Source organism: Sporosarcina luteola, assembly GCF_023715535.1.
Taxonomy (GTDB): Bacteria; Bacillota; Bacilli; order Bacillales_A; family Planococcaceae; genus Sporosarcina; species Sporosarcina luteola_B.
This window is the reverse complement of sequence record NZ_JAMBOI010000013.1, coordinates 1-57,671: the sequence shown is the minus strand read 5'-3', so window position 1 is coordinate 57,671 and position 57,671 is coordinate 1. Positions and strand designations below refer to the sequence as shown.

Annotated in this window: 63 protein-coding genes (1 of these 63 running past the window's edge); 20 read left to right on the top strand and 43 right to left on the bottom strand. The window is 43.3% G+C overall.

The features are described 5' to 3' along the window. The 7 genes from M3191_RS16085 to M3191_RS16055 form a co-directional block, all read right to left on the bottom strand. Positions 1–436, bottom strand: the 5' portion of a protein-coding gene (locus M3191_RS16085; protein ID WP_251701386.1) for an LLM class flavin-dependent oxidoreductase. It extends 581 nt beyond the left edge of the window; the window shows 436 of its 1,017 coding nt (coding positions 1–436); it begins with the start codon at positions 434–436; its stop codon lies beyond the left edge, outside the window. Positions 437–558: 122 nt separating this feature from the next. Beyond that, positions 559–1,740, bottom strand: a complete 1,182-nt coding sequence (locus M3191_RS16080) for a NupC/NupG family nucleoside CNT transporter (protein WP_251701385.1) — start codon at positions 1,738–1,740, stop codon at positions 559–561. A 326-nt stretch (positions 1,741–2,066) separates the two neighbouring features. Beyond that, a complete protein-coding gene (locus M3191_RS16075; RefSeq protein WP_251628850.1) occupies positions 2,067–2,183 on the bottom strand; it encodes a YjcZ family sporulation protein in 117 nt (38 codons plus the stop codon). Between the two features lie 141 nt (positions 2,184–2,324). Continuing rightward, positions 2,325–3,731, bottom strand: coding sequence for a serine hydrolase domain-containing protein (locus tag M3191_RS16070; protein ID WP_251701384.1), 1,407 nt, complete (start codon positions 3,729–3,731; stop codon positions 2,325–2,327). Positions 3,732–4,286: 555 nt separating this feature from the next. Continuing rightward, positions 4,287–4,712 carry an SRPBCC family protein gene (locus tag M3191_RS16065; protein ID WP_251701383.1) on the bottom strand — a complete coding sequence of 142 codons (426 nt, stop codon included), beginning with the start codon at positions 4,710–4,712 and terminating at the stop codon, positions 4,287–4,289. 180 nt (positions 4,713–4,892) lie between these two features. Then, on the bottom strand, positions 4,893–6,473 hold the full coding sequence (locus M3191_RS16060; protein ID WP_251701382.1) for an FAD-dependent oxidoreductase: 1,581 nt from the start codon (positions 6,471–6,473) through the stop codon (positions 4,893–4,895). A gap of 210 nt (positions 6,474–6,683) precedes the next feature. Continuing rightward, positions 6,684–7,214 carry a DUF1572 family protein gene (locus tag M3191_RS16055; RefSeq protein ID WP_251701381.1) on the bottom strand — a complete coding sequence of 177 codons (531 nt, stop codon included), beginning with the start codon at positions 7,212–7,214 and terminating at the stop codon, positions 6,684–6,686. Positions 7,215–7,360: 146 nt separating this feature from the next. On the opposite strand from M3191_RS16055, the gene M3191_RS16050 reads away from it, so the two are divergent. Beyond that, positions 7,361–8,176 (top strand): MBL fold metallo-hydrolase, encoded by an 816-nt coding sequence (locus M3191_RS16050; RefSeq protein ID WP_251701380.1) that lies wholly within the window; start codon positions 7,361–7,363, stop codon positions 8,174–8,176. A gap of 309 nt (positions 8,177–8,485) precedes the next feature. Here M3191_RS16050 and M3191_RS16045 read toward each other — a convergent pair whose 3' ends face one another. Beyond that, entirely contained in the window at positions 8,486–8,941 is a 456-nt protein-coding gene (locus M3191_RS16045) for a DIP1984 family protein (protein WP_251696298.1), read from the bottom strand. 131 nt (positions 8,942–9,072) lie between these two features. Here M3191_RS16045 and M3191_RS16040 point away from each other — a divergent pair, with 131 nt between their 5' ends. After that, positions 9,073–9,297, top strand: coding sequence for a hypothetical protein (locus tag M3191_RS16040; RefSeq protein ID WP_251701379.1), 225 nt, complete (start codon positions 9,073–9,075; stop codon positions 9,295–9,297). 46 nt (positions 9,298–9,343) lie between these two features. On the opposite strand, the gene M3191_RS16035 is transcribed toward M3191_RS16040, so the two are convergent. Further along, positions 9,344–10,930 carry a M2 family metallopeptidase gene (locus M3191_RS16035; protein WP_251701378.1) on the bottom strand — a complete coding sequence of 529 codons (1,587 nt, stop codon included), beginning with the start codon at positions 10,928–10,930 and terminating at the stop codon, positions 9,344–9,346. Between the two features lie 64 nt (positions 10,931–10,994). Further along, complete coding sequence (locus tag M3191_RS16030) at positions 10,995–12,641, bottom strand: FAD-binding dehydrogenase (protein WP_251701377.1); 1,647 nt, start codon at positions 12,639–12,641, stop codon at positions 10,995–10,997. 137 nt (positions 12,642–12,778) lie between these two features. On the opposite strand from M3191_RS16030, the gene M3191_RS16025 reads away from it, so the two are divergent. After that, a complete protein-coding gene (locus M3191_RS16025; protein WP_251701376.1) occupies positions 12,779–12,961 on the top strand; it encodes a hypothetical protein in 183 nt (60 codons plus the stop codon). A 106-nt stretch (positions 12,962–13,067) separates the two neighbouring features. Here the strand turns inward: M3191_RS16025 and M3191_RS16020 are convergent, their stop codons facing one another. The 5 genes from M3191_RS16020 to M3191_RS16000 all read right to left on the bottom strand — a co-directional run bounded on the left by M3191_RS16020 (position 13,068) and on the right by M3191_RS16000 (position 17,966). Then, on the bottom strand, positions 13,068–13,736 hold the full coding sequence (locus M3191_RS16020; RefSeq protein ID WP_251701375.1) for a DNA alkylation repair protein: 669 nt from the start codon (positions 13,734–13,736) through the stop codon (positions 13,068–13,070). Positions 13,737–13,795: 59 nt separating this feature from the next. Next, positions 13,796–14,701 (bottom strand): acetamidase/formamidase family protein, encoded by a 906-nt coding sequence (locus M3191_RS16015; protein WP_435368174.1) that lies wholly within the window; start codon positions 14,699–14,701, stop codon positions 13,796–13,798. 65 nt (positions 14,702–14,766) lie between these two features. Further along, a complete protein-coding gene (locus M3191_RS16010; protein WP_251701373.1) occupies positions 14,767–15,633 on the bottom strand; it encodes an MBL fold metallo-hydrolase in 867 nt (288 codons plus the stop codon). Further along, on the bottom strand, positions 15,630–17,048 hold the full coding sequence (gene nhaC / locus M3191_RS16005; RefSeq protein WP_251701372.1) for a Na+/H+ antiporter NhaC: 1,419 nt from the start codon (positions 17,046–17,048) through the stop codon (positions 15,630–15,632). Before nhaC ends, M3191_RS16010 begins: the two co-directional genes overlap by 4 nt. Positions 17,049–17,594: 546 nt before the next feature. Continuing rightward, complete coding sequence (locus tag M3191_RS16000) at positions 17,595–17,966, bottom strand: nuclear transport factor 2 family protein (RefSeq protein WP_251701371.1); 372 nt, start codon at positions 17,964–17,966, stop codon at positions 17,595–17,597. A 232-nt stretch (positions 17,967–18,198) separates the two neighbouring features. On the opposite strand from M3191_RS16000, the gene M3191_RS15995 reads away from it, so the two are divergent. Both M3191_RS15995 and M3191_RS15990 read left to right on the top strand, forming a co-directional pair. Next, positions 18,199–19,851: an alkaline phosphatase gene (locus tag M3191_RS15995; RefSeq protein ID WP_251701370.1), complete on the top strand. Its 1,653-nt coding sequence runs from the start codon at positions 18,199–18,201 to the stop codon at positions 19,849–19,851. 304 nt (positions 19,852–20,155) lie between these two features. Beyond that, positions 20,156–20,560, top strand: a complete 405-nt coding sequence (locus M3191_RS15990; protein WP_251701369.1) for a DUF1259 domain-containing protein — start codon at positions 20,156–20,158, stop codon at positions 20,558–20,560. A 161-nt stretch (positions 20,561–20,721) separates the two neighbouring features. Here M3191_RS15990 and M3191_RS15985 read toward each other — a convergent pair whose 3' ends face one another. The 4 genes from M3191_RS15985 to M3191_RS15970 all read right to left on the bottom strand — a co-directional run bounded on the left by M3191_RS15985 (position 20,722) and on the right by M3191_RS15970 (position 24,602). Continuing rightward, a complete protein-coding gene (locus M3191_RS15985) occupies positions 20,722–21,450 on the bottom strand; it encodes an amino acid ABC transporter ATP-binding protein (protein ID WP_285853422.1) in 729 nt (242 codons plus the stop codon). Beyond that, positions 21,447–22,091 (bottom strand): amino acid ABC transporter permease, encoded by a 645-nt coding sequence (locus M3191_RS15980; RefSeq protein WP_251701368.1) that lies wholly within the window; start codon positions 22,089–22,091, stop codon positions 21,447–21,449. Before M3191_RS15980 ends, M3191_RS15985 begins: the two co-directional genes overlap by 4 nt. Positions 22,092–22,243: 152 nt before the next feature. Next, a complete protein-coding gene (locus M3191_RS15975) occupies positions 22,244–23,008 on the bottom strand; it encodes a transporter substrate-binding domain-containing protein (protein WP_251701367.1) in 765 nt (254 codons plus the stop codon). 385 nt (positions 23,009–23,393) lie between these two features. Beyond that, the gene (locus M3191_RS15970; RefSeq protein WP_251701366.1) at positions 23,394–24,602 is read right to left on the bottom strand and encodes an RtcB family protein; all 1,209 of its coding nucleotides are present in this window, start codon (positions 24,600–24,602) and stop codon (positions 23,394–23,396) included. A 257-nt stretch (positions 24,603–24,859) separates the two neighbouring features. Here M3191_RS15970 and M3191_RS15965 point away from each other — a divergent pair, with 257 nt between their 5' ends. Further along, the gene (locus M3191_RS15965) at positions 24,860–25,663 is read left to right on the top strand and encodes a class I SAM-dependent methyltransferase (RefSeq protein ID WP_251701365.1); all 804 of its coding nucleotides are present in this window, start codon (positions 24,860–24,862) and stop codon (positions 25,661–25,663) included. Between the two features lie 82 nt (positions 25,664–25,745). On the opposite strand, the gene M3191_RS15960 is transcribed toward M3191_RS15965, so the two are convergent. From M3191_RS15960 to M3191_RS15945, 4 genes are all read right to left on the bottom strand, one after another. Continuing rightward, entirely contained in the window at positions 25,746–26,375 is a 630-nt protein-coding gene (locus tag M3191_RS15960) for a hypothetical protein (RefSeq protein WP_251701364.1), read from the bottom strand. A gap of 141 nt (positions 26,376–26,516) precedes the next feature. Then, a complete protein-coding gene (locus M3191_RS15955; RefSeq protein ID WP_251701363.1) occupies positions 26,517–27,767 on the bottom strand; it encodes an amidohydrolase family protein in 1,251 nt (416 codons plus the stop codon). 233 nt (positions 27,768–28,000) lie between these two features. Further along, complete coding sequence (locus M3191_RS15950; protein WP_251701362.1) at positions 28,001–28,792, bottom strand: YqhG family protein; 792 nt, start codon at positions 28,790–28,792, stop codon at positions 28,001–28,003. A gap of 17 nt (positions 28,793–28,809) precedes the next feature. Next, positions 28,810–30,351 carry a DEAD/DEAH box helicase gene (locus M3191_RS15945; protein ID WP_435368172.1) on the bottom strand — a complete coding sequence of 514 codons (1,542 nt, stop codon included), beginning with the start codon at positions 30,349–30,351 and terminating at the stop codon, positions 28,810–28,812. Positions 30,352–30,530: 179 nt separating this feature from the next. Between M3191_RS15945 and M3191_RS15940 the strand changes: the two genes are divergently transcribed. From M3191_RS15940 to M3191_RS15930, 3 genes are all read left to right on the top strand, one after another. Further along, a complete protein-coding gene (locus tag M3191_RS15940) occupies positions 30,531–30,911 on the top strand; it encodes a VOC family protein (protein ID WP_251701360.1) in 381 nt (126 codons plus the stop codon). 271 nt (positions 30,912–31,182) lie between these two features. Further along, positions 31,183–31,545 (top strand): DUF485 domain-containing protein, encoded by a 363-nt coding sequence (locus M3191_RS15935; RefSeq protein WP_251701359.1) that lies wholly within the window; start codon positions 31,183–31,185, stop codon positions 31,543–31,545. Positions 31,546–31,559: 14 nt separating this feature from the next. Then, positions 31,560–33,107 (top strand): solute symporter family protein, encoded by a 1,548-nt coding sequence (locus M3191_RS15930; protein WP_251701358.1) that lies wholly within the window; start codon positions 31,560–31,562, stop codon positions 33,105–33,107. A gap of 64 nt (positions 33,108–33,171) precedes the next feature. Here M3191_RS15930 and aspA read toward each other — a convergent pair whose 3' ends face one another. The 9 genes from aspA to M3191_RS15885 all read right to left on the bottom strand — a co-directional run bounded on the left by aspA (position 33,172) and on the right by M3191_RS15885 (position 39,476). Continuing rightward, on the bottom strand, positions 33,172–34,587 hold the full coding sequence (gene aspA, locus M3191_RS15925; protein ID WP_251701357.1) for an aspartate ammonia-lyase: 1,416 nt from the start codon (positions 34,585–34,587) through the stop codon (positions 33,172–33,174). Between the two features lie 183 nt (positions 34,588–34,770). After that, entirely contained in the window at positions 34,771–35,241 is a 471-nt protein-coding gene (locus M3191_RS15920) for an S-ribosylhomocysteine lyase (protein ID WP_251701356.1), read from the bottom strand. 172 nt (positions 35,242–35,413) lie between these two features. Continuing rightward, positions 35,414–35,653, bottom strand: a complete 240-nt coding sequence (locus M3191_RS15915) for a hypothetical protein (protein WP_251701355.1) — start codon at positions 35,651–35,653, stop codon at positions 35,414–35,416. A 239-nt stretch (positions 35,654–35,892) separates the two neighbouring features. Then, positions 35,893–36,540, bottom strand: a complete 648-nt coding sequence (locus M3191_RS15910; RefSeq protein ID WP_251701354.1) for a hypothetical protein — start codon at positions 36,538–36,540, stop codon at positions 35,893–35,895. Positions 36,541–36,680: 140 nt separating this feature from the next. Then, positions 36,681–36,896, bottom strand: a complete 216-nt coding sequence (locus M3191_RS15905; protein ID WP_251701353.1) for a sigma factor-like helix-turn-helix DNA-binding protein — start codon at positions 36,894–36,896, stop codon at positions 36,681–36,683. A 22-nt stretch (positions 36,897–36,918) separates the two neighbouring features. After that, complete coding sequence (locus tag M3191_RS15900; RefSeq protein WP_251701352.1) at positions 36,919–37,146, bottom strand: hypothetical protein; 228 nt, start codon at positions 37,144–37,146, stop codon at positions 36,919–36,921. 349 nt (positions 37,147–37,495) lie between these two features. After that, positions 37,496–38,539 (bottom strand): PIN domain-containing protein, encoded by a 1,044-nt coding sequence (locus tag M3191_RS15895; protein WP_251701351.1) that lies wholly within the window; start codon positions 38,537–38,539, stop codon positions 37,496–37,498. After that, positions 38,536–38,733 (bottom strand): XtrA/YqaO family protein, encoded by a 198-nt coding sequence (locus tag M3191_RS15890; RefSeq protein WP_251701350.1) that lies wholly within the window; start codon positions 38,731–38,733, stop codon positions 38,536–38,538. Before M3191_RS15890 ends, M3191_RS15895 begins: the two co-directional genes overlap by 4 nt. A gap of 434 nt (positions 38,734–39,167) precedes the next feature. After that, positions 39,168–39,476, bottom strand: a complete 309-nt coding sequence (locus M3191_RS15885; RefSeq protein WP_251701349.1) for a hypothetical protein — start codon at positions 39,474–39,476, stop codon at positions 39,168–39,170. Positions 39,477–39,592: 116 nt separating this feature from the next. Here M3191_RS15885 and M3191_RS15880 point away from each other — a divergent pair, with 116 nt between their 5' ends. The 8 genes from M3191_RS15880 to M3191_RS15845 all read left to right on the top strand — a co-directional run bounded on the left by M3191_RS15880 (position 39,593) and on the right by M3191_RS15845 (position 45,725). After that, a complete protein-coding gene (locus tag M3191_RS15880) occupies positions 39,593–40,543 on the top strand; it encodes an ABC transporter ATP-binding protein (RefSeq protein ID WP_251701348.1) in 951 nt (316 codons plus the stop codon). Next, the gene (gene opuFB / locus M3191_RS15875) at positions 40,536–42,053 is read left to right on the top strand and encodes an osmoprotectant update ABC transporter permease/substrate-binding subunit OpuFB (protein WP_251701347.1); all 1,518 of its coding nucleotides are present in this window, start codon (positions 40,536–40,538) and stop codon (positions 42,051–42,053) included. Before M3191_RS15880 ends, opuFB begins: the two co-directional genes overlap by 8 nt. A 160-nt stretch (positions 42,054–42,213) precedes the next feature. Then, positions 42,214–42,591 carry a GntR family transcriptional regulator gene (locus M3191_RS15870; protein WP_251701346.1) on the top strand — a complete coding sequence of 126 codons (378 nt, stop codon included), beginning with the start codon at positions 42,214–42,216 and terminating at the stop codon, positions 42,589–42,591. After that, positions 42,591–43,472 carry an ABC transporter ATP-binding protein gene (locus M3191_RS15865; RefSeq protein ID WP_251701345.1) on the top strand — a complete coding sequence of 294 codons (882 nt, stop codon included), beginning with the start codon at positions 42,591–42,593 and terminating at the stop codon, positions 43,470–43,472. The genes M3191_RS15870 and M3191_RS15865 overlap by 1 nt, the downstream gene beginning before the upstream one ends. Next, positions 43,453–44,061, top strand: coding sequence for an ABC-2 transporter permease (locus tag M3191_RS15860; protein WP_251701344.1), 609 nt, complete (start codon positions 43,453–43,455; stop codon positions 44,059–44,061). The genes M3191_RS15865 and M3191_RS15860 overlap by 20 nt, the downstream gene beginning before the upstream one ends. A 76-nt stretch (positions 44,062–44,137) precedes the next feature. After that, a complete protein-coding gene (locus M3191_RS15855) occupies positions 44,138–44,524 on the top strand; it encodes a type II toxin-antitoxin system RelE/ParE family toxin (protein ID WP_251701343.1) in 387 nt (128 codons plus the stop codon). Between the two features lie 142 nt (positions 44,525–44,666). Beyond that, entirely contained in the window at positions 44,667–44,957 is a 291-nt protein-coding gene (locus tag M3191_RS15850) for a helix-turn-helix domain-containing protein (protein WP_251701342.1), read from the top strand. Positions 44,958–45,209: 252 nt separating this feature from the next. Then, entirely contained in the window at positions 45,210–45,725 is a 516-nt protein-coding gene (locus M3191_RS15845) for a DUF6141 family protein (RefSeq protein WP_251701341.1), read from the top strand. A 368-nt stretch (positions 45,726–46,093) separates the two neighbouring features. Here M3191_RS15845 and M3191_RS15840 read toward each other — a convergent pair whose 3' ends face one another. Both M3191_RS15840 and M3191_RS15835 read right to left on the bottom strand, forming a co-directional pair. Further along, positions 46,094–46,792 (bottom strand): DNA alkylation repair protein, encoded by a 699-nt coding sequence (locus M3191_RS15840; protein WP_251701340.1) that lies wholly within the window; start codon positions 46,790–46,792, stop codon positions 46,094–46,096. A gap of 14 nt (positions 46,793–46,806) precedes the next feature. Further along, a complete protein-coding gene (locus M3191_RS15835; protein WP_251701339.1) occupies positions 46,807–47,310 on the bottom strand; it encodes a GNAT family N-acetyltransferase in 504 nt (167 codons plus the stop codon). A gap of 111 nt (positions 47,311–47,421) precedes the next feature. Here M3191_RS15835 and M3191_RS15830 point away from each other — a divergent pair, with 111 nt between their 5' ends. Further along, complete coding sequence (locus M3191_RS15830) at positions 47,422–47,961, top strand: hypothetical protein (protein ID WP_251701338.1); 540 nt, start codon at positions 47,422–47,424, stop codon at positions 47,959–47,961. Between the two features lie 70 nt (positions 47,962–48,031). Here the strand turns inward: M3191_RS15830 and M3191_RS15825 are convergent, their stop codons facing one another. The 3 genes from M3191_RS15825 to M3191_RS15815 form a co-directional block, all read right to left on the bottom strand. Continuing rightward, positions 48,032–48,331: a hypothetical protein gene (locus tag M3191_RS15825; protein ID WP_251701337.1), complete on the bottom strand. Its 300-nt coding sequence runs from the start codon at positions 48,329–48,331 to the stop codon at positions 48,032–48,034. Between the two features lie 63 nt (positions 48,332–48,394). Then, complete coding sequence (locus tag M3191_RS15820; protein ID WP_251701336.1) at positions 48,395–48,844, bottom strand: DUF4362 domain-containing protein; 450 nt, start codon at positions 48,842–48,844, stop codon at positions 48,395–48,397. Between the two features lie 47 nt (positions 48,845–48,891). After that, the gene (locus tag M3191_RS15815; RefSeq protein WP_251701335.1) at positions 48,892–49,407 is read right to left on the bottom strand and encodes a hypothetical protein; all 516 of its coding nucleotides are present in this window, start codon (positions 49,405–49,407) and stop codon (positions 48,892–48,894) included. Positions 49,408–49,735: 328 nt separating this feature from the next. Between M3191_RS15815 and M3191_RS15810 the strand changes: the two genes are divergently transcribed. Together M3191_RS15810 and M3191_RS15805 are read left to right on the top strand one after the other, a co-directional pair. Beyond that, positions 49,736–50,935 carry an iron-containing alcohol dehydrogenase gene (locus M3191_RS15810; protein ID WP_251701334.1) on the top strand — a complete coding sequence of 400 codons (1,200 nt, stop codon included), beginning with the start codon at positions 49,736–49,738 and terminating at the stop codon, positions 50,933–50,935. Between the two features lie 65 nt (positions 50,936–51,000). Then, positions 51,001–51,405 (top strand): hypothetical protein, encoded by a 405-nt coding sequence (locus M3191_RS15805; RefSeq protein WP_251701333.1) that lies wholly within the window; start codon positions 51,001–51,003, stop codon positions 51,403–51,405. 211 nt (positions 51,406–51,616) lie between these two features. Here M3191_RS15805 and M3191_RS15800 read toward each other — a convergent pair whose 3' ends face one another. The 6 genes from M3191_RS15800 to M3191_RS15775 form a co-directional block, all read right to left on the bottom strand. After that, positions 51,617–51,889, bottom strand: coding sequence for a colicin immunity domain-containing protein (locus tag M3191_RS15800; protein WP_251701332.1), 273 nt, complete (start codon positions 51,887–51,889; stop codon positions 51,617–51,619). Between the two features lie 666 nt (positions 51,890–52,555). Then, positions 52,556–52,795, bottom strand: a complete 240-nt coding sequence (locus M3191_RS15795; RefSeq protein ID WP_251701331.1) for a hypothetical protein — start codon at positions 52,793–52,795, stop codon at positions 52,556–52,558. Positions 52,796–53,004: 209 nt separating this feature from the next. Then, positions 53,005–53,253: a hypothetical protein gene (locus tag M3191_RS15790; RefSeq protein WP_251701330.1), complete on the bottom strand. Its 249-nt coding sequence runs from the start codon at positions 53,251–53,253 to the stop codon at positions 53,005–53,007. 25 nt (positions 53,254–53,278) lie between these two features. Beyond that, positions 53,279–54,430: a group II intron reverse transcriptase/maturase gene (gene ltrA / locus M3191_RS15785; protein WP_251701329.1), complete on the bottom strand. Its 1,152-nt coding sequence runs from the start codon at positions 54,428–54,430 to the stop codon at positions 53,279–53,281. Between the two features lie 587 nt (positions 54,431–55,017). Beyond that, entirely contained in the window at positions 55,018–55,617 is a 600-nt protein-coding gene (locus M3191_RS15780; RefSeq protein WP_251696224.1) for a hypothetical protein, read from the bottom strand. Positions 55,618–56,112: 495 nt separating this feature from the next. Continuing rightward, positions 56,113–57,090 (bottom strand): DUF2268 domain-containing putative Zn-dependent protease, encoded by a 978-nt coding sequence (locus M3191_RS15775; protein WP_251701328.1) that lies wholly within the window; start codon positions 57,088–57,090, stop codon positions 56,113–56,115. Positions 57,091–57,671: the final 581 nt, after the last annotated feature.

Sequence of the window (57,671 nt, the reverse complement as noted above, 5' to 3'; positions counted from 1 at the left end):
CCAGCTGCTCAGGGAAATCGTTGCCGCTGCTCTGCAACGTCCTTCGCAGCGCATAAGCCGTTGCCTGGTCGCTGCCGGGAGCGCGTCCTAAACCGAGATCGATCCTGCCCGGATATAATGCATCAAGCGTACCGAACTGCTCTGCGATGACGAGCGGTGCATGGTTCGGCAGCATGACGCCTCCCGCTCCGACACGGATCGTTTCCGTCGCACCTGCCACGTGACCGATGATGACAGACGTCGCCGAACTTGCGACGCCGGGCATATTATGATGTTCAGCAAGCCAGAATCGGTTATAGCCCCAGTTTTCGGCATGCTGCGCAAGATCGACGCTGTGCCTGAATGATTGTCCGGCATTGCTCCCTTCGTTGATCATCGCAAGATCAAGGATCGACAGCGGGATGCCGTTGAATTTTTTTGCTCTATTAGTTATCAATTGCCTCACTCCAATTGTTGTGAATAGGTATTATTCTTCCATTCCATGATACCCGTTCGGCACAGCTACTTCCATTGAAGGGGATTGAGGCACAAAAAAAGAGCCCCTGACTAGGGACTCCCTTACAACATAATTCCAGTGACCGCCGCCGTCAATAAACTGACCAACGTCGCCCCATAGAGTAATTTCAAACCGAATTTAGCGACCGTATTCCCTTGCTCTTCATTCAAACCTTTCACAGCTCCGGAAATGATTCCGATTGAAGAGAAGTTCGCGAATGATACGAGGAAGACGGAAATGATGCCGACCGACCTGTCCGACAGAGATGATGTAATTTTAGCCAAGTCCATCATTGCTACGAACTCGTTCGTCAGCAATTTCGTCGCCATGATCGTGCCGGCTTGTACCACTTCAGATGCCGGAATTCCGACGATGAATGCAAATGGTGCAAATACATATCCTAACGCGGTCTGGAAGCTGATGCCGACTGCCGCCTCAAAAACACTGTTAATCATGCCGATCAATGCGACAAAACCGATCAGCATAGCGCCGACGATGACCGCCACTTTAAAGCCATCCATAATATACTCGCCTAACATTTCGAAGAAGGACTGTTTTCTTTCATCCTTAATTTCAATGATATCCTCATCCTCCGACACTTCATAAGGATTGATGATATTCGCGATGATGAACCCGCCGAACAGATTCAGTACGAGCGCCGTAATGACATATTTCGGATCGATCATCGTCATATACGCCCCCAGAATTGACGCGGATACAGTTGACATAGCTGACGTACACAACGTATACATCCGATGCTTCGGAATATGCGGCAGCTGTTTTTTAATGGAGATGAACACCTCGGATTGTCCAAAAATCGCAGAAGCGACCGCATTGAACGACTCCAATTTCCCAAGGCCATTGACCTTGCTCAATACTAATCCGAGAAAACGGATGATGATAGGAAGCAACCGAATATACTGGGCAATCCCGATAAGTACGGAAACAAAGACGATTGGCAATAAAACATTCAGGAAGAAAGGAAAAGAGCCTTCGTTGGCAAGCCCGCCGAAAACAAAGTTGATCCCTTCTGCAGCATATTCTAAAAGCTTATCGAAAGCATTCGCCACTCCCCTAATCAGGATGAGGCCAACTTCGGTGTTCAATAAAGCGAACGCCAATACGAGCTGCAAACCGATCATCGTGACAATCGATTTATATTTAATCTTCCTTTTACCATTGCTTACGATGAACGCAAGGATAAAGATAACAAGTAATGCCGCAATGAAGATAAGGAATTTCAAAGCGGTTTCCCCCTCTCTAGATGCATAAACTATGTGTGGATCAAACAATGCCATTTCCTAATATCTTCGCAAGTCGGGAATCACTTTAGTTATTCGACAATCCCTGTGTTTATATACAAAACAAAAAAACGTCATAAGCGCCGAATTAGTCGGATAAGAATGAAAATGTTATATGTTTTTTCCCAACTTGCCTATAATAACATAGATTTCCCCGAATTAGGATTGACAAAATTAGTACATAAAAAATAGAGAGGACGCGGTTTCGCCCCTCTCCACTTTTTGATTTTCATGCATTTTCCGTTAATTTATTTACTAATAATTTATTCTTAACAGTATCCTTCACCTAGGTATGCTGCTCCGACAATAATTAGTAGAATAAACAATACGACGATCAACGTAAATCCGTTCCCATACCCAACATTGCCACCGACTTCATTCGACATTCTTCAACACCTCCAAAATCCCTGATGCTGTTATTCTATGTATGCAAACCATCCTTGCCCATGACATTCCCCTAGAAGGCTTTATTTCGCTTCATGGAATAAAAAAAGCCTCCCACATGATTGTGAAAGACTTGCTACAAGTTAAACGTTTTCCTTCAATATATGCCTACCGCCATAGACGATCCGCTCAACTTCCCCGTCTTTGTTTTCAATGAACTGCAGGATGCCTTCCTTTTCATCTTCATCAATAAAAAAGTTTTTCCCGATGCATTTCAATTTCCGGCACACTCCATTCGATTCGATCGTGAGCTTCCCTTCATTCAGCGACACCTTCACATTCATCCCTTCGCTAGAAATGAATGAACCTACGAATTTCCGCAGTTCTTCCGCATCGATTTCCCGGACTTCATGCGTTGAAGGGGAAGCATCCAGCTTCCGGCCTTCCGTGACATTCATCGTGCTCATCAATAGGCCGCCTGCATCCACATCTGAAACGTTCGTCAGAATCACGCCCGCCTTCTTCTTTTCAACGATTGCACACATATAAGAAGAAACACCTTTCAATCCGCCGCCATGGCTGATCAATGTAGAGCCGAAATAATCGGGGACGATTCGCAGCCCATACCCGTAGCATCTCCCTGGCTCGTATTCGACATGCGGATGAATCATTTGCTCGACACTTTCTTTCGATAAGATCCGCGTCCCACCAACAACGCCTTCATTCCAATACATCTCCAAATAACGGAGGATGTCATTTGCCGTTGATTTCAAATAACCGACCGCTCGCATTGACGGTGCATCCCACCAAAGCGGCGCTTCATACACATGAGAGCCGTCCTTCGCCTTCATGTAAAGTGTTGTTACGTCTTCAATTTCAGACAAGCGTTCTATCGTAAAAAAGCTGTTCTTCATTCCCGCAGGCTTCAAAATGTTCTCCTCAATAAATTCCTCATAAGGCTGTCCGCTCACCCTGCTGATGATGACGCCAAGCAGCCCATACGAATCATTCGAATAACTGTAAAACTGCCCCGGTTTGCCAAGCCATTCAAAGTCATCCGTCGCCATGAACGCAAGCATTTCATCATACGTCTCGATATGCGGTCCCGGATTGTTCAATAGGTCCAATCCATAATCTTTTGCGGAAGGATCCTGCTCGATGCTGTTCTTCCGCGCATACACATGTGTCGCAAGCGGCGGATAGCCCGCCGTATGCGTCATCAGATGATGGAGCGTGATCCGCTCGACTTGTGTTCCCGGCTTCTTCAATTCAGGAAGGTAGTCAACAATCCGATCATACACCGACAACTTCCCCAGCTCCTGCAGCTTCATAATGCCCGCACTCGTAAACGACTTCGTCATCGAAGCAATCCCGAACACCGTATCTCCCGTCACCGGCAGCTTTTGCGCTACATTCCGATAGCCGAATTCCAGCTCGTATATCCTCTCGCCATCTGAATCAATGCCGATGATCGCCCCCGGAATCAACTGCTTCTCGACATAATCCTGCGCATACTCATGAAACGGTTTCACCGCTGCTGTCTCTCCCATGTAAATTCCCCCTAAATACTACTTCATACTAAGGTTATTCGCCATGGCGCTGAATTTCCCTCTTTTCTCATCACTGCTGCACATCCTAAGCGGCGCAGATGTCGCCAAAAACGCATAAACTCCATTACTCACGCATAAAACGCTATAGAAGCCCATAAAACTTGAAATCCGCGCATAAATCCGCGAAAGCGCGCATAAATCGCCGCAGACACGCATAAACTCCAGCAATCACGCATAACGCTTATAAATTTGAAGGGAATCCACTATAATTCAGCTGTGCAGGTCCATGTAAATGGCACTGCAACTCGTTACCACCGATTCGAGGCGGTTTACCACCGATTCGGCGGACTTTACCACCGATTCTCAACGGTTTACCACCGGTTTGACGGACTTTACCACCGATTCCGATGAATTTATCAACGAATGACTACAATTCATGAGTTTTCGATGGCGGAAATAACAAAACCAGATGAGGAAGTATCCACATCTGCATTTATCACTTATCTCACATACTCTTGCTTGCATACGAAAACACTTCGCTGCCGATTTGCGCAATCATTTTACCAAAGAAGCCCGTAATGTCGTTATGCCATTTTCCAAGTACCCCTTCATGCAAGTGAGCATGTACACCCATCCTTCTTTTTGATCCATCATTTTATTGACGATTTCAGGGTCATCCGCTTCCAAGCCCGATTCAGTCACTTCAAGGATTGTACTTCCATCAGTCTCCTGGAATGTCATCGTAACTGTCGTTTCTCCCCAGTTGAAAACAATTTCCTTATTCTCTTCAACTTTCAATACCTCGATATCCCCTTCAGCACCATATTCCTCGTACCTCCAAGTGATTGTCTTACCCTGTTCGACTCTTCCCGTACCTGATGAAAACCAATAGCCGCCCATTTTCTCAGGTTCGACAATCGCCTCGAACACTTCACTTGCCGGTTTATCAATTTTCATTTTTGTTGTTATGTCTGTATTCATCTTCCCACCTCCACTATTTCTACTCTATATATTCGATTTGTTGGGGAGTAAATCCTCTTATTGGAATGAATCCTTGTTCAATCCTGGATGAACAGTGAATACGATCTACGCCTTCTGTATACCGAATTTAGTCATAAAAAAACCCATCCGGCATGTCGCCAGATGGGTTATCATTTTCATTCAATATCCAGAGTCCTCAGAAGTCAAATTATCCATTATCGTATAATCATACGTTTGCAGCGGTTTTTCTGCAGGACCTTCAACCACTTCGCCCGTCGGTTTAAACCTGGATCCATGGCATGGGCAGTCCCACGTCCGGTCGCCGCTATTCCATGAAACTTCGCATCCCATATGGGTACACGTCGTATCGACAATATGGATTTTTCCTTCGTCATCTCGGTAAGCGCCTTTCCGATGACCATCAATTGTCACGGCCGCGCCCTCCCCTTTGGCCAAATCATCGGGGCTTCTTTTCGGTGAACCAAGCTTCCCTTTAATCAATTGGCCAACTACATTCGCGTTTTGGACGAGGAAGTTTTTCAAACTTGGGTGTGCATAGAATCTTGACGGAGTGTACAATTCCTCAAATCTGCTTTCTTTTCCAGTGACCATATCGCGGAACAGCAATGCAGCGGCCGTCCCGTTGGACATTCCCCATTTCCGGAAGCCGGTTGCAATGAGGATATTCGGATTTCCTGATGTTAATTCGCCGATGTATGGCAGTTTATCCAACGTGACCAAGTCTTGCGCCGACCATCTCTGCACGACTTTCTCGAGGCCGAAAACCTCTTCGCCGAATTGCTCGAGCGCCTTGTAATGCTCCATCGTCTCCACTTCACTTTGACCGGTTTTGTGATTCTCCCCGATGATGAGAACCAGTTCCTCGCCATTGTTGTCCTTGACAGAACGTAACGAACGGGTCGGTTCATCCGCACTAATGTACATGCCCGCCGGGAATTTCTTTTTCGCTTTCACAGCAAGAGCATATGAACGGTCCGCATACATCCTTGTCGAATAAAGGCCTGTCCCCTCGTAAAACGGAAAATGCGTGCAAATGAGTACATGCTTGGCGCTGATTCGGTTGTCGTCACGAGTCAGAACGACAGGCTGCTCGCCCGTTTCAATATTGACAGCTACTGTGTCTTCAAAGAGTTGCCCACCCTTTTGCTGAAATAGTTTAATTAAGTGAACCAAATATTTGGTTACATGGAACTGGGCTTGATTTCTCATGACAAGGACATTTTGCACGTTGTCAATTTCAAAAGGGATGCCATCGACTAGGCCGCCATCGATATGAAGCTTTTCATAGGCTTGCGCTTCCTTCTCGATTTTGCGTGCGTACTTCTCAGAGACGGAGTAAATATATGCATCTTCGTTTGTTAAATCACAGTCAATCTGATGCTCCTGCACTGTTTTTCTAATAAAATCAAGAGCCTCAATATTCGCTTCGTAATACAATCTTGCCGTATTCCGACCCATGTTTTGAATGAACTCATCGTAAATCAAATCATGCTGCGCCGTAATTTTTGCGGTCGTATGCCCCGTCGTCCCGTTCAACACTTTATCAGCTTCAATAATGGCCACCTTGAGTCCTTCATTTGCCAATAAATATGCGGATGTAATTCCGGTGATGCCCGCACCAACGACAATTACATCCACATCGAGGTCTTCCTTCAAACTCGGAAAGGTCGGAAAGTCGACACTCGTCCTCCAAAACGGCTCCGGATGCTCCGGCAATTTTCCATTGCTTTGACTATTCATTTCTTGCCCTCCTGTAGGTTGTACTGAAGATAGGATTCCCATTGGCTGTCGGAATGTAAACATGGAGATGATTTTTAAAGCGACCGGGGGATGAACGTGGAAGGATTGAGCTTAGGATAGGATAAAGAAGCCCTTGCGCAATTAAAGGAGCCCTTAATTAAAAAAACCTGTGAAACGGCTATAGTACACCATCTCCCAGGCGATCATTCTTCATTCCCCTTTCAACATCCGCTGCAAATACGCGTCCGATCCCCCCTGAGGAATGCTTAAATTTCCCCATTGCTCCCCTTTGACCTGTTTTCCAATGAACATGATTTGTCCGATATGGGCAGCGTAATGCGCCATTTGCCGCTCGATCGCGTCGATGACGGAATGCGCCTCACCCCGAATATGAACGGTCTTTTCCAAGTCCTGCTCATTCAAGCTTTCCAGGGTATTCAAAAATACGCCCCAGCCGTGCTCCCAACAATCCAGCAATTGTGCCTTGGACATTTGTTTCGCCTCGAATTCCCCATCCCGATTCCGGTCCGGCTTTTCACCGTCCGTCGTAAGAAAATCCGTCCACCTCGACACCATGTTTCCGCTAATATGCTGGATAAGAACCGCGATACTGTTTGACGCGTCGTTCATCGTCCAGTGAAAGCCGTCTTCATCCAATTGAGAGAAAGTCTTTTCCCCTTGCCCCTTTATGACCGCGAACCGTTCCCTCACAACCCGTAAATATTCTGTTCCGATTGACATGCTGTAACCCCCCTTTTTGGTACTGTATTCGATTCAAGCAAGTAAAAACCCTTCATTTAAAAGATTATTCACTACTGAATGAATAATCATTCACAATATGGTAGTCTACTAGTAAGTGAACCATAAGACGATATGGGGTGAAGCTCTTGTTCTTGAAAACGAAATCAATGCAAGATGAATGCAGCAATGTCCGATTTGTAAACGGAGTTGTTCAATTGAACAGTGTAAAGCTGAATGTATATTGTTTTGAAACGGATGGGGTGCTGATCGATACCGGCTCCCAATCACTAGCGGAGGAGTTCAAAGAATTCTTCGCACAGGCCGATATTGATAAAGTCGTCATTACGCACGCGCATGAGGACCATACCGGTGGCGCACAGTACTTGCAAACAGAATATGGACTGCCCATTTTCATGAATGAAATGGCAATCGAAGAATGTGCACAAAAAGCGGACTATCCATTTTACCGGAAATTCTTCTGGGGAAAAAGACAGCCTTTTAAGGCAGAGCCGATCGGGAAATCATTCAATTCAAGAAACGCCGAATGGACGGTAATTGAAACTCCAGGGCATGCAAGTGATCATCTAGCCTTTCTAAATAAAGAAACGGGACAGCTTTTCACCGGGGATTTATACGTACATCCTAAAACAAAACTCATTTTACGTGATGAAAGCATTCCTGCCATTATCAGTTCACTCGAAAAAACGTTGTCGTATGACTTCGGGGAATTGTTTTGCTGCCATGCAGGTTATGTGAAGGACGGGCGCATGGCGTTGCAGAAGAAACTTGCGTATTTGCAAGAGCTGCGGGAAAATACGCTAGCCTTGCGCAAGAAAGGGTACCAAGTGCGCGAAATCCACGCGCGGCTTTTCCCGAAAAAATATCCGATCACTTATTTTTCATTCGGCGAATGGAATTCAATCCATATTATCCGATCGATTGTAAATGAAGGAAATGAGTAATAGGCGGCGGGCATACATTCCTTTTGGATGCCCGTCATTTTTCATTCCACACAAAACAGCACCTACGGAAAACCATAGATGCTTCATTCCAAATCAAGTCCCCGAACCCACCCTCACTGCCTTCGCAAATTAGTACATGGAAGTTACAATTACATTCTACTTGTACACATGTCACGGTACTGGGCATAAGTTGTTCATGACGGCTTCGAACCGATTGGTATAGCCCCATCTACCGACCATTAGTCCAACTATCCCTGTTGGCGGGTTTGTACTCACCTTTGCGATGCAGCTACCGACTTGCTAATCAAATCAGATCAAATCAACATTCCAATTCAAACCTTGAATCTTCGTGTCCAGTTCCCTGAACTCCTTCGATAATTGGTCGACCTGCTTTTGAATGGCCGAGACGTCAATGGTGCTCATAATTTTAATCTCGGACCGGCTATATCGGTCGTTGCGAATTGATCCTTCCTCCGCAATCTTGGCGAGGATCAACCGCTTGTCCCACTTCTGGTCACGTTCGACCAATGCATCAGCGAGCGTCCGCTGTTCATCGAATTGGACGGAGCAATTCGTTCTATTGATCCGTTGAATCAAACTCGTTAATTCTTTCATATTGCTGTCGAGCTCCGCCAACATTTCATTCGGATCCTCCGCAGGCTTTTCTCCCTCTTGGATCTTCAAGTTCATGCTGATCCGCCTTTTCAGCTGTTCGTTCCTTTTCTGCAAGTCCGCCCGTGCAATCAACGCTTCGGCAAGCTTCATCGATACCACTCCCTTTGTTCCATTAGTCCTTTATTCGACATGGCTCGCTAAAAGTCCTTTGTTCTAAATCTAGTGGACAATCATAAAATGAATGGATTCCAACTATCACACTACTAAAGGAGATTCGAATTATGTATGCCATTCATTTCTATGAAAACAAAAACTACGTACTCAATCAAGTACTCAGAAACATCCCTTCCATCGACGACAATGTGACGCTGAAAGGTCGTAAAGGTAAAGTGATGAGTGTCGAGGAAATAAGAGAAAATGTGTATTATGTGTTTGTCGAGTTCGAAATAGTTGTGGATAAAAAGAAATTGGCTGCCGAAGAATTAGCGAAAAAGAAGAGAAGATGAAAAACTGCCGAACAGGATTTTCTAATCTTGTTCGGCATGTTTTTAGTTACACGAGTGCTTTCACTACGAATTGATCAATGAAATATTGTGGATTCAGCTTCTCACCAGTCGCTTTCTTAATTTTTTCATTCCACGGGTAGAGCGCGCCCGGCTTGAAATACTCATCCATCAAATACGCGCCGACTTCTGGCGTTAACATGTCTGTTGAGATGTTGTTCTCGATATAGGATTGCAGTTGCGACGTCGTCAACTCGCCGAGCAAATAGTTTTGATAATAAACCGGGACAAGCGTGAAATGGATTTTCGCTGCCCAATGCGGGTAGTCGACGTTTTCCGGCGGGTTCACAAATTGGACGTCCTTTACGATTTTCCACCAAAGCTCATTCAAATCCTGGTCCGGGTTTTCGTACAGCTCGCGCTCAAAGAACGTGAATGTCATAATCCAGCGGCCTGCAATGAGCATTTGCCGGCGCAGTGATTTCTCGATAAGCGGCGTCAACTCCTCCACTTGAGCTTTCTCCAGCCCTAAAAACTGCTGCAGCCATGCTGGATTTTTCCCGAATCGGCCATAGAGCATCGCAATCGCTTCCGTTGTCAACGTATGCGCGCAAGTCCTTAAAAGGAATGGAAGCTGACGATCGACATATTTAAAATAAACCGCATGGCCAAATTCATGCAACGTCGTAACGGACCAATAATCGGTCGACACATTATTGCATAGCACGCGGACGTCGCCTTCACGGTCGATATCCGTGCAGAATGCATGCTGGTTTTTCTTGTCGCGCGGATACATATCGCTCTTCGAGAGCATATCCGTAATGTCCATGCCCATGCTTTCAAACGTTGCAATCGTCAGCTGCTCGAGGTCTTTCCCATCGTAGAACGGATCGAGATCCAGTTCCTTCATCGGCGGAGCCTCTTGGAAAAACGGATCGGCATAATGCCATGGACGAAGCTCGTCAATCGAAATACCGAATCGCTCCGCCAGTTCGCTTTTCATTTCCTGTTTCATTTCACGGAAAGGTTCATCCGAAAGGTCTTTCAGCTTGTGGAAAATCGAGAACACTTCATCCCGGTCCAATTCCTGCAGCTCAAAGCTCATTTGGTGGTAATTATCGTACCCAAGAGAACGCGCTATGTCATTCCGCTTTTTCACGAGAATCAAGAGCTTCTCTTCAACTTCTTTCCCGATCTGCTTGCTTGCACGCCACGCCTCTTCACGCTCCGCCAAGTCATTGCTTTTAATTAAGATTTCCCGGACATCATTCTCCGATACAGGCTTTCCGTCAATCGTCGCGCGGAATGTATTGAATTTAGCGATCAGCTCTGTCGAAAGCTCCACCATTTCCTTGAGGTCCTCTTCGGGAACCTGGTTCGACACCATTCCGTTGTACAAACTCTCGAGCTGACGACGCTCGATAGCTGTCAGATCGTCCTGCGCCAAGTACGTTTTCACTTGTTGGAAACGTTCCGGATCGGCTAAATAAAGATCATAAGCCGTCTCTGCCTCCGCAGTTTTCCGGTTCCATTCGTCCTCCCCTGTCGTCGCCGCCATCCACGAGGTTTCCGCGTTTGCGATATGCAGATCCTTGATCGCTTTATTTTGCTCTTCCAAAAACTGTTGAACTGTCATATACTCTTCCCCTTTTTATCTGTCGTTATCTATTTATTCGATATGGAGCGGCAATTCCCCTTTTTTATTCCGATAGCGTTCGCCCGACAATCCGCCCGCTGAACAGGCAGCCCCCTAAAAAAGTGCCTTCCAATGCGCGGTATCCATGCACGCCGCCTCCGCCGAATCCGGCAACTTCCCCTGCCGCATACAATCCGGGGACGGGATTTCCGGCTTCATTCAACACACGGCCCGATAAATCCGTCTGAAGTCCGCCCAATGTTTTTCGGGTTAGAATATTGAGCTTGACCGCAATCAATGGTCCGTTTTTCGGATCCAGAATCTTATGCGGCTTCGCAACGCGGATCAACTTATCGCCGATATAATTCCTTGCCCCGCGAAGCGCCGTAATTTGCAAGTCCTTCGTGAATGTATTGTCCATCTCCCTGTCTCTCGCTAGCAGCAGCCGCTCGATCTTTTTAGTATCGATCAATTCATTCCCAGCAACTCGGTTCATTCCCGCCACCAATTCTTCCACCGTCTTCGCAACAATGAAATCTTCGCCGTGATCCATGAACGCTTTCACGGGAGCCGGTGGACCCGGGAGCACCCTCGATAACACCTTCTTAATGCTTTTTCCCGTCAAATCCGGGTTTTGCTCAGAGCCAGACAATGCGAATTCCTTTTCAATGATCTTTTCAGTGAGAATGAACCACGAATAGTCATAGCCCGTTTCCTTTATCGTTTGTAGCGTCCCCAATGTGTCGAAGCCCGGGAAATTCGGTGCCGGGAATCGGTTCCCTTCTGCGTCAAGCCAGATGGAAGACGGTCCCGGCAAAATGCGGATGCCATGGGACGGCCAGATCGGGCTCCAATTCCGGATGCCTTCCGTGTAATGCCACATCCGGTCTTTATTCACAATCCGTCCGCCCGCTTTTTCAGTTATCCCAAGCATCCGCCCATCGACGTGGGCCGGCACGCCTGAAATCATCTGCTTCGGGGGTTCCCCTAAACGCATCGGCCAGTTTTCCCTGACGAGGTCGAAATTCGCGCCGATTCCGCCGCTCGTCACGACGACTGCGGAAGCTTTGTATGTAAATTCCCCGATGACGGTCCGGGAGCTAGTTTCCCCTCTCTCAACTTCGCTCGGTTCGAGTACAGATCCCCTCACACCGATGACTGCTCCATTTTCAACGATCAAATCATCCACCTGATGCCGAGGCTTGAAGTCGACAAGCCCTTTGGCGATTCCCGCTCGGACCATTTGCTCGAACGGTTTCACAAGCCCCGGACCCGTTCCCCACGTAATATGAAACCGCGGCACCGAGTTACCATGCCCTTCCGCTAAATATCCGCCCCTTTCCGCCCAGCCGACGACAGGGAAAAACCGAACGCCGAGCGAATAAAGCCACTCCCGTTTTTCATTCGCGGCAAAATCCACATATGCTTCAGCCCAGTTCATAGCCCAATGATCCTCATCATCGAGTCGATCGAACCCTGCGCTCCCCATCCAATCCTGCCAGGCCAAGTCCTTCGAATCTTTAATGCCCAGCCTACGCTGCTCCGGCGAATCAACTAAAAACAATCCCCCGAACGACCACCACGCCTGCCCACCCATCGACGACTCCGGCTCCTGATCCAATAAAAGCACCTTTTTTCCGATTTTGATGATCTCAGAAGTGGCCACCAATCCGGCAAGTCCGGCTCCCACTACAATGACGTCATAATTCATGTCGCATCCCCCAATGTCAGTAAATCCCACATTACGTACTTTCGGCGTGGGCATTTCCAATCCCTTCTTTTCATTCCGGACAGTGGCGTATACTTCTTCAGCTGACGTGCATAGTACGTAGAGGAGGTGAGTAATCGATGAATAAAAACAATAAGAAGACAATGAACGAAAGAACGCATAATAGCTTTGATACTTACAAAGAGGCACACAACACAAACAGCAATACGAATAATCCAGGCGAAAACCGCACACAGGAATTCGCGGAAGACTTTGACGCTAGAGCACAACGAAATGAGCGGCGGGATGATCGAGAAAAATAAAAACAGGTGATGGAAATGTAACGGGCTCGGGTAACTTGAATAGCAAATAAAACGTTCGGATTCATCCGAACGTTTTATGTAAACATAATATATTATTCATAGATAACTACTTCTTAATCCGTTTGTTAACTTCAATCGTAATGAACTCCGGCAAATAGTTGGGAGTACATCCTTTCGATACTTTTTCATCTTTGTAAAGGCCCGCTTTCTCACCTATTTTCATACAACGTGCACGATTCTTTTCATCATATACGCCTATCCAGCCTGCGGTGAAATTCATAGCCCATTGAACTTCCGGTTCTTCCTGCGTAATAGCAGCCTCTACTGCAGATAGCAATTCTTCGGTGTTATCAGGCGGTGTTTGTCCAGTCCATCTCAATCGCGCTTGATAATACCAGAAAGCTCGCCTTTGAAGAGCAGAAGGGCTATTTTCCCATGACTCCATCAAGAAAATCGTCTTCTTGTCTTTGGTGAGCTGATTAGCCATTATCCAATCCATTACGTTATTTCGCTCCTCAAAAGTGTGAGCCTGCATATCTTTATCAAGCTGATTTAGCACGTCTTGTGTAAGCAGTTTTTTGTCCATAATTAGGATTGATAATAGTCTCGGCAAGAACTCTCCGGTTGACCAAAGTTCCATAGCTAGTTCGTGATCTTTTTTAATGTCCTTCGCGATTTTTCGTAAGTCGCCTAGCTTAGTTTTAATATTGATCTGAGATAGAATGGTTTCTGCTTTTGAAGAGCGTATTATTTCTGTGCCTTTAGTTTCGGTCATTTTAATCAACTCCTTTTGTAAAGCACTGTTTCTTAGATTAGTAGTAGATGTTTTCATTTTCATTCAAAAATAGAAACATCCAACTGACTAAGCACCCATTTAGGCACGACGAATCTTGCTGTCATAAGCGGATCGACGATTTGGCAAATTTCCGATTGGCCGACTGCGCTCATAAGCATCGTCACTTCACTTACAGGAAGAGATGATTTCTCGGCAATGCGCTCAATCATTTCCACCGCTGCCGTTTTTGCTGCTTCATCCAATGTCAGAGCGGATACTATTTGGGTGAATGCTTTTTCATTCTCAAGCATCGGATGGCGCAAAGACACGCCTTTGATGACATCGAGCGTCACAGTAACTTCCCCTGCAACCTCAACGCCAGATACGCTCACTTCACCATCGCCCATCGCGGCATGCAAGTCGCCGAGCGCGAACAATGCTCCTTCTGCAAATACCGGGAAGTACAATGTCGCGCCTTCCGTCACCATTTTATTATCCATATTGCCGCCATGCGCGCCAGGTGTCCCGCAATTCACACCTTCCCCTTCAGGTGCTACACCGATGACGCCAATCATTTTATTCACAGGGATCTGCAGATCATTGAACAGAACAAGATCATCTTTGATAGGGAGGATCTTGGATTCCATTTTGGATAAAGCGTGTCCCATTACACCCAATTCCGGTCCGACAACCATGACGCCTTGGTCCCCGATGTCGATCCGTTCGATCTTCACTTTTAGCACATCACCCGGCATTGCACCTTCCACGTAAAGAGGCCCCGTCGCCGGATTGATTTTATTCCAATCGATTGCAGTTACTTCCGTATCAGCTGATTGAATTTGATTTTGGAAACAATCGTACGTTTGAATCGTGACCGTTGAACCGGCCGGGATGGTCCGTATCGGTTCATGCACCTTATTGAATTCATAGATGATCCCCTCGTTATAACCAATAGTTGTCATCATCCTATCCCCTCTCTATGTAAATTAGTTTCCATAAGCATACTAAACTTTCTTTATTTTTACCAATGTCACAGAATAAACTCCATGCCTTCCTCCGCAATATGAAAACCTTTCATTTCCAGCTCATTCCGAACCGCTCGCTCCTTATCAAGCGCGGGATTCGAGTGATTGAGATGAATAAAATAAATCTCAGTTTGCTCCACTAGATCTTGTAATCGATCCATTGTTTCTGTCATGAGCGGATGAGGGATTTCCCGATAATCCCGGCCAATGTTTGTAAGATCTTCGGTGGAGTGAAATGTGCCGTCAAGTAAGCAGATATCCGCTTCCTTGCACGCTTCATGAATGTCCATGTCCCATTGTTCCCATCGATCGATATCCGGAATGTACAACACTTTCTTCTCCGTCCCTTTAATCCAAAACCCAAATGTCTCTGTAAATTCATTTCTGTGGGGGACATCCACAGGTGTAACGGTGACTTCCGGTGAAACAGCAATCGCTTGACCATCATGCATTTCCTGCACGTCAATATTGTTGAGTTTTGTTAATTGGCTCCAAGGCGCTTGTGCTTCCAATAGATTTTTCATTTTCGTCCCTGCCAGTACTGGTACTTTATTTGCACCGATCGCTTCTCTCCCTAAAAATAACAAACCGGGATAATGGCCTAGATGAGCATGTGTCAAAAAGATGCTCGACATAAGCTGCCCTTGCAGATTGTGCTCCATCTGCACCCTCGCCATCTGCTTTTTCAAATCTGGCGTTACATCGATCAAATGCCAAGCCTTTTCTTCAGGAAGCACAATGGCTAATGACGCTGCAGTGCGCCTGAACGTTGGATTTTCTATGGCTTCCGTACAGTTTTTACAAAAGCAATTTGGATGTGGCAGACCGGCATCTTGAGCCGTTCCTAACACATGTAAAACGACCTTGCTCATAGCGAAACAGCTCCTTCCGTTTTGATTTCATCTTCCTTCCGATAGCTCTTCTTTGTAATGGTCCAGCCGGTGAAACCAAAAATGATATTGATGAGTGGGACTAAAAACGCAAAGAATGCATATGGGATAAATTGTCCTGGACTTACCCCTAGAGTACTTGCTGCAAAGATTGCAGGAACACTCCACGGGACAAGGTTAATGCCTACCGTACCCGCCGCTTCAACACATCTGGAAAGGTTTTTAGTATCGATTCCCATCTCTTTATACGTTTGGACAAATGTTCTTGCAGGTAAAATAATCGCTAACATTTGTGCCCCACTTGCAAATGCCACAACAAAGGTCGAAAGAATGGTCGTGCTGATTAATGTTCCCGTTGAACGGACACCTGCTATCATTTTTCTTGTGACCACTTCAAAAGAGCCGGTTTCTTCAAGAATCCCACCAAAAGCAGTGGCGATGATTAACAGCCCAATTGTTCCTAACATCGATAAGAGACCACCCTTATTCAACAAAGAATCCACCGTAGCCACTCCCGAATCGACTGAAAATCCACTCGTCATCACTTGCGCTATTGAGGAAATGGAAGAGCCCTGAACGATTACTGCAAGTACAGCCCCTAAAAGTCCAACAATCGTTAACGCTGGAATGGCCGGTACACGTTTCATCATCAAAACGATTGTAAATACAGGCATCAGAAGCAGAAGTGGATGAATGGTAAAGACACCTTCCAATCCTATTTTGATTACATTAATGCCAGCCGAATCCACAGCATGGGTTGCTGCACCTGAAAGACCTACGAACCAATATAAAACTAGTGCAATGACAAATGCAGGAATCGTATCCCACAGCATGTGCTTTATATGGCCGAACAAATCCGTTTCTGCCATGGCAGGAGCGATGTTTGTCGTATCGGACAACGGCGATAGTTTATCACCGAAGTATGCCCCGGAAATGACTGCCCCCGCTACAAGCCCCGGAGCAAATCCCAACCCCTCTCCAATCGCCATGAAAGCAATCCCGATTGTCGCAATGGAGGTAAATGAACTTCCCAATGTGATCGAAACAATTCCAGTGATGAGTGCGACAAGTGGAATAAATAACGATGGTTCAATAATGGATAGACCATAGTAAATCATCGTCGGGATTACACCACTCGCAATCCAAGTTCCAACAATGATACCGATAATCAGTAAGATAAAAACTGCGGGCAATGCCCGGGATACCCCATTGACCATCATTTTTTCGATTTTCTCCCAACTCCACCCACAAATTTTTGCGATCACTGCTGCAGCTAACACCCCAATGAGCAGCGGAATATGCATCCCCGCTTTCCATATGAAAATCGAGGAAGCTGCTGAAATTACTAATGCCAATATTGGGATAATTGAAAGTGTGAAAGTCTGTTCCTTTTTCATTTATGACATCTCCTTTTCTTTAACAATCACTTGGGGACTACTAAAAATAAATACAAAAAAACCCCATTCATCCCTTGGAAAGGGACGAAGGAGTTCTCCGCGTTACCACCCTACTTGATGAGCCAAATACGAAATCGGCCATCCACTTCATGTCAAATTGAGAAAAACCGATGGCGTACTTCACCCTGATTGCTGCCTGAATTCTCACCACCCATTCAGTCTCTTGCTGCTGCACACAATCGAGCTACTGCACCATCTCTCATTATCTATGTAATTAAATGTTTCTGCATAAAAGTAATTCTTTGAATCTTATCATGCCCATCCAGGAAGTCAAGTCTTTTTTAAACGTCTTGCATTGTCCGAATTGTTTTGGTGCCTGTGCAGCACACATTTATGACTATTTAGTCTGGTGAATATATATACAGAGAGAGGCCACCCAAACGTTAATTTGGTTGGCCTCTTCTTTCTTTATATGCAATTGTAGTGCATTGTCTGAATAGTGTGCTGCACAGGCACCAGTTTAGGCACCGTTTTTAGGCACCGTTTTTAAAACATCCCATTCTCATTCGGCGATTCTTCTGGTACTGGTTGGCCGACATCCCACATCTCGATGATTTTTCCCTCATGGAAGCGGAAAATATGGACGGCTGCGGCTCCGAGATCGTCAGGGTTCTGTTTGATGTGGGAATAAACCATCACCATTTCCCCTTCTTCAATTGTCTGTTTCACTTCAAGCGTCTTGTTCGGGCTCATGCCGTCATTCTCTTTCATCGCCTTCTTCAGTGATTCCCCATCCCCGGGAAAATATGGATTATGGTGGCGGAGCTCAGGGCTTGCGTACTTCTCGTAAGCCTCGTCAATCTCACCAGCGACGATCATTTGAAGATAATTCACTGCTTGGTCTTGATATGATTCCATGTCACAACACCCTTTCGTATTGGCGCTTAATGGCGCTATGTTTGCCTAGCTCCTATTTCAGATCCTCGAAAGTATTATTCTCCACAAAATCCCGAAGTCCTTTATTCCTGAAAGCAAACTGTCCCATTCTTATTATATTTAACAAATCATTAACCTCACATTCATACTAGATTAATAATCCATCTCTATGATTAATAATGAGTTTACTACTTTCATTGAGGGGGATTTCAGCATGAAGAATCGTTTCAGAAAGAAAGCAGCGGGTATCTCAATCGCTGCTGTTGTAGCTTTCTCAGGTTTAGGTTTTGGCTACAATAGTATCACTGAGGCAAAGAACAAGAAGAATGAACCTACGAACGTCATTATGATGGTGATGGATGGAACGAGTGCAGGTGCTACATCACTTGCAAGATGGTACAAAGGCGGGAACCTTGCAATGGACGAAATCGTGATCGGAGGCGTGCGAACGCATTCCGCTGAATCAGCGATCACCGATTCTGCACCAGCTGCAACCGCTTTGGCGACGGGTCATAAGAGCAATGATAAGGTTGTTGGATTACTTCCCGCACTCGTAAATTCGCCTGGCGTCGATGCGGTTGATCCAGAGAATGCGTACAAACCAGTTGCCAACGTATTAGAAGGTGCAAAGCTGTTAGGGAAGTCGACCGGAATCATCTCCACTTCCGAAATCCAGCATGCAACGCCTGCAGGTTTCTCTGCACACGTACAACACCGCAGCAACTACCAGGACATCGCTGAGCAACAAGTGTACCAGGAAATCGATGTGGTACTCGGCGGAGGAAAAGAGACTTTATTGCCAGGAACATCGAAAAACGCCCGAGTCGACGGTGAAGATTTAACATCAGTGCTGGATGAAAAGGGATACGACTTTGTTGAAACACGTAATGATTTATTAAAATCAAACTCAGATAAAATTTGGGGCTCCTTTGCTCCTTCCGCTCTCGCCTATGACTTTGACCGACAAGCGACGAGCAATCAAGAACCAACGCTTGCTGAAATGACGAAGAAAGCGATCCTTACTCTCTCCAAAGATGAAGATGGCTTCTTCCTATTCGTCGAAGGAAGTAAAGTCGACTGGGCGGCGCATGCAAATGATCCGATCGGCATCATCAGTGATGTGTTGGCATTCGACGATGCAGTTCATGAAGCATTGGAGTTTGCGAAATTAGACGGAAATACGATGGTCATCGCAGTGAGCGACCACGGGAATAGCGGGATTACGATGGGGAATGTCAACACTAATGGCAACTACCCTGAGATTCCAGTTTCAGCGTATATCGATCCTTTGAAGAAAGCGACGATGACGGCTGAAGGTGCATTGAAGCAATTAAACGATGATCGTTCCAATATGAAAAAAGTCGCTGAATTATATGGCTTGGACAATTTGACAGATACAGAAATTGAAGCGTTACAAGCTTCGAAAACTCTGCAAGCGGATATGACGAAGATGTTGTCAGATCGTGCAAACATCGGATTCTCGACAGGCGGTCATACAGGGGAAGATGTCTTCCTGTACGCCTACGGTCCATCAAAACCGTACGGATTAGTAGATAACACTGACATCGCAAAATCAATGGCAACTTTCCTTGGGTTCGATCTGAATAAAACAACGGACAAGCTCTTTGTCAACGCACGCGAGTCATTTGAGAAAAAAGGCTATCAGACGCGTATTGATGTGACAGACGAGAACAACCCTGTATTCATCGCGGGAAAGAAACATATAAAGATCGAACTACCTGTCAATAAAAACATCGCCTATGTAACGAAGAAAAATCAGTCCTACACGAAAACACTAGACGGCGTAACAGTATATAACGGGAAAGATTTCTACGTATCAGAAGCGGCATTAAACCTTTCAAAATAACGGTGCCTGTGTATGGCACATTTATGACATTTCAACTTATCGTATATATATTCGGAAACAAGAAAGTGAAACACTGTTGTGTTTCACTTTTCATTTTGCATTATACAATTATGGTGTATTGTCAGAACTGCGTCAGTACCTGTGCAACAAACATTTATGACTATTCAAGTGGATGATTTATTATACAATACCATGCTGCACAGCGTTTAATTTTAGTATGTTCAATGTTTGTCCCTCTCTCCATTAATGCAACTTCATATAATATTTTTGAACACACTATTTTTTAATGATAGGAGGTATTAAAATGGGTTATGTATCAAGAAAAGACTTATGCGGAGAATTTGGACGCATCCTTGGAGGAAGTAGTAGTATTGTTAATGGAGTTTGTCTCGTTCAACGATTTAGAGATATTCCATTTTCGATTCTTGGGAGAAGAACGAATTCGCCATTAGTAAATCCACAATTTTTCACTTTTGAAGATTTGGACAGGCGCGGAAATGCACTAAATCTTGGCGAAACAGTCCTATTACAAGAGGAAGTCAATCCATTACTTACAGAATTGAGGAAGAGGGATATCATTGTAACCGCAATACATAATCATTGGTTGTTTGAGCAACCACGGGCAATGTATATGCACTTTGAATCTGTCGAACCCCCTCTTGATTTTGCAAGGAAAGTTCGGGAAGCATTTAGAGTACTAAAAATATGATTTGAATAAATACAAAATAAGAACGTTCCCACTAGAACGTTCTTTTATATATGGAAATAAACTATGAGTTCCTTCTTCATCTTACAAGTTCTTTAGTTGAAGAAGTGTGGGGGCCATAGAGAACATGGTCCCCCTGTGTCCGTGCCGGCACCTATCAGTAGTTACAGTACTTTACTTAAAAATGATTTTGTTCGGGTTTCCTGTGGATTTCCAAACAATTCTTCAGGTACATTCTCTTCTACGATGTAACCTCCATCCATAAAAATAACTCGGTCCCCAACTTCACGTGCAAAGCCCATTTCATGCGTCACAACAATCATCGTCATTCCTTCTAATGCAAGTTGTTTCATAACGGAAAGCACATCGCCTACAACTTCGGGGTCAAGTGCGGAAGTAGGTTCGTCGAAAAGCATAATTTTAGGATTCATTGCTAAGGCCCGGGCAATTGCCACACGCTGCTTTTGTCCACCGGAAAGTTCGCTTGGCGACGCTTTCGCTTTATCGGATAAACCGACTTTTGCCAGCAACTCTAGGGCTTGCTTTTCAATTGACTGCTTATCGCCTTTTCGCAGCTTTAACGGCGCGCGCATAATATTCTGAATAACGTTCATATGTGGAAATAAATTAAACTGCTGAAAAACCATTCCGACATTTTCTCTTACTTTATTAATATCAAGCTTCGGATCTGTTATATCTTTGCCATCGATTAGTACATGACCGCCCGTAATCCCTTCCAAGCGGTTTAAGCATCTAAGAAACGTACTCTTGCCTGAACCAGATGGACCGATTACACACACAACTTCCTGTTCCTTAATTTCAACATTTATGTCTTTTAGTACTTCAAGTTCCCCAAAGGACTTTTTAAGATTTCTCACTTGAATCAACGTCATTTTATTTTGTACCTCCTTTCAATAAAGCTGGAAAGTAACGACATCAGGTAGATGATTACAAAATAAATGACGCCAACTGTCAACCATACTTCAAAAGGTTTGAATGTTGTACTCGCATGAACCTTTCCTCTTTGAACAATGTCAGCAATCCCGATAATGGATAAGAGTGAAGTATCTTTGAAACTAATAATGGATTGATTAGTAATAGTCGGCAGCATCGTTCGAAACGCCTGTGGCAACACAATGGTTTGCATCGTTTGCACTTTAGTAAGACCGAGGGATCTAGCGGCTTCAGTTTGCCCTTTGTCAATCGACAGAATTCCTGCACGGATTATTTCAGAGAAATAGGCTCCTGCATTAATTGAAACAGTCAAAATCCCGGCAACTGTCCGATCTAACGAAATAAACTCGAGTCCATTCAATCCAAAATAAATGAAGAATAGTTGAACAATAAATGGAGTTCCTCGAATAATATCCACAAATACTTTCGCAATCCAATTTAACGGTTTTATAGTTGTTAATCGCATAAGTGCAGTTAGTAATCCTATTAAAAAACCAAAGATAATTGAAAAGAAAAAGATATAAAGTGTTACTTTCATTCCTAGAAGTAGATAGGGAAATGCGGCAATTATTGTATCCATCAACTCATCTCCTTATGAGAAACACTCCGCTGTCTCCATATTGCTTTGGCGACAGCAGAGCAGTGATTGGTAAAGGATTTATCGTGAAAAGAATCTTTCCGAGTCTATAAAAAAATATAGCGCAACTAACACGCTATATTTTAAAGTTTCATTTATTCGCCAAGGTATTTAGCTAAAATCTCGTCGTACTCCCCGCTATCACGAAGTTCTTGTAATCCATCATTAATTTTCTTTAGAACATCACTGTGCTTCCCTTTAAGAACTGCAATCCCGTATTGGTCGCCGTTTAAGCGCTCTCCTACAATCTTCAAATCAAGGTTATTTTGAGAGATTGCATATGCAATGACAGGGTAGTCTTCAATCAGGGCATCAGCACTTCCATTTTGAACTTCCTGGAACATTGCCGGGCTGTCATCAAACTGAACAACTTTATAGCCATATTCACTTTCGTGTTCTTGAGCGAAACTTGCACCAGTTGTACCGTTTTTAACAGCAATCACTTTGCCCGATAAATCCTCAAGTGAAGTAATATCTGTCGTTTTGCCGTTAATGACTAACGACAAACCTGCATCAAAGTACGGATCCGAAAAATCAACAACTTCTCTACGCTTGTCAGTGATACTCATACCTGCGATTGCAATATCAAGTTGGTCTGCTTGCATCGCTGGGATAATTCCCCCAAAATCCATTGAGTCGAATTCTATTTCAAATCCTTGGTTCTTTGCAATCGCCGAGATAATATCGATATCGATTCCCGTCAGCTTGCCATCTACCTCAAATTCAAAAGGCGGATACGTATTATCGACTCCGACTTTATATGTTTTTCCTCCCCCTGAACCCGAACTCTTGTCAGCGCCGCATGCTGCAACGACGAGCATAATTGACAACAACAAAACTAAAGCACCAATTTTCTTCATAGTTCATTTCCCCCTTTGTTATTTCCCACTTAAATATAGCACAACCCCAATCAGATTGTTAGCCGTATTTCAAACATTCTTTCAAATGGTGGTGCCTGTGCACGGTACGTTTATGACAATTCAACTATTTGTATTTATATTCAAAAAAAGGAAAGCAAAACACCGATGTGTTCGCTTTCCTGCTTTCAATATATGCAATTGTAGTGTATTGTCTGAATTGTTTTGGCGCCTGTGCAACATACATTTATGACAATTTAATGCAACGAATAATTATACGGTCAAACTCCTAGAAAAGGTTATTCCATCATCATTCACACATAATAAATATACAATTGTAGTGAATAATCTGAGTAGTGTGGTGCACAGGCACCTCAATCTTGGCACCTCAATCTTTAAACGGGTCGTACTCATTCGCGCCGGCCATGCAGACGCCTACTGGTTTTAATACGTGGAGTTCATCGATCGTTTCCTTGTGCGCTTCAAGAACGTCGCGCAATTTGCGGTAGACGAATGGACTTTCATCCGTTCCCCCGCCGCGGAGCTCCACGCCATATTTTTTGATGGCTTGGTCCATCCGCTCCTGGGTGATTTTCCCGCCTCGTCGCGTGCGCGTTTTCCAGTTCATTCGCCCCGCAGCCTCTGTGCGACTCATGATCCTGCCTGCCCCGTGGACCGTGCTATAGAAGGCATCGGCGTTCGCTTCATTCTCTTTGCCACGTACAATGACGGAAATGTCGCCCATGCTCCCCCCAATAAAGCCCATTTGCCCTGGAGCCGAAGGGGTTGCTCCCTTTCTGACGACGATGTACTCCTTGCCGAAGTGGGTTTCTTTCCAAGCGTAATTATGATGGTTGTGCACCTCAAACTCAGTCTCCGCGCCTAAGATGGATAATACCTCATCCATCACATAATCCCTGCCCGCATATGCGTATTTCCCACTCAACGTCATCGCACGATAATATAGGTCGCCCAATTCACTATCCAAATCAATCAATGTCGGCGCCTGCTCCATGCTTTCGCCTGGCGCACGATCATCAAAATCCCGCCCGATCGCCAAGTTCAAAAATCCGCTCGCCGTCTTATGGCCGAACCCTCTGCTGCCAAAGTGATTCGCTACCCACACAGCTCCGGTCTCCTTCTCCACTAACAGATCGACGTAATGGTTCCCGGCTCCAACCGTCCCCAATTGGTCCTTCGCCAATTTCTTCAGTCGGTCGTGTTCCTGCTTGCCGATCTCCTGATACACTGCCCAATCAGGATCGTCGAACACTTCATGGTCCACCTTCTCCTTATTCTTCCGGCCAAAGCCGAACGAAATGGAAGACGCAATTTCATCCATGATACGAGGAATATCCTTTTCGATATCGGCCAACTTCAAATTTGTCCGGACCGCTTTATTCCCGCAGGCAATGTCATAACCGACACCGGACGGCGAAATTTGGCCGTCATACACGACCACGCCCCCGACCGGCTGGCTATATCCGTAATGCCCATCGGCACATAGCACGCCGCCCGCCACCTGCCCTGTCCGCAAGCAATTCTTAAATTGACGCAACGTGTTATCATCATGCACGCCAAAGATTTTCTTCTTCATGAATGCATTCGCCCTTTCTACTTTTCTTTCTGTTATTGTTTCATAAATCCTCACTCCTATCCAGGTTGAAGGGTTTCGGTGCTACGCTTTTATGACTATTTTAATTCAGCCAGCAAGGAGTATATTGACAGTTCCTAAAATTGAATATACAATTGGAAATACTATACACCATGAAATATAACTCTCATCCTCAAGAATTATTTCTTGGAGGCGGGAGTTTTTTTGTTGAATGAATGAGAAAGGGGGATTGATCTAGCATGGATAGCTTAGAAGTTGTAAGGAATTTCTATGATGTAACAGTACAGTATGAGTGGGAACGGCTAGAACGCCACAAAGTTGAATTTGAACTTACCAAACGCTTCTTAAATCGTTATATTATGTCTGAAGATAAAGTATTGGACCTCGGTGGTGGCCCTGGGAAGTATTCTTTATATCTTGCTGAACTTGGTTGCGATGTAACATTAGCTGATCTATCGCAAAACAATGTAGAGTTTGCAATAAATAAAGCAGAAGAATTTGGTCTCCCTCTTAAGGGCATACAAGCAGATAGTCGCGATTTATCCGAATTCGAAGATAATCTATTTGATTTTGTTCTGTGCATGGGCCCGATGTATCACCTTAAAAGCGAAAACGATAGAATCAAAACAATCAAAGAATGTTTGAAAAAACTAAAGCCAAATGGGATTATCTTCGTGTCCTTCATCTCCTCTTATTCGTTCGTTTGGGACTACCTCATACGTAATCCTGAATTTATTTTAGATAATGAGCGAAAAGCACAACTAAACAAAATAGTGGAAGAAGAGGATTTTGCGGGAGAAGGGTTTTCAGACAACTTTTTCATATCACCTAAAAATGTACTTCCATTCTTCAACCATTTCAACCTTGAAAAACTGCATTTAATTAACATCGAAAGTTTTTTATATCTTCGCGAGCCAGAACTGCTCAAGCACCAACCCGAAGTGATCAACGCTTGGTTGGATTTGGCTGAACAGGTATGTGAACGGGAGGATTTGCTTAGTTTCGCTGAACATATAATGTATATAGGTAAAAAAACCGATTAACTCCTTGGTAATTGGTGTCGTGATGGAATTGAATGTAGAATCACAAACAGGGCGCCCCGTCAGCGGGATGCCCTGTCTTTTTTCAATCGAAATCGTCCTCTTCCCAAGGATCGATGTCCGCGTAGATTTTATAGCCATTCTCCCAGTGTCTCTTGATCCACTGAATCGCCTGCACCATCTCTTCACTATGAGCAGCGGCTTTCTCCTCCAGTTTTTGTGCCTCCTGCAGTTTTAAGGCGCACCAAGCTGGGTCCGGAAAAGCTTCAAACCACTCCTTGTCATCCTCTTCCAACGGATCTGTGTGGCACATGCCGTCATCGACCGGCAACATTTTCGGCCAATCCATTTCGAGCCCGACATCTTCCATCAATTGACGGAGGTCAAGGCCGAATGTGAAAGGAAAATTATACTCCGCCACATCATCCTCCTCGTTCGGGAACTGAAGTCTGTATTCTTTAGGATTTACCTCTTTGAACAGCTTTTGAAAAAGCGATTCTTTGCGTGTCGTGTCTTTGATTGTGAAGTTTCTTATGGCCATTAATCTGACCTTATCCGCATATTGCTCAGTTGTGCGATTCGGGTATTCTTCAGCCATGATGGCTCTCCCTTTATCCAATTCCTGCTGTTCTGAAGCTGTCAGTTTTGACCGCAATTCCTTTTTACGAAGGTCCGGAACCTGGAATTGTAGCCTTCGCGATTCTTCTCGATCCATTATGTATGCCTCCCATTGTTCAATTTTGACTATGATTATCTCATCCACTAATTCGACATAACGCAGGAAAGTCCTTTGTACGCGCCATCAGTCAATTAGGAAAATCCCCTCGCCAATACTGCGCAGAGGGGAGTAAACGCTTTATTGTTTCAGGAAATCAATTTCGATCTCATTTTTCCGCGGCTCACGTTTAAACAGATAATCCCCATTCCGGATGGAGATGAGTACTTCCGCTCGTTCACGAATCGCTTCATACGCATCTTGTGCATCCAACACGATAAAGTTAGCCGGCTTCCCTGCTTCGATTCCATACTCATCGTTAACTCTCATAACGTTAGCCCCGTTATATGTAATCAAATCGAGCGCTTTATTGATTTCATCGATATGCGTATAATGTGCTAAATGAATTCCGTTGTCGAGAATGTTCATCATGTTTCCATTCCCTAATGGATACCAGTAATCCGCGATGGAATCTTGAGCGAACGCCACATTATTTCCATTCGCCAATAACTCTTTGACTCGTGTTAAGCCGCGGCGTTTCGGATAGCTGTCGCCGCGTCCTTGTAAGTGAGCATTCTCAGTCGGGCAAGAAATGAAGTTGATTTTTGACTCTCTAAATAAACCTAGCATTTTATTCGCATAGCTGTTTTCAACAGAACCAAAGCTCGTTGTATGGCTTGCCGTTGTATATTCTCCATAATCTTTTTCCATCACAAGCGCATTCAGCACTTCTAAAAATCGGCTATTCGGATCGTCGTTTTCATCACAGTGAATATCAATCATCACATCATATTTTATTGCCATATCGACAATACGCTTCAATGATTCCACGCCATGCTCATAGGAGATTTCAAAGTGAGGGATTCCTCCTGCGACGTCCGCCCCCATTTTAAGCGCCTCTTCCATTAACTGCTCCGCACCTTTGTAGCGGAAGAATCCTTCTTGAGGAAATGCAACAAGTTGTAGAGTGACGATATCTTTTAATTCCTCACGAAGTTTCAGTAAAGCCTTCATCCCTGTCAAATTAGGATCCGTAATATCGACATGCGTACGAATAAATTGAACCCCTTTGCTAACCTCTTTTTGAATCCCTTTCATCGCACGCTCACGCACGAGCTCTTCCGTCAATGATTTCTTATTATCGCTCCAACGCTGAATCCCTTCGAACAACGTCCCAGACACATTGGCATTCCCTTCGCCGAGACCTGAAAAGATGTAATCCAAGTGCAAATGAGGATCTACATAAGGCGGCAGAACTAAACGGCCCTCTAAATCAATCACTTCATCAGCATCGCCCAAATCATTGCCTATCGCTTTGAATTTCTTATCCTCTACTAAAATCTCATGAGATTCCGGATCTCCATATATAGTCGCGTTAATAAACTTTTTCATCTATCTCCACTCCTTTACATTGCTACATATAGCTTAACAAAGAAATTGTGTCGGTGCCTGTGTAACACACATTTATGACTATTCGAGACGCTGATTGTTTTATGCACTCTAACTTCGAACAAACCGCATCCAATCAGCATTCACACAATTCAATTATACAATTGTAGTTAATAATCTGAATTGTGTGCTGCACAGGCACCGCTCATCCCCGCTCATTTTATCGGCCCAGCTCGTCAAATAGATCTTAGGTAAAACAGTCCACCGTTGATGATTTCGACTCGGATTTTGGTTTTATATTGTTCTTCGATCGCTTTTTTCTCGCTCTCGTATGTTTCGGGCTTATCTTCAATTCCTTCGTAGAAATAATCCAACACGCGAATGTCCCGTTGTTGCCGTACTTGCGCCTCTTCCGCCCATGTATGATCGTCTTGCTTTATTTGATTTTCAATTACCGCGTCCAATCGTTCCAAGGCGCGGAGGGGTTTAATCGTATACGGCAAGTGGAATGTGTTTGCAGATATCGCACTCTCCAGATCCAGACCGCTGATTGATTCCTGAAAACCGTTTATAATCATCCCGGTCATCAAGTTAATGCCCAGTGAATAAAGGGTTTCCTGTGTGCGGTGGCTGGAATACGTTATTTTATAATTCACCCCTACCCAAGGCGTCAAGATGATCTGCGCAGGAACTTGAGCCGCGGGCGGTTTCTCATACATCTGCACGAATGAACCGAGCTCATTCGTCACTCGGAACAGTTGACTGAGACGGGGGGATCCGTAGTGGACGACCTCCCCCGCAATGCTCTCCGTCAGCCTGTTTTTATCGGTGATCAATGTCAGTTGGGCAGGAGTCGGCTCGGCTCCCGTGCTCTCTACATACTTCCAATAAAACGGCCGATTCATTATTTTTTTATCCATCTCAATCGTTAATTGAACGTTAACGAAATGCTCATTCTCATGCAAGATGGGGCAATTGTTCTCAATGAAGAACCGTCGTACGTATTGATGAATCTGCTGCGGGTACATACGTAACCTCCTTGCATCTAAATAGACATTTTATATGCGGTTAAAATATCATCCAACTCACCGACAACTTTTTCAAAGACACCGATTTTCACATTCAGCAGCTCCAATATATGGTCCTCAATTGTATGTTTGATTGCCAAATTGTATATATTAACATCATGCTCTTGCCCCAACCGATGGACACGGCCGATCCGTTGTTCCAATTTCATCGGATTCCACGGCAAATCATAATTGATCACATGATGGCAAAATTGAAGGTTGATCCCTTCACTCCCAGATTCCGTGGCAATCAATACCTGTGCCTTTTCCTTGAACAATTGCTTCATCCACTCACGTTTACTCTTGCTGAATTGCCCATTAAACGGAACGCTGACAATGCCCTTTTCATATAGATAGTTCATTAAATAGGTTTGGCTTGCCCGGTACTCCGTGAAAATAATGACCTTCTCTCCGTTCGCTTGCGTAATGATTTCATACGCCTTTTCCGCTTTCGTGTTGACCTTAAGTGCAGCTAACTTCCGCAGCAGTTCCTCTGTATACTCAACTTCGTCCGGCTGCGTACACTTCTTCCGCATTTCATTCAACGTCAGGTAGGCCGCTTCTTTACTGCTGCAAATTTCCTTTTGCAATGTGATCATCGAGAATGCACCCGAGAAGACGGTGGACACGTTTTTCAGCTCTGAAATCATGTCGTACACTTCTTTTTCCTCATCGCTGAACTCGAGCGGAATGATTTGCACACGACGACTCGTCCATTCGATGCCCGTATCATGCCTTGAATTTCTCACCATCACTTGGTTGATCAATTCCTTCAGGAACTCATCCTCTTCCACATTATGCTTGCTCGCGGAAAACACGGATTGGAATGTCTCGAAATTGCCGAGATGCCCTGGTTTTAATAAAGAAATCAAATTGAACAGCTCAAACACATCATTTTGAATCGGTGTAGCTGTTAATAGCAGGCAGAACTTTTTCTTCAGGTTTTGTACGAACTCATAGTTTTTCGTTTTCGGATTCTTTAATTTATGTGCCTCATCGATGATAATTAAATCAAAATCCTGATCATAAAGATTTTCCTTATGAGGACTTCTCTTCGCCATATCAATGCTGGCAATGACGATATTGCAGTAGTTTAAATCATAGGCTTTTTTATATTGGATCACTGGTATATGAAATTTTTGATTCAGTTCCTCGATCCATTGATTCACAAGTGATGCGGGAACGAGGATCAGCGCTTTTTTGACAAGGCCACGAATGAGATATTCTTTCAGAATCAACCCGGCTTGAATTGTCTTCCCGAGACCTACTTCGTCCGCAAGAATCGCTTTCCCGTTCATCCGCTCGATGACCGTCTCTGCCGCCTCCAACTGATGAGGAAAAGGCTTCAGTTCAGGCAAGTATTTTGGACATTGTAGGCCGTCGAAGTCTGTAATCAATTTCGCTTTTTCAACGTCATAGCACATCTTATACAACGTCCAATTATCCCAAGCTCTGCGATTCTCCAACCGTTCAACAAAGCCTTCTTTCCAATCGGACGACCATTCTATTTGCATAAACATCCCCTCATCCGATATTTTCTTGTTAGATTGTCCAAAAACGGAAATCCTATGTGTATGACGGACCCAACACTGCTTTTTTGGCAATCAAATTCTCAATGAATTATTGTTTATTGCAAAATACTCCTTTATACTCAACTGGAAACGTCTGAATTTTTAAAACGCATGAGGGGGAAGAAAACATGAAACTCGGAGCATTCTCTGTAAGTTTGAACGTGAAAGACATTCACGCATCGAAATCATTTTACGAAAACCTTGGATTCGATTCGTTCGGAGGAGACATAAATCAGAACTGGCTCATTATGAAAAATGAAGATACGATCATCGGTCTCTTCCAAGGAATGTTCGAAAAAAACATTCTTACATTTAATCCTGGTTGGAATCAAAACGCCGAAAACCTCGATTCATTTACGGATGTCAGAGACCTTCAAAAGCAGCTGAAAGAGAAAGAGGTTCACCTGTTGACCGAGGCGGATGAAGCTAGTGACGGTGTTGCGCATTTCACACTTGAAGATCCCGATGGCAATCTAATCCTTGTAGATCAACATGTGAATCGCCCATAAAAACACTACTAACTAAACACAATCCATCCTTTGAGGATCTGCTCAAGGATGGATTTTTTCTGTTCAGCTCGCCATCCCAATTTGTTACCTTTTACTCATTATTCGATTTTTCCAACAGTTTTATAAATATAATATTGATTATTTTCTGTTACTTTGTTACGTTGTACAATATGGCATGTTGGAAGTCTTCCAAACTAGTCAGGGTTGATATGGGGATCAGCTCATGTAAGCTTCAGCATGGCGTACATTTAGCGGCAAAGGGGATGAAGGAATGACAGTGAAGATGAAGAACGCGCAGACGCCTAAAAATCGGAAAGGGACGCTGTTGACGGACGGTCAGCTCGATTATGAACGGCTCATCGAAACGGATGAGTTCAAGCAGCTTGTGAAAAAGAAGAAGCACTTTTTCAGGCCTTATGTCATCGCTTTTTTTGCGATCTATTTAATGCTTCCGATTTTGACGGGGTATACGTCAATCCTTGAAGCGCGGGCGATCGGCTGGATGACGTGGACGTGGGTCTATGCTTTTGGAATGTTCGTCATGGTTTGGGTGCTTACACAGATTTATGTAAAAAAGGCTAGATCATTCGATAAAGACGTCGAGCATTTGCTCGGTAAACACGTTCGGAAATAAGGGGGGAATCAATCATGAGTTTTTGGTCCTATTCAATCTTTTTTGCAGTTATCGCTTTAACGCTATACATCACCTATTGGGCAGCTAAACAGACGCGTACAGCTAGTGAGTTTTACACGGCTGGCGGATCGCTGACAGGTTGGCAGAACGGGATGGCCATTGCAGGGGACTATTTATCAGCTGCCTCATTCCTAGGGATTGCCGGAGCCATTTCACTGAACGGCTTTGACGGCTTCTATTACAGTGTCGGCTGGTTGACCGCTTATCTGGTCGTTCTATTTTTAATCGCGGAACCGCTTCGGAATCTTGGGAAGTACACGATGGCCGATATGATCGGTTCGCGTTTCGGAGCTAAGAAAGTCCGTGGGGCTGCTGCACTTAATACGATCACGATCGTCCTTTTCTATATGCTTGCACAGCTGGTCGGAGCAGGCGCGCTCATCAAGCTGCTCTTCGGCATTGAATACTGGATTTCAGTTCTTATTGTCGGCGTGATGATGTTGGTTTATGTTCTATTCGGTGGAATGACTGCGACGAGTTGGGTGCAGATCATCAAGGCGATTTTGCTGATGGTTGGGACAATTGTTATTTCATTCCTCGTTCTTATGAAATTCAATTTTAACTTCATCGGTATGTTCGATGTCATGCGGACAGCAACGGTACACGGGGAATCGTATCTCCATTCCGGTGTCGTCTATAAAGATCCGATCGGGCTCATTTCAGTGTTACTCGCACTCGTTCTCGGAACTGCAGGACTGCCACACATCCTCATGCGCTTCTTTACGGTTAAAGACGCAAAAACAGCGCGTTCTTCCGTCGTGTACGCAGTGTGGATCATCGGTATTTTCTACGTCATGACGATTTTCCTTGGGTTCGGTGCCGCTAAATTCGTCGGTGCAGATGCGATTATCGCGGAAAATAAGGCAGGCAATATGGCCGCTCCAATGCTAGCAGGGGTACTCGGTGGGGATCCGCTTGAATCATTCGTCGCCGCTGTTGCATTTGCTACAATTCTCGCAGTCGTTGCAGGTCTCGTGCTGTCCGGCGCATCGGCAATCGCACATGACCTTTACGCGGAAATCATCAAAAAAGGAAAAGTGACGGAAAAACAGCAAGTGTTTGCAGCCCGGATGGCAGCAATCGGTGTCTCTGTCGTTTCCATCTTGCTTGCGCTCGGATCTGAAAAGCTCAATGTCGCGTTCCTCGTCTCGCTCGCATTCTGTATCGCCGCGTCAGCGAACGTTCCGACAATCCTGTTCACGATTTACTGGCGCAAATTCAATACGACAGGCGCGGTTGCATCGATGCTGACGGGGCTCATCACCGCCCTCGTACTCGTCGCGGTCAGCCCGAACGTCATCAATCCGGTCGAAGGTGCTGCATTCTTCGTAGGCGAACCGCTCTTCCCGTTCGTCAATCCGGCAATCATCTCCATTCCGGCCGGGTTCCTTGCTGCCATCGTCGGCACATATATCGGTGCGAAACGCCACGAAGCTGCGGAAGTCGCTTATGCGGAAGTCCGTTTCAAAGCGGAAACTGGCTATCGTGGTGCGGAAGGATAATTTTATAAAATAGGAAAAGCCCTCGGAACCGAGAAATCGGTTTCCGGGGGCTTTGTTGTAGTTTTTAAGAATGCGCTACGCCTTCCCTTTTCATTTCAGTCATTTGATAAGGGTCAAGCAAGCGGGTCAACTCGTCGAGTGTGAGTACATTGTAACGCAGGCAAAGTTCCTTAAGCGGGACGCCTGTTTCGAATGATTCGCGTGCGATTTTCGATGACATTTCATAACCGATGTATGGCGTGAGCGCCGTGATCGTGCCGATGCTTCTTTCCACATAGTCCTGCATTTGCGAGACGTTCGCTGTGATTCCGCTGATGCAGTACTTGCGGAACACTTCGATGCCGTTTTTCATGACCGTCAATGATTGCAATAAATTATAGACAAGGACAGGCTCCATGACATTCAATTCAAATTGGCCGGCTTCGGAAGCGAGGCTGATTGTATGATCGTTGCCGATGACTTGGAAGGCGATCTGGTTCATCACTTCCGCCATGACCGGATTCACTTTTCCAGGCATGATCGATGAGCCTGGCTGCCTTGCCGGAAGATTGATTTCATTCAGACCGGCTTTAGGACCTGACGCCATGAGACGTAGATCATTGGCCATTTTCGAGAGATTGATCATGCAAATTTTCAAGGCTGAAGAAAGTTCTGTATACACGTCCGTATTCTGCGTTGAATCGATCAGGTTGCTAGCAGACTTCAATGGCAAACCGCTTATCGTGCGAAGTTGTTCCACCGCAGTTTCAATGTATTGCGCATTTGCATTCAGCCCAGTACCGATTGCTGTCGCGCCCATATTGATCTCGGAAAGATGCACTCTCGTCCTGCCAATCCGTTCGATATCACGTTCGATGACACTTCGGTACGCGCTGAATTCCTGGCCTAACCGGACGGGAACAGCATCCTGCAGATGAGTTCTTCCCATCTTGATGACGCCATCGAATTCCTTTTCCTTCGTCTTCAGCTCGTCCACAAATCGCTCAAGCGTTTCCACCAGCTGATTGACCATTTGGTGTGTCGCAATTTTAATCGCCGTCGGGAATGCATCATTTGTCGACTGGGACATATTAACGTGGTTGTTCGGACTGATGAAGCTGTAATCGCCCTTGTCACGCCCCATGATTTCAAGCGCACGGTTCGCGATCACTTCATTCGCATTCATGTTGAATGAAGTGCCTGCACCCCCTTGAATCGGATCGACGATGAACTGGTCCGTCAATGCCCCCTCGATCACTTCGTCCGAAGCCTCGACGATGGCAAACCCGATATCCTTCGGTAGATCATTAACAAGCACATTCGAAATGGCTGCAGCTTTTTTCACAATCCCGATCGCGCGAATCAATTCCGGGTGCATGCGCTCTTTCGTAATTGGAAAGTTTTCAGTCGCCCGTATCGTTTGAATCCCGTAATATACATGATTTGGAACTTCTTTTTCCCCTAAGAAATCCTTTTCGATTCTTCCGGATAATAAATTCATTTGTCCCTTTTCCTCTCGTTATGTAGATCGCCAATATGGCGTACGCTGAACATTGCCTGAGCAGTTTTATTCTGCCTGGCATCATGTCCATCGTACGCCTTTTATTGTAGGAATGCTATCGTTATTTTCGGGAAAAGCCAATCCATATTTAGAAGCGCAAACGTTGTAATTCTTAGGTCTTATTTAAAACACAGTCGTCCACTCAGCCCGCTTTTCCAACATCTCTTTTGCCGCTTTTTTGGCACCCTCAAGGCTATGGCTTGCAGCCCATCCGCATTGCACTTCATTGCATGCCGGCACCTCATCTGCAACTAATACATCATTCAATGTCTTTTCCAATATATCGAGTACGTCTTCGTAATTATCGTGATTGATAAGCGCCAAATAATACCCAGTTTGGCATCCCATCGGACTAATGTCCACGATTTTTTCAGAATGGTTCCTACTGAACTCCGCCATCATATGCTCCAATGAATGAATTGCAGGCATTTCAAGATGTTCCTTGTTCGGCTGACAAAAACGGATGTCATACTTCCGGATGACATCGCCATTAATTCCTTCTTTCACCCCAGCAAGTCGCACAAACGGAGCTTTCACTTTTGTATGATCCAAATTAAAACTTTCCACATTCATCTTTTTTTCTGTCGCAGACATCTCCATCACTCCTTTTCATCGCATCCATGTAATTACTATTACCTTATCGATTTACTTGGATTAATGTCAGAATATCAGTATTCTGAATAGGTTGCAAGATTAAAAAAGTTCAAAAAAAGGTTAATGTGAATCAATTCTCGTTCGTGTTGATGCAAAGGTGTGTATTGATCTATTAAACAAACTTCCTCCATCGAACACGCTTGAGGTAATCAATAATGTCGATATGCCCTCCACCGAGCAATGTATCAAGTGTTTGAATTGAAGCTAGTTCTGACCAGTAAGAAGCTTCCCCGACGTCAGCACGGACGTTGTACCACATTTCCTTGAAACGACTAAAAGCGAAGTTGACAACCTTTTTCCCGCCTTCTTCTTCGATGACAACCGGACGTTCACCGTAATAGGTACCCATCATATCGAACAGGATTCGTCCAATGTCTTCTATCCATTCGAATAGGTTGGATCTCGGACTATATCCTCGTCAATAAGACCATCTCTAGCCCAGCATTCAATCTCAAATAACTTCGGCTCTACATGCGTATGATACTTACTACGACGTCAACCCTTGTTTTTACTCACTGCACATCACCACCCCCATCTGGTAGACCCTTAGTGTATTTTTAGGCATAGAAAAAGCACCTCCAAAGAGATGCACTAGTCTAATTTTGTTATTGGCGCGAATTTTGCAAGCAATCGCTTTAAGCCGACAGGTTCGGCAAATACCACATCAATTTCTGTATTCTCGTTCTGCCCATTAACTGCAGTTATTTTACCCACTCCCCACTTTTTATGCATTACTTTATCTCCAATTCGATAAGACATCTTCGGGGATGCTGCTTTGTTATTACGATTCATTTCATGAAGTATATCTTCTAATTCTAATTCAGCCAGTGTAAACTCCTTGCGATATTTTTCCTCAAGTTCTTCGGGACTAATTTCACTACTGCTATTTATACTTTTTCCTACCTCAGTGATTACATCGTCAATTTTTTGCCGATAAACCTTGACGAGGACATCTGGATCAATTTTATTAACTTTTTCATCCACACTATTTAATTTTTCATTCATAATTGACATTGTTACTTTCAAACTCGTTGAAAGCTCCTTATTGTCTCTTGATTGGCTTAACGCAATAAATATCGCTACCAAAGCTAATGCTATTGAAACTGCACTTGAAACTATACTGAAGTTCAACTCTATATTTTTATCTTTAGCAAAGATTGACGCTATCAATAAAATAATGATACTAATTAATGCCCCGAGTAACCATAACCAATCACGATTTGTCCAATTCTTAAACAAATCCTCACCCCCTCGTACAATAATATCAGGAGGAAAGAACCTAGACAACTACTCATATGTATCGGGGCTGTTGGAGGGGGATGGTCGCTCGGACGCACCTCCTCTTTTATTCTCCCCCTCATATATGCAGACTTCGTATATCAAGCGTATATCACAGAATCTTTTTCCACCCTATCTTTTATCTTCTTTTTGGCTCTACGGATGGATTGCTGGACCATGCTTTTGCTTACGCCTAATTCAACAGCAATATCTCCCATGCTCCTATTCTGTGCAATGTGGAGAAGATAGCATTGTCTTTCCCGTAGAGAGAAGGATGCAAGGATGTCGGCAAGAATGATTTTTCCTTCCCTCGTCATATACAGATGTTTTTTATTTATGTCAGCTGTTTAAAAGCTGCTCCGCGATATCCGGAATCAAATCGATATTTCCATAAGATCTTCGTTGATAAACCGATTTTTTATCCATCCCCCGGAACACCCCCGGCTGTCTGACGTTCGTCATCCACTCCATGGAGTAGGTCATGCTTTCAATCATGCTGTTGATATGCTTTAAATCCTCTTTTTCTATCGAATTGTTCCTGTCTATTCTTTCTGCATATCTTTTCAAATCCTACCGCCCTAATGAATATTCCTGTATCAATTGATCCGCTCACCCTAACACGGAACCCCCTCCTATTTCTGGCTAAAAGCCCCACCTTTTTTTCTTCCATAAGTCGGCCGATTCGCCCCCATCAATTCTCTAAGGTCATGATCTGACAATTTCTCCGGCTTTCTTCGCCATGACTTCCCATCAATCTGTTTTACTCATGTGTCTTGTCCCTTGAAAAATCCTTTTTCTTCAAGCTGATCTTGCAACGTTCTCATTTCCTCACTCCCTTTTACGAAATAAAAAAGAGAACAACGATGACACAGCGGAGAGCTGTAATCAAGGTTGTCCTCCAGTTGACTGTCGGGGACTAAATATAATCTATTTCCACATCTTCCACATACTCCACGGCCGCCTTTTCAATTTCATAAGCCGCAGTACAATTAAAAGCTAAATCAATTGACCTTGTCGGGGATTGCAAAAACTCATCCTCTCCTGGTTCGTACATAGGATTTCTGATTTCAACCGAGTACTCTACTTCAGCATTAAATGTGATAGGTATATAGAAATAATCTTCAGACTCTAAAACATCAATATCAGTGTTTATTTCTACCTTGTGAATCTTCGAAATGTAGTAATCAGCTCCCCAGCCCTCGAAGTAATCATCAGAAAAAGTATTGTTTGTAAAAAAGTTATACATTGCCCCTTCTATAGCGGAATTATATGAGGAGTTATTATTTAAAAATTCTTCTATAGCTTCGACTAACTCGCCTTCTTCCTGAAAAGAAAACAAGTGTGTTTTCAAGTACTCTATTTCTTTCAAAAAGTCATTTATACTCTTAAAGTATTTAATCCTACCCGAAAGATCATTGTAATCTGAATGTAATCTATATTGACCCGATCCAGCATCTTCAGCAAAGTCTTTTTTGTTTTCTGAAATCAAATATACTTTTTCATCTTCATGTTCTTCGGCGTATTCATAAATAGACTCCCAAATTATTGCGTCCTTGAATTCCTCTTTATTGTCCCTAAAGGGCATCTCTGAATTATACAGTCTGGAAACTGCATTCTCAGTTGCCTCTGCGGAAGGTATACTGACGTAAAAGAGTTGTTCAAGATCAGATTTATACTCATCAACGAGCTTGGTTTTAGTTTCTTTTCTGTCAAACCCGATTTCAATATCTGCTAATCTACTCATTTTGGATTGAAAACCCTTTATGTGTCTCATAGCGGAGCTAACTTCTTTACCGTAGTTATCCACTATTTCATGTAGATTCATCTCAGTTATATACAGTTTAAAGTTTTCATCCTTGTTCAACTCCTCGTGAGCTGTAAATAGGTCGGTGAATTCCTGCCCGTCCATTTTATAGTTTTTCACAAATAAGTTGGTATCTAGAAAAACAGCAATTGTCAAAAGTCTTCCCCCTTATCACATTTAATACGAGTCACTTTACCTTTAAACGTCTTGATCGTTGTTTCAGCGTGCGGAGGAAGTTCGGCCACTTTAGCCCTCCCTTCACTGAGCACGATGACGCACGATGCTGGTAGTTCCATTATATCAATATTTAGGATGCCGTGGGTATCTATATTTATTTCCTTCAAACGCATGGAAGGACCTCCTTTTTTATAACCGATATAGTTATCATTTACCTAACCGCGTATTTCCTAAAGGGAAAATGCAAGTGTTTCTTATAATTGTAATTCTTGATATCTATGCTTTAATCTTTGTTTGTCTCGGAATGAAATATTTACTTCGTACGATCAAGCGGGCAATTAGGAAAATCGCCAAAGACTTTTACAACGATTGACAAAATATAATACGCGGCCACTACAACCCTCTACCAAGGGGGAAGTAGTGGCCATTAATAAATAGAAATAAACAAATTTACAGTGACCAGTTATTTAAAACGCCAACCAAAGTTCCTTGATCACACATGCCAACCCATATATAGCAGCGGTAAACCATGCTACATCGCAATCCCATTCAAATAAACCGCATGCATTTCAGTAACGAGGAGTTTATATATCTTCTCTTTCATCGTTCACCCAACCTCGACCAACTTTTTTATTCGCACTGTTTCACGTTCAAGTAAAATCGCAAGCAACTTCCGTTCGTCCATTATTTCATTCTGCCAGCCACCGGAAGTCTCGTCCCGATCGGCCAACTCATCACGCTCTGCAGTCAGTTGCTTAATTGTGCATAGCTGATTCTGGATGATCCCGTCTTTCAGGATAATAGCTTCTTTCAATCCTTCAATTTCATTTTCATAAACACTATGTGTAGCTGCAGCAGACGAAATTATATCTACCGGTTTCCCGGTAACACTGTTATCTTTAGGCGACTTGTCCAAGACCTTACCTCCTTTGCGCTGTGTCCTAACCCTTTCCAACTCCCAATTCTGATTGCCAATCATTTTCATTAATCTCTTTTTTGTGTCACGATATTGAAATGAAGGGGTGTGATTCGTTGATACGTTTTGACAGTGTAACAAAATCATATGAAAATCAAACACTTGTCGTTGATTCAGTTAATTTAGAGGTTGCCAAAGGGGAATTCCTCGTATTGATCGGGCCGAGCGGGTGCGGCAAGACAACTACATTGAAAATGATCAATCGCCTCATTCCACTGACGGACGGGACGATTTGGATCGACGGCAGAAAAGTGAGCGAATACGCAATCCATGAATTGCGGTGGCGAATCGGGTACGTATTACAGCAAATCGCATTGTTCCCGCATATGACAATCGAGGAGAACATCGCAATCGTCCCTGAGCTGAAGAATTGGGATAAAAACCGAATCCATCAACGCGTGACGGAACTTCTTGAAATGGTAGGACTCGACCCAACTACATACCGGCACCGGAAGCCTCATGAATTATCCGGCGGCCAACAGCAGCGGATCGGCGTCGTCCGGGCCCTTGCCGCAGATCCCGACATCATCTTAATGGATGAACCGTTCAGCGCACTTGATCCGATCAGCAGGGGAAAGTTGCAGGATGACTTGGTGCAGCTGCAGCGGTCCATTCAGAAAACGATTGTATTCGTCACACATGATATCCAGGAAGCATTGAAACTTGGAGATCGTATTTGCATCATGAAGGACGGTAAAATAGAACAGCTCGGCACCCCCGATGAAATTACGTTAACACCAGCCACACCATTCGTCCGCAAATTCATCCAGAGCGACAGCCTGAAACCGTTCGTAATAGCGGAGCATCTGGAGCCGATGACGTCAGACACGGACCGGTTGCCTGTATTGTCCTTCAATGCCGGGTGGGATGAAGTGCTGAATGCACTCTCTCAATCGGACAGAGCTGTCATCAAGCAGGAAGACGAACTGATCGGCACCATTTCAAGACAAACGGTCATCGCCTATTTGGCACACGGGCAGGAAGGAGGACATGTAGCGCATGGGTGACTTCGTAAACGTTTTTCAAGATCGGAAAGGCGAATTGGCTTTGGCGTTGTTGGAGCATATCCAAATCTCGCTCATCGCACTATTCTTTGCTATTCTCATAGCTATCCCGGTCGGCGTCTATTTGACAACCCGGCAGCGGATTGCAGAAACAGTCATCGGGACAAGTGCCGTGCTGCAGACCATTCCGTCGCTCGCTTTGCTCGGGCTGCTGATCCCATTGTTCGGCATCGGCAAGATCCCTGCCATCATAGCACTCGTTGCGTATGCATTGCTGCCGATTTTGCGCAACACGTATACAGGTATAAAGGGAATCGACCCTTCCTTAATCGAAGCGGCGACCGCGATGGGGATGAACCGACGGAAACGTCTGACGAAAGTCGAACTGCCCCTTGCCATGCCTGTCATTATGGCGGGCATCCGAACATCGATGGTGCTGATCGTAGGAACCGCCACTCTTGCTGCACTGATCGGCGCTGGCGGACTCGGCGATCTCATTCTGCTCGGAATCGATCGGAACAGCCCTTCCCTAATCGTTCTCGGTGCCATTCCAGCAGCACTTCTCGCCCTGTCATTCGACTTGTTGCTGAGAAAATTCGAGGGGCTATCGTTCCGACGGGCTTCCATTGCACTGATGGCATTTTTGATCGCTACCATACTAATAATCGTCCTTCCCCTCTTGCCTACTGGCAATGAAAAACAGCTAGTCATCGGCGCCAAATTAGGGGCGGAACCTGAAATTCTTATAAATATGTACAAGCTTCTCATCGAAGAAGAGACGGATTTGTCCGTTGAACTGAAACCGGGACTTGGCAAAACATCATTCGTTTTCAACGCGTTGCAATCAGGGAGCATCGACATCTATCCTGAATTCACTGGGACGGCGCTGTCCGAATTCTTGAAAGAGACGGCCGTTAGCAATGACCGGAACGAAGTATACGCACAGGCGCGAGATGGGCTTGCCAAGAAATTCGACCTTGTCCTCCTGCCGCCGATGGAGTATAACAACACCTACTCGCTTGCAGTATCCAAAACGTTCGCGGAGCAGTACGGCGTACTAAAAATCTCCGACCTCGCCGCGATTCAAAATGCAGTAAAAGCCGGGTTTACCCTTGAATTCAACGACCGCGAAGACGGCTACCGAGGCATCCGCAGCCTGTACGGAATCGACTTCCCTTCCGTCCGGACGATGGAACCGAAACTCCGCTACCAGGCAATCGAATCAGGGGATATCAACCTCATGGATGCCTATTCGACGGACAGTGAACTGCAGCAATACGAACTCACCGTTTTACAAGATGATAAGGAGCTATTCCCGCCCTACCAAGGGGCCCCTCTCCTCCGGAAAGAAACGCTCGAGACGTATCCCGAACTTGAGGAAGTGCTCAACCGGCTCGCGGGCAAAGTGACCGACAACGAGATGCGGGACATGAACTACAGGGTGAATGCGGAAGGTGAAAAACCGGAGGACGTTGCACGCGCATTTTTACAGGACGCGGGTTTATTGGAATAAAATAAAGAGACTTTAATCAGTTGGGGCTCATTTCTGCCCCGGCTGATTTTTTCTTTTGAATTAATTTTAAATTACATAAAAAGTGATTGCATCGGGTGTGTATATTGTATATAGTGTGTATATACACAACGTTGAGTGATACGGTGAAAAGAGGATCGATATGCATATTTTAATTTCCAACAGCTCAAAAGAGCCTATCTATAATCAAATTACAGAACAAATTAAGGGATTGGTGTTATCGGGAGAATTGAAAGCAGGGGATGTCCTCCCTTCCATGCGGCAGCTTGCAAAGGATTTACATATAAGCGTCATTACGACGAAACGCGCATATGAGGAGTTGGAGAGAGAAGGGTTTATCTTCTCGGTAGTGGGAAAAGGGTCATTTGTGTCTGAACAGAATAATGAAATGATCCTTGAACAAAAGAGGAAGGCAATAGAAGAGCAACTGTTGGCTGCAATCCAAAACAGCAAAGAAATAGGTCTTGAGCTGACTGAATTACAAGAATTACTAACACTTCTATATAAGGAGGACACATGATGGAAAACGTGATTGAATTGAACAATGTAACGAAATCCTTCAAAGGGTTTGAGTTGAAAGATCTCTCTATCTCGGTCAAGAAAGGCTTTGTTACAGGATTCATCGGTGGGAATGGAGTAGGAAAATCCACGACGATCAAGTTGATCATGAATTTATTGCGACCGGATAGTGGAGAGGTTTCACTTTTTGGTATGAATTATAGAGAGCACGAAAAAGAAATAAAACAGCGAATCGGCTTTGTGTTCGATAACAATATTCTTTATGAGAACATCACTTTGTCTGAAATGAAGAGAATAATAAAACCAGCCTATAAAAACTGGGATGATACTATATTTCAACACTATGTTAATTTATTTGAACTTCCGCTGAAGAAACAAATAAAGACATTTTCAAAAGGCATGCTGATGAAGGCTTCCTTGACCTTTGCGTTATCCCACCATGCTGAATTAATAATCATGGACGAACCGACATCTGGATTAGACCCTATATTTCGAAGAGAACTGTTGGACATCCTCCATGACATTATGCAGGATGGTGAAAAAACAATTTTCTTTTCAACGCATATTACGACAGACTTGGACCGGATCGCTGATTATATAACCTTCATCCATAACGGCCAACATATTTTCACAAAAGAACATTATAAAATCGAGGAAGATTATGCGATTGTGAAAGGCGAGACGAATCTATTGGATCGCGATACAGAACGAGAATTCATAGGTATCCGAAGATCCAATTATGGATTTGAGGCATTGACGATGAATAGACAACGGACACAAAACATCTTTGGCAATACAGTCATTTTGGAGAAGCCTACACTTGAAGACATTATGCTGTATACAAAGAAGGGAAATGATAACTATGTTGAATCTTATTCGTAAAGATATTGTGTTACAAAAAAACACATTACTGATTCTGTTGCCTCTCTTATTTCTCGATTCATTTTTAGACGGGTCTAGGATCTACGTAGGGATTTTATTTTCTATCGCCATCGTTATGCAAAGCTTTGCTACGGATGAAAAACCGTCCGTCCATTACTTAATGAATTCTTTGCCGTACACGCGGAAAGAAATTGTCAGCTCCAAATACGCAGGTGCTTGCGTGTTCTCATTTCTGGTTATGCTAACCATTTTAATTGGGAATCTGGTTGTTACTAAAGAGTTAGTCCCTTGGGAACAATTATTGTTTATCGCAGGCGTTGTTGCTGTGTTTATCTCCCTTGCTTTTCCATTTTCATATTTGTTCAAAAGCCAGTATTTGATGATTGCTTCTATTGTTTTATTTGTCCTGTATATGATAGTTGTGAGTAAGTTCATCCCAGATTTGAATGATAGAATTAGAGAGGCTGTTCGAACGCTCCTCTCTTTAGATCATTCACTGTTGTATGGAGGTGCCGTATTGTCAGTCATTCTTCTCTACATTTTTTCTTGGATGCTCTCGGTACGGATTTATAGTCGGAAAGTGTTTTGACAGAACTTGTATTTTAATAACACTTTCGTTATAATTAATACGAATATGTTATAAAACGTCTTGTGGAGGACAGAATATGAAATATGAGGTCGTCTTCTTTGAAGACAATCGTGGTCGTTCTCCTGTTAAGGATTTTTTGGATGAGTTGCAAATCCATGCTTCTCATGATAAATCAGCGAAACAACTTCTTTCCAAGATTGTTTTTTATATTGAAATCTTAGAAAGGACCGGCAGTCGATCCGGTTTGCCTTACACCAAGTTTATTGGCAACGGCATTTGGGAACTGGAACTTAGACCAAGTGACCATCGTATCTTTTTCTTTTTTTGGGATGGCAATCAAATTGTCTTATTACATCCTTTTCGAAAAACTACGAAGAAAACACCTCAGCGTGAAATCCGAAAGGCAGAAAGAGAAATGCTCGATTGGATCGAAAATAGTCAAAATCGCAGTACGAGAGAATAACATTTTCCACGATGTATAAATAGGAGGGGTTCACTCCCCTCCTTCAAAACGAAGACCTCAAAATGAAATTCTTAAGTTCAAGGATTTATCGTATGTTGTAGCAAGATAATTGCTACAAGTTCGCTGAAAGGAGGTAATTAATTTGAAATGGGCTGACTATAAAAAACAAATAACGGCTTTGACACCAAGAGAAATACATGAGATTGAAATTGTCGCCCAACTCATTCATAGACGGATCCAGCTAGGCTTGACGCAACAAGAAGTTGCCAATCGGGCGGGTTTAAAACAGACTGCCATAGCACGACTCGAAAAAGAGCATGCAATTCCTCGTTTGGATACATTAGATAAAGTTGCTCAAGCACTTGGCCTCCGTCTCGCCTTGGTTGAAGACAATTTATCCGAAATGGAATCGAGTAGTATGGAACATACTTGATATCCAATTTCAGTTGCCCTTCATGAAAATAAAGGACGATTGCAGTTTGTGTAACCCGTTCAGTTAACTGGTACAAAAGTTGAAATAACAAGCGAAATAACATCGAATTAGAACAACAATCAGCATCGCAAATAGCGGTGCTTTTTTATATTTAAAAAGGATTTTTGTGGTAAATACTCTATTATAGGAGTAGGATAAGTATATATTCAGTATTCAAAAAACGGAATGATTGTGGTAAAGGGGGGTATCTAGGTGGATAAACAAACTAAAGTTGTGTATCGAGAAATTCAACGACCACAGCAAATTTGGTTATGGGTGCTGATTTTATTGGAGGCTGCCTATATGTGGTACTGGTTCATTCTGCAAATTATTTTTGGTGTGCCAATAGGTAATAATCCTGCCCCAGATGTGGTTACAATTATTTTTTGGGTGCTTTTTGGAGTTGTTTTTCCAGTGTTAATGCTTGGAGTATTAAAGTTGATTATTGAAGTTCGTAGTGATGGACTTTATGTGCGTTTATTTCCTTTTCATATTCAATATAAGCAGTATCTATTTAAAGAAATTAGAAACTATGAAACACTTACTTACAGTCCTCTTAAACGTTTTGGAGGTTTGGGGATTCGTTTTAACACCAAGGGTGAAACGGCTTATAACTTGAATGGGAAAAAAGGGATCGAATTATGGTTGAAGCATAACAAAGTGGTAATCGGCACTCAAAAACCAGATGAATTAAAAAAGGCAATAGATTCAGTACAAAAGGTAAAATAAAGATTTTTCAATTCGTCAATCTGGGTGCGTTAATGGAATAGCAAAAGTAAAAAAAGGACCTTATTGGTCCTTTTATTTATTGGAGTAACGAAATGTATCATTGTGTTTTGACATACAAATTAACAGTGGTTTCAACACAGATTAACAGACCTACAATAGAAATTGTAATACTGCTAATAGGCTTTCAATAGAGTGTCTAAAACACGTGTGATTCATTCACAAACGTTGATACATAGACAAAAGGAAAAAGTCCAATTCATTTGCGAATTCGGACTCCTTTTGTGTGTTTAATTTAGCTTTTGTACCACTCAACTGAACGGGTTACAGTTTGTGCATTCGTTCTTTTTTTATCCTCAATTTCATTACTATCATGCCAAATCCCCGATATGCTTCAAAGCTTCCCGCCTGCTTAACGGTTTCAGCGTATGTTCTTCGACAAATTGCTTTACAACGACAGGATCGGTTTTCGCGTACTCCCTCAATACCCAACCAATTGCTTTCTGAATGAAGAACTCATTTGATTCCACATGCTGAAGAATGATTTCAACTAACAGCTCGGTATCCGTGTCCTTTTTGAACTTTAATTGATGCAGAATTGCGGAGCGGTTTGTCCACATATTATCCGACCGCGACCAGTCCAGCATCACTGATTTTCCGTACGCTCGATCCAATTTGACGACATGCCCGACAAGACTCGGTGCGATTGAGTCCACACTATCCCACCACGAGTTCGTTTCGATGAATTTCAATAGCTTCGGAAAATCGTCAGTCGTAAAGTGCTTCTTCATTTTATCGAGCAAAGCAATCGCAGCATACTGATATTCCCGCTCGGGCAATTCATATAGCTTCCAAGCCTCGTCAAAGAGCTCGTCAACTTCAGGCAACGCATATTCCCGGAATTGCTCACGCAGCAGCTCTTTTCGCAGCGGACTTTTAATCCCTAGGAAAGGAAAATGGTGTTTCATATATGCTTTCATCGGCTCCGCCTGCTCAACGTTCCGGCACATTTCGAACTTCTCAATGATCCCCTTGTGATTCCATTGTTTTTTCACTGACGTCAACTCCATACTTCCTCTTCCTCCTATCCTCGTGCAATCCAAAACCTCCGAACCACATTGCCATGCGGTTCCGTGAAGCTCTCGTCCTCTACACCGCCATTTTTGATAATGACAGCGGCTGAACCGACATTGTCTTCATTGCATGTGACCAGCACAGAACGGATGCCCAGCTGATCCGTTTTCTTCAATGCTTCAGAAAGCAAATAGGTCGCATACCCCTTCCGCCGTTCCGCAGGGCGGATTCCGTAGCCGATGTGTCCGCCGATTTGGCGTAAAGAGTCATTCAAGCCATGCCGGATATTAACCATTCCTACGATTCGTTCGTTGTCATCGATGAGAAAATAATTCGTATTCAGCATCCGGTTGTCTAGCCCTGCTTCCTTTGCCGCCATTTCTTCCAAATACACTTCATAAGGAATGTCCGCTTGCAAATGAAAACTGCTAGGCGTCATCCGGTCATCATCCCACTCATTCATATATGCTATATGTTCCGTTTTCCACTTCAAGGACGGTCTCTCAAGCCGCATGTAAAGCCCCCCAATCTTTATTTTCTTCATCTTAATATTCTGTCACAATTGAAACCATTCGTCTACGTAATGCGTATAAAAAGTGTGAACGTTGTTGAAAGGAGTGAGAGGATGCATCGATGGAAACCAGGCATAGCGATCGTTTTCATTCTCGGCAGTCTGCTTGTTGCTGGGTGCTCAAAGCCTGAACCGCAGGATGAAAACATCGAAGTCATTAAGACCGTTTTGGAAATTGATTTGAATGCACCCGATGAAGAAGCAATCCGATTACTAGAAGAACTATACAAATCAAAAGAAGCCGAAGAGGCAGGCGAAGGATTTTTAGAGGAATATTATAATTACCAAAAGGAAACGTACGGACCTTATTTCACAGAAAGTGGTCTAGAACAATTCATTATGACGAATCAAGCCTTCATGTTCCACCGGAGAGCCGACCAACATGGCTATCAACTTGAAGTGAAAAATATCGAGGTGGAGCAAAATGAAGTGACACCGACGAATTATAACTTCACAGTTACGTTGGATTATGAATTGAAAGATGAAGATAAAAAGGAAATCGAGATGTCAGGCATAGCGATTGTCCGCGATGGGAAAGTCGCGAAGATCACGTATGATGAGTTAAAGAACTTATTGTACGGTGAGCAGAAATAATAGATTAGGCACCCTTACAATCTCGATTTGTTCGGGTGCCTAAGCCATTATTGGGAAACGCGATCCTGCTTCAATATATATTCCTCCGATAGACAATCAGCGATATTGTATTTAACAAAAGCGTACCAATTAGTAGAACTGTCGCCGCGACCACCACTCCCCACATCGTATCCATAAGCGCAGTCCAATCTTCAATTTGTACGAGATGATAGTTGTAATAGATCTGGAGAATGAGTGAAATTGCACACGCACTCAAACTCATAATAGATATAGCCGCCCAATGTTTAGTAGTTCGCATGAGACTCACAACCGGCAGTATCCAAGCAATGATACCAAGCACCAGACTGCCGACATTCAGTAAACCGACCATCACTACTCCCCCTTTGTAGCTTCCCTCCTTTGTATTGACCTTCGTTCGACACGTAAGGTTCCATTAATGCTCGTGGTCTTCTATTTGCTCTTTCAAGATATTTAATAGAAGGAAACAATCGACAAGGGCTCCTTGCTGGCACCCTTCCAACGTATAGCTGAATAATTGTTGCCCTTCCTCTGAAATCAGCTCCGTACAGGACATGCTCATTTTACGAGGGTTGTCCCCTCGCTCTTTATTTTTCGACCGATCGATTTCCAAATTGAATTCAGCTCCATCGAAAGATAAATTGTACAATGTCGGGCTTCCTTCGAGCGTGTAATTTGTGATCCGGACGGATGCTGCTTCATCCTCTTCGACACTTTCTAAGAAATCTTGGAATCGATCAAAATTGAAAATAGGCCCGTTCATATTGATAACATCCCCGTTTTTGACGGCTTTTTCACTATCATACGAACAACCGGCTATTAGGAATAATCCAAGCAACAAAAAGAAATACAGTTTTTTCGGCATATGATCCCTCCAATGACGTACTTCGTGCTTCGCCTACACTATATGCGTCAACCGGGTTCCTTATCCCGTGATAATTTCTCTGTTTTTCCATTTAAGCGAGTACCTTCATAAGTGACTTTGCCCAATGGCTGATCACTGTAATAATAGTAAAGAATTGAATTTTCGCCGACAGTTCTATTGAAATTGATCGTTCCTATGTTCGCGGAGTAGCCGATAATTTTATCAAAGGATTGCTTTTTATCCACTATCAAACTTACATATAGTTTTTCTTTTCCTTTAAATTGCAACTCCTGTTCTACTATTTCATGATCGCCGACAAACATTTCATCCGTGATTGACCAGCCCCAAAACCCCTTCGATACCGCGTATACTTTGAACCCTTCTTCATAAGGCCGAATGGCTAACTCTTTATTTTTGCTGATGCCATAACTGACACCTGCTTTTCCCTCTTTCCCATCCAACGCTGCATCGGCAGTCGAGTTTACTATGTATTCATCCCAAACCCAGATTTTGAACAAAACAAGCCCACTGATAAGCAGCAAAACTCGTATTTTCTTTTGCATGGCGTCACCTCTCTCAAATCTTATCCTAACACTCTTACTACGCCAAAATATTGGAATTCCCTTGCTTCTATTTATGTGTTTACCACGCATCTCGATAGGTCAAAGGTCACGAAATGACGATAAAGTCTGGGAAATGAACGATAAGTTCCGGGAAATGATTGATAACATCGTACAAATGATCGATAACCTTTGGCAACTGATCGATAACTCTCTGGAAATGATCGATAACTTTTTCAATCGCTAATTTGCAAATAATTTCTAGTAATTTACTGTCATTTCAAGGTACAATAGTTAGAATGTTACATCTAATCAGGGATGGTGAAGCAGCATGTACAAGATATATTGCCGCAGCTTTCAGCAGGTGATGAAGGCGACTGCCTTTTTCCTGCCATGGCGGGAACCTCAGCTGCTCGAAGGGGAAAATAGTTTGGAAGGACTTCCGAGGTTGATTAAACGTGAAGGCATTGAAACGGTTTTGATTGTTACGGATAAAGGGATTGTGACGACAGGGTTAATGGACGATTTCCTTGAAGGTTTGCGAAAGGAAGGGATTACGTTTGTCATGTACGACAAAACGGTCCCGAATCCGACGATCGATAATATCGAGGAGGCTTTGCAGCTATACAAAGTGAACGATTGCCAAGGCCTTGTCGCATTCGGCGGCGGATCGCCGATCGATTGTGCCAAAGGGGTCGGTGCACGTTTGGCGAGACCGAACAGAACCATTCCTCAAATGAAAGGCATATTGAAAGTGATTAAAAAAATGCCGCCACTGTTCGCTGTTCCTACAACGGCTGGGACTGGCAGTGAAGCGACACTAGCTTGCGTCGTTTCCAATAGTGAGACCCATGAAAAATACGCGCTCATGGACACCGCAGTCATTCCGCATTTCGCGGTGCTGGATCCGCTGCTCACCGTGAAACTTCCGAAGCATATCACGTCCACAACCGGAATGGATGCATTGACGCATGCAGTCGAAGCGTATATCGGCAAAAGCAATACGAAGCAGACGACACAATGGAGTACGGATGCCGTGAAGCTCATTTTTGAAAATCTTTACGAAGCTTATTCCTATGGGGAAAATATAGCTGCACGGACGAATATGCAAAAAGCCGCCTATCTCGCAGGAATGGCGTTCACACGTGCCTATGTCGGCAATGTGCATGCCATCGCCCATACGCTGAGCGGGTTTTACAATGTGCCACACGGACTCGCCAATGCCGTCATCCTGCCTCATGTCCTCGACTATTACGGGGAAACTGTGCACGAACCTTTGGCAGAGTTGGCGGAGGCAGCCGGTGTTTGCGCATCTTCCGACTCCACCAGGGAGAAGGCACTGAAATTCATTCAGGCAATCAAGGATTTGAATGAAAAGATGGAAATTCCGGTGAATGTGGACTGCATTATCGACAGCGACATCCCGCTCATGGCGGAGCGCGCGGTACAAGAAGCGAATCCGCTTTACCCGGTGCCGAAGATTTTACTGAAAGAGGATATGGATAAGCTGATCCGGACGATCGGGGCGTAACGGAAAAACACGAGTCCCCCGCAATGGACATATACTGAGGCATCGAAGAAATACGGAGGTTGCCTATGTATTATTCCTCTTTTCCTTATGGATTCAATTCCCGGCAACAAGCTTTCATGCCGGTCCACCCAGGATATATGGCGATGCCCACACCGACGCCGCAAAACGGAAGAAGCCCCTTTCCTCCGGTAAACACGCGGAAATTCAACGCGTCGGCAAATCGGTTCAAACAAGTTATGAATGAAGCGAATCTTTTCATCGGTACGCTGACAGCTTCAGATGATTTCGCACGCCAGCTCATGGACGCCGCACAGCGTTCGGACCAACAAGAAGTTGAGCGGCTCGTCCGCTCGACAGGTGTAACCATTAAATACAATCTATCCTACACACCCTCCGGCATCCAGATCGACTTCTCGAACAGCGACGCCCAGAACAGTTGCTGCTCGTTGCGGATGGCACTGGGTTGGTGAATAAAAGAAGCCAGAAAGCGACTAACGGGTTCGGTTGATGGGGAGAAAAGTGCAATTAACAACGTAAATAACAGGTTAATCAGCAAATATTTCAACAGTGAAATAGCCATATAAAAAACAAGTAAAAGCGCTCAGGATTGAAGTGAGCGCTTTTTAGCGTAATATTCTACTAGTCTTATTGAACTACAGCACCCGTTAGTTCAAGAAAACTTTAAGGGTTATTCAATAATCTATTTAAGTTAACCAATGCATCACTTACTTCTTTTCTTAGTTGTTGTTCGGAAATTTCAAAGGCAGTTTCTTGTCCAGGAAGGCATTCGTGCCAATAACAATCAACTGCTTCATTTAAGATTTCGAATAGACTGTTACCCATTCTTTCTGTCTCGTTTTTAAATGTATATAGGTAGTCACGTTCAAAATCTTCAACAGTAATTATTTCATTTACAAAATCCTCCATTAGCCTTTTATACCTATAAGCAAACATTTCTTTACCTCTTTTATAGATTTTTTCGGAACACATTCTAACGAGATTCCTTTTCCAAGTAAACTGTCTAGTTAGTTGAAGAAAAAAGAGCCGTTGCCTAAGCAGCTCCAATCTTCAAGTAAAGCATCCGTCAGCTTTAGATGGTCTTCTGTTTACACACTCTCTATTATTAAAAACTTGGTAATAGAAAAAAAATAATCGCTACCAGTAGTGAAGAACTTGCCCACGTTATTAATAGTTTTTTCTCTAGCTTGATCGAATTATCAACTGCGATATGTACAATTGATAGAACAAAAAGGTTTATAACAAATAAAAAGTAATAGACTGCGCTGAACAAAGTCCATGGGTGTAATGAAATTAAATCTCCCAAAGGTGTCGTAAAGAACAAGAGAATAAATACAATAAATGAAATCATTAACCATCCTAAAATGATGATGAACATCTTATCCCAGATTTTGTGTTTCATAAATTCTTCTTCTTTTTTAGCGTAATTATAAATGAGTTGATTACAAACGAAGAGAAGGATTGAAATGGTAACAAACATAATTAATTGCTTTAGTACAACACTTTCTATATCCACATTCACATTTTGAATATAATAATTAACTATAATAGCAATAAGAAGTAAAATTAGGATACCAACAAATTGCTTGATAACGTAAAATTTCACGATACTTTAACCGATGATCTAAAGTCTTTTACTATATTTTTCACCTTGTAAATACACCAAAGGGCTAAGGTTACCGTTATAGCTGAAATTATGTATTGTAGATAGGTCGCCATTTCTTGAGTACCTTGTGAGTAAGGATCCGGTGTATATATTAATGTTAAAATAACTCCTTGTAACATATCAGCTACCCCTATTGAAACTAGTACAACAATGAATATCCCAATTATTTTTCTCATTTTTTTCTTCCTCCTATTCATTAAACTTACGGAATACGTTGCAAAAAGTTCCACAATTCTATTATATATATTCCCTACCTATAATAAATCCAGCTTATTCAACTAGTCGAGTAGAAGGGAACCTCTCTACCTTGCGGTAGATTGTGTTCCTCCCCCCTCACAGAACCGTGCTTGCGCTATTTACGCACACGGCTCCTCCTAGTCACCATTCACAAAATATAGCTAATTTCTTTTCTTATGTCATATATATTTACCTTAACTCTTGGTGAAGGTAAAGGAAACTTATGAATAAAGAGATTGAATTTGTCCCAAGTAAAGGATTTTCTTTGACTTCTCCTATTGAGCCATCTAAAGAGTAAGTATAAGACTTTGTCTTTAAATTGGTGAACACTTGGAGTGTTGTCCGTGATGCAGTAGTAGTTATAATAGCCTGCAAGCGAGCGTTTAAATCTATCCATAATCATATGAATATCTTTATTTCTGTTATTCTTTAACCATTCTTTGGTTTCTCTTAGTTTTCCCCTGGAGCTTCTTCCTGCTTGTCTTCCTTTTCACTCGAAAATATCCTTGTTTACTCTTCCCACAATAATGTGTAAAACCAAGGAAATCAAAGGTTGCAGGTTTGCTATTTCCATTTTGTTTTGCATCTTTCTCCGCAAATCTCCCGAAGGGAATAATTTTGGTTTTATCCTCCGCTACTTCTAAGTTAAACTTCTGTAATCTCACCTTTAATGATTGAAAGAATTCCTCCGCTTCGCTCTTATATTGGAAGCAACAAACAAAATCATCTGCATATCTAAGAATGTATGCTTGCCCTTTGCACTGTTTCCTAACCCTCTTCTCGAACCATAGGTCCAAGACATAATGGAGATATAGATTGGCAAGTATCGGAGATATAACACCACCTTGCGGTGTGCCTTTATCTGTCTTGAATTTCTTTCCTTCCTCCATATATCCACCTTTAAGAAACCTACCAATTATTCTTAGTAGGTTTGGGTCAGCAATTCGCAGTTTTAAGAACTCCATCATCCATATGTGGTCAACGTTGTCGAAGAATCCTTTGATATCTACATCTACTACATAATTTACTGATCTCTTTTCAATATAATGATTTAATATCTTCAAAGCATCGTGGCAATTACGATTTGGACGGAACCCAAATGAGCAGTCTAGAAAATCATTTTCATAGATGGCGTTTAGTATCTTTGTAATGCCTCTCTGTACAATCTTATCTTCATGTTCCGGTATCCCCAACGGTCTTTTCTTGTTGGAGTTCAGCTTGGGAATATACATTCTCCTTACGGGAACAGGATGATAACTTTTACTTTTAAGCCTACTTACTAAGTCCACTATATTTTCCTCTAGTGATTCACTGTATTGCTCTTTAGTTGTGCCATTAATCCCAGTTGCCTTCTTATTAGGTAATTCATGATGGCATTGAACTAGAGATTGCTTATTTAGTAAATGTGCAAGAGATGTAAATTTCATTCTCGGTTCAGATTTAGCTAATTCTGCTATCCTTAATAGTTTTGTGTTTCCATTTATTATCCCTACCTCTGCGTGTAGTAAATGTGTCCCTAGTAAGGGTGATAACTTGGTAGCAGCCTTTCCTCCACTGGCATTACCCAACTTCATTGGTACTACGCTGCTATCCGACTCCCTACAACGGCATTTGGTTTCCTTGCTTATTATCGCTTGTACACCATACTCTTCTAAAAAAGAAAAGACCGGTAGGGCCTCCCGAGTTGCCGTATCATATCAATGTGTGACGTGCCAAGGTCTCTGACCCCAGAGAAGTTTTATCCTTCTTGCCTTTAGCGAAGGATAAAATGTAGCTTTCTGCCGCAGGTAAGGCATCAGCCCTCTCGTTTACTAACATTTTTGGAGCTCAATCCCTTCAACCACTTGGCTTTCGGCCCGCCACCTAACTGTCTACGCTTAAAGGTTACTGTTACCATTAACCCTCCAAGACTCGCTACGAGTGAATGGCTAGTTCTTTCTCGGCGGGAATCCCACCCGCTATATGATACGACCTAGGCTCGGCCGCACACCTGCACCGTTAGTTCAAGAATAAAGGGCCCTCTAGACTTGTGGTAAAGGACCCCTGCTGTACAATAATTTATATATATTAACTTATTCAACATATTCGTAAAAAAACCTTTTTCTTCAACTAAACTGCCGTTTAACCCCCCATTATTCAATCCCCCATTTAGCACCATTTCTCATTCGTCTATCAGCTCTTCGATTCGTTCTTTGGAAATTGAAAAAGGAGTTGCAAGAAAAACCATAAAACCACCTATTATATATACGAAGACACTAAGTCCCAAGTTTGGATGTGCCGGTGTGAAGCGCAGCGCAGACATAATGACAATCCCTACGATAATCATGATGGCGAGGGCTTTCGGCCACTTTACGAGTTGCTTCGTTTTGCCGGGATTCACAAAAACTGAAGCAATCCGCTCTTTCCATAAATGACTCACTATGAATAAAAACACTGTAACGACCAGGAAAGGCCAAAAAGCTACCGAACCATATACCGCCCTAACAAAAGGCATCATTGCAAAAATAGATAATCCGGTAAGTATCCAATACAATTGGAGAGAATTGTACCGCCTCGGTTCGCTCTTACTATAACGCCTCCACAACAGGAGGAGACGGAACATAATGAAAGCCTCCAATGATAAGTTGATGGGCAGCCAAAAAAAGAACTGTCCTTCCGGTACAGAGCTGGCCACTAACACAAACAAAAGATGCAGAAAAAATGTAAAGACAATAAGATTATCCGCTTTCACTGGTCTGTTAATTTCCTCTTTTAACGTCATCGGGTCTCCTCCTCTTTCAAGACAAGATATGTAGGTAAGCTTGACTTGTAATTTCAAGGTGATGGGGTTCTTTTCCGAGTAGTCTTTTATCAAATGTAGATTTATGGTCAATGGATACTACGTCAAATTCGATGTGTTCTCAAATGCAGTATTTTTTATTGTTTTCTCCCAATCAACTGAACCTGTTTAGGATTTTAGCGTTTTCTTTCTTTCTTTTATAGAACACGTAAATCGCATTACAAGCTACCACTAATGCAAAAACAGACAGATATCCTATCGCAAATGTTAGGTTCAGTTCACCGCTAACGACGAAGATTGCAATACAAGTCCCAAGAAGTGCTGTCAGAACGATTTGACTTAATAGCCATTCTGAATGTGATTGCTTCTTCATTTTATTACACCCCTTCATTCTCTTTACAACCCATACTGATTTCGTCTCAACTGGCCATTATCTTAAGTTGAGCACTCATGATATCGCAAGGGAAACGGAAAAACCTACTGATAGTTAGCTGCATAGTTTCCTTCTTCAAATATTTCCTTCGGGCTTTTGGTAGTCCATTCTTCTACTGTCATATCAGGATGCAGATTCAAGTATGATCTCATCATTTTGTATCCTTCACTATAACCATATGAATTAGGAAGACCATTAGAGCCACCTATAATCATTTCATCATGAATCTCACTAGTAATAGCAGTCTCAAGATATGGTTCGATCTTGCTCCAATATTCTTTGTTATATCTTTCGTCAACCACATAATGACTATGGTTTAAGTTCGGATACACTAAGGACTCAAACATCACGGCCTGTCCTTCCACTATTAAATGATCTAATCCTGTTAGAGCATAATTTTCAGCATTATGTTTTCCCATCCAAACGCTATGATGATATTCATGAGACAAACTTGTACTATATCTTCGATCAGGTTTGCTGTGAAAGATGATAATTTTCCCTGATTCAAGTGTAAACATATCAGAAGGAAACTTTTCACTTTTAGGAAATACACATACTGTTGTTTTTTTATCTGATGAAAGTATGTCTGAGGATTTAACGAGTGATTCTTCAAATAACTCATTCAAATGATCTTTATTGATTGATTCAATTTGATTCTTAAAACTATCAAAATCACTCTCTCTTGGAACCCAATTAAGTACAGTGACAGGATCTGCATATTCCGAGTCCTCAAAGCATGCCTCATACACGGGTTGTACAACTTCTTGCTGATATAATTTATAGAGAGATTCATCCGGATGATCTTTTACAGCTTCAAAGTAATTTTTATATAATAAATACGCATGAATAATAGTAAACTCTTGCCCTGTATTGGGGTTATTAAAAGAATAGGAAATATCTTGATGTTCATTTTCCGCATCTATATCGTCGTGAGATTCCTCGATTTGCTTACAGGCCGATAATGTAAAAATGAAAAGCATACAAATTGAAAGTAAGACTTTATTTACATTTATAAGTTTCATCTGTCTTTACTCTTCCTTTTCTTATTTAGAATTACCTAATTATGGAAACTAATATTTTATCTTGCGAAATTAAGACTAATTAATAGAATTACTACCACCATACATACGAATGCCCAATTAACAATTCGTTTTTCTTTTACTGTAAGAAACTTCGATTCCATAAATCTCAGGCTACTTAGGATTAAAATAATTCCAAACGTTATAAGCGAACGTCCTATGATATCGTCTATGATGAAGATGTACCTTATACCGGCAAGAAAAATTAATAAAGCACCTATATATCCAATGATAATATAAAAATAGTGGTTCTTTTTCCCCTCCACCAACTTCCACTCCCTCTCAGTTGCAAGTCCCGCTTTACGACTGTCTATTGTTTATTGAACTAATCTGCAGCGTTAATTCAATAAGGAAAAAGAGCCGTCTAAGCAGCTCAATGATCTTCAACTAAAGCACTCGTTCGTATTATAAGGTCAGCCAGATATTTCTGGTTGACCATTTTTTATATGGTTTTATGATTACTGTAGCCGGGGTAGGACGTAAGCACCCGTGGGTGATAGAACCCGTCAGCTAAACCGTCCGCC

Excerpts from the sequence above, each read along its gene's own strand:
- M3191_RS16025 (WP_251701376.1), top strand. The coding sequence starts at position 12,779 with ATGAATAAAAACAATAAGAAGACAATGAACGAAAGAACGCATAATAGC.
- aspA (WP_251701357.1), bottom strand. The coding sequence starts at position 34,587 with ATGAATTTATTATCCGGAAGAATCGAAAAGGATTTCTTAGGGGAAAAA.
- M3191_RS15855 (WP_251701343.1), top strand. The coding sequence starts at position 44,138 with ATGAAATATGAGGTCGTCTTCTTTGAAGACAATCGTGGTCGTTCTCCT.
- ltrA (WP_251701329.1), bottom strand. The coding sequence starts at position 54,430 with ATGAAGTTGGGTAATGCCAGTGGAGGAAAGGCTGCTACCAAGTTATCA.
- M3191_RS15965 (WP_251701365.1), top strand. The coding sequence starts at position 24,860 with ATGGATAGCTTAGAAGTTGTAAGGAATTTCTATGATGTAACAGTACAG.
- M3191_RS15955 (WP_251701363.1), bottom strand. The coding sequence starts at position 27,767 with ATGAAAAAGTTTATTAACGCGACTATATATGGAGATCCGGAATCTCAT.
- M3191_RS15920 (WP_251701356.1), bottom strand. The coding sequence starts at position 35,241 with ATGTCTGCGACAGAAAAAAAGATGAATGTGGAAAGTTTTAATTTGGAT.
- opuFB (WP_251701347.1), top strand. The coding sequence starts at position 40,536 with ATGGGTGACTTCGTAAACGTTTTTCAAGATCGGAAAGGCGAATTGGCT.
- M3191_RS15915 (WP_251701355.1), bottom strand. The coding sequence starts at position 35,653 with ATGATGGGTACCTATTACGGTGAACGTCCGGTTGTCATCGAAGAAGAA.
- M3191_RS15815 (WP_251701335.1), bottom strand. The coding sequence starts at position 49,407 with ATGCAAAAGAAAATACGAGTTTTGCTGCTTATCAGTGGGCTTGTTTTG.
- M3191_RS16010 (WP_251701373.1), bottom strand. The coding sequence starts at position 15,633 with ATGAGCAAGGTCGTTTTACATGTGTTAGGAACGGCTCAAGATGCCGGT.
- M3191_RS16020 (WP_251701375.1), bottom strand. The coding sequence starts at position 13,736 with ATGACCGAAACTAAAGGCACAGAAATAATACGCTCTTCAAAAGCAGAA.
- M3191_RS15790 (WP_251701330.1), bottom strand. The coding sequence starts at position 53,253 with ATGGATAGATTTAAACGCTCGCTTGCAGGCTATTATAACTACTACTGC.
- M3191_RS15830 (WP_251701338.1), top strand. The coding sequence starts at position 47,422 with ATGCATCGATGGAAACCAGGCATAGCGATCGTTTTCATTCTCGGCAGT.
- M3191_RS15995 (WP_251701370.1), top strand. The coding sequence starts at position 18,199 with ATGAAGAATCGTTTCAGAAAGAAAGCAGCGGGTATCTCAATCGCTGCT.
- M3191_RS16070 (WP_251701384.1), bottom strand. The coding sequence starts at position 3,731 with ATGGGAGAGACAGCAGCGGTGAAACCGTTTCATGAGTATGCGCAGGAT.
- M3191_RS15990 (WP_251701369.1), top strand. The coding sequence starts at position 20,156 with ATGGGTTATGTATCAAGAAAAGACTTATGCGGAGAATTTGGACGCATC.
- M3191_RS16030 (WP_251701377.1), bottom strand. The coding sequence starts at position 12,641 with ATGAATTATGACGTCATTGTAGTGGGAGCCGGACTTGCCGGATTGGTG.
- M3191_RS15975 (WP_251701367.1), bottom strand. The coding sequence starts at position 23,008 with ATGAAGAAAATTGGTGCTTTAGTTTTGTTGTTGTCAATTATGCTCGTC.
- M3191_RS15860 (WP_251701344.1), top strand. The coding sequence starts at position 43,453 with ATGTTGAATCTTATTCGTAAAGATATTGTGTTACAAAAAAACACATTA.
- M3191_RS15940 (WP_251701360.1), top strand. The coding sequence starts at position 30,531 with ATGAAACTCGGAGCATTCTCTGTAAGTTTGAACGTGAAAGACATTCAC.
- M3191_RS15780 (WP_251696224.1), bottom strand. The coding sequence starts at position 55,617 with ATGACGTTAAAAGAGGAAATTAACAGACCAGTGAAAGCGGATAATCTT.
- M3191_RS15835 (WP_251701339.1), bottom strand. The coding sequence starts at position 47,310 with ATGCGGCTTGAGAGACCGTCCTTGAAGTGGAAAACGGAACATATAGCA.
- nhaC (WP_251701372.1), bottom strand. The coding sequence starts at position 17,048 with ATGAAAAAGGAACAGACTTTCACACTTTCAATTATCCCAATATTGGCA.
- M3191_RS15775 (WP_251701328.1), bottom strand. The coding sequence starts at position 57,090 with ATGAAACTTATAAATGTAAATAAAGTCTTACTTTCAATTTGTATGCTT.
- M3191_RS16035 (WP_251701378.1), bottom strand. The coding sequence starts at position 10,930 with ATGACAGTTCAACAGTTTTTGGAAGAGCAAAATAAAGCGATCAAGGAT.
- M3191_RS16040 (WP_251701379.1), top strand. The coding sequence starts at position 9,073 with ATGTATGCCATTCATTTCTATGAAAACAAAAACTACGTACTCAATCAA.
- M3191_RS16065 (WP_251701383.1), bottom strand. The coding sequence starts at position 4,712 with ATGAATACAGACATAACAACAAAAATGAAAATTGATAAACCGGCAAGT.
- M3191_RS16045 (WP_251696298.1), bottom strand. The coding sequence starts at position 8,941 with ATGAAGCTTGCCGAAGCGTTGATTGCACGGGCGGACTTGCAGAAAAGG.
- M3191_RS16055 (WP_251701381.1), bottom strand. The coding sequence starts at position 7,214 with ATGTCAATCGGAACAGAATATTTACGGGTTGTGAGGGAACGGTTCGCG.
- M3191_RS16075 (WP_251628850.1), bottom strand. The coding sequence starts at position 2,183 with ATGTCGAATGAAGTCGGTGGCAATGTTGGGTATGGGAACGGATTTACG.
- M3191_RS15950 (WP_251701362.1), bottom strand. The coding sequence starts at position 28,792 with ATGTACCCGCAGCAGATTCATCAATACGTACGACGGTTCTTCATTGAG.
- M3191_RS15945 (WP_435368172.1), bottom strand. The coding sequence starts at position 30,351 with ATGTTTATGCAAATAGAATGGTCGTCCGATTGGAAAGAAGGCTTTGTT.
- M3191_RS15820 (WP_251701336.1), bottom strand. The coding sequence starts at position 48,844 with ATGCCGAAAAAACTGTATTTCTTTTTGTTGCTTGGATTATTCCTAATA.
- M3191_RS15930 (WP_251701358.1), top strand. The coding sequence starts at position 31,560 with ATGAGTTTTTGGTCCTATTCAATCTTTTTTGCAGTTATCGCTTTAACG.
- M3191_RS15840 (WP_251701340.1), bottom strand. The coding sequence starts at position 46,792 with ATGGAGTTGACGTCAGTGAAAAAACAATGGAATCACAAGGGGATCATT.
- M3191_RS15960 (WP_251701364.1), bottom strand. The coding sequence starts at position 26,375 with ATGGATCGAGAAGAATCGCGAAGGCTACAATTCCAGGTTCCGGACCTT.
- M3191_RS15935 (WP_251701359.1), top strand. The coding sequence starts at position 31,183 with ATGACAGTGAAGATGAAGAACGCGCAGACGCCTAAAAATCGGAAAGGG.
- M3191_RS16000 (WP_251701371.1), bottom strand. The coding sequence starts at position 17,966 with ATGGAATCATATCAAGACCAAGCAGTGAATTATCTTCAAATGATCGTC.
- M3191_RS16060 (WP_251701382.1), bottom strand. The coding sequence starts at position 6,473 with ATGAATAGTCAAAGCAATGGAAAATTGCCGGAGCATCCGGAGCCGTTT.
- M3191_RS16015 (WP_435368174.1), bottom strand. The coding sequence starts at position 14,701 with ATGATGACAACTATTGGTTATAACGAGGGGATCATCTATGAATTCAAT.
- M3191_RS15890 (WP_251701350.1), bottom strand. The coding sequence starts at position 38,733 with ATGCGTTTGAAGGAAATAAATATAGATACCCACGGCATCCTAAATATT.
- M3191_RS15985 (WP_285853422.1), bottom strand. The coding sequence starts at position 21,450 with ATGACGTTGATTCAAGTGAGAAATCTTAAAAAGTCCTTTGGGGAACTT.
- M3191_RS15970 (WP_251701366.1), bottom strand. The coding sequence starts at position 24,602 with ATGAAGAAGAAAATCTTTGGCGTGCATGATGATAACACGTTGCGTCAA.
- M3191_RS15795 (WP_251701331.1), bottom strand. The coding sequence starts at position 52,795 with ATGAGAAAAATAATTGGGATATTCATTGTTGTACTAGTTTCAATAGGG.
- M3191_RS15805 (WP_251701333.1), top strand. The coding sequence starts at position 51,001 with ATGTATTATTCCTCTTTTCCTTATGGATTCAATTCCCGGCAACAAGCT.
- M3191_RS15980 (WP_251701368.1), bottom strand. The coding sequence starts at position 22,091 with ATGGATACAATAATTGCCGCATTTCCCTATCTACTTCTAGGAATGAAA.
- M3191_RS15865 (WP_251701345.1), top strand. The coding sequence starts at position 42,591 with ATGGAAAACGTGATTGAATTGAACAATGTAACGAAATCCTTCAAAGGG.
- M3191_RS15800 (WP_251701332.1), bottom strand. The coding sequence starts at position 51,889 with ATGTTTGCTTATAGGTATAAAAGGCTAATGGAGGATTTTGTAAATGAA.
- M3191_RS15905 (WP_251701353.1), bottom strand. The coding sequence starts at position 36,896 with ATGACGAGGGAAGGAAAAATCATTCTTGCCGACATCCTTGCATCCTTC.
- M3191_RS15870 (WP_251701346.1), top strand. The coding sequence starts at position 42,214 with ATGCATATTTTAATTTCCAACAGCTCAAAAGAGCCTATCTATAATCAA.
- M3191_RS15810 (WP_251701334.1), top strand. The coding sequence starts at position 49,736 with ATGTACAAGATATATTGCCGCAGCTTTCAGCAGGTGATGAAGGCGACT.
- M3191_RS15825 (WP_251701337.1), bottom strand. The coding sequence starts at position 48,331 with ATGGTCGGTTTACTGAATGTCGGCAGTCTGGTGCTTGGTATCATTGCT.